The following is a 57671-nucleotide window of genomic DNA, read 5'->3' as shown; positions in this document are numbered from 1 at the left end:
CAAGACCAAGGCCTGCATTTAGCTCTTGTACTTGTTCAACACGCAGACCCGCGTCTTGTAACGCCATTTGTGTCGACACCATGATGGATTCAAACGTGCGCTCTAAACCATGTAAGGGATTCGCAGGACCGCCTAGACCCGTACCCAAAACGCCATGTTGAAGAGAATAAATTGTAGCGCGGCATTTTGTTCCACCACCATCGACGCCGATGTATAGTTGGTCTTGGTTAACCTGTTTAGCCATCATGTAAAGACCCCTACTTTGTTCTGGATTAGACCGCGTTATTGTTTTCGTTGGACACGGTTTTTCATTCATGTTGAATTGATGTTACACAACAAATGACAGCGTTGTCATTAAATTTTTCAAGAAATTTCTTCATTTTGAAAAAAACTAATATTGCACAGTTTGTGAGGATTGTCAGTGAAAAATTGCAATAATCGTCAAATTACAAGGACTAACAGAGATTAGGGATTGTTAGACACATAATAAAAAAGCGACTCAATATTACATCAAGTCGCTTTATCGATTTAACCTTATCGTTCAGGTTATTCGCTATCGTAAGTCTAGATTACTTAACCCCAAGTTCTCTTAAACGCTCTTGCAAATAGCTATCTGCAGTGTAACGCTCTGACAACACAACATCCGGTCTTGGATGTAAGAATAGCGGCAATGAAATACGAGATTTCGTCGACGCTTTGCCCGTAGGGTTAATCACACGGTGAATTGTCGATGGGAAGTAATCACCCGACGCCTCTTGCAGCATGTCACCAATGTTAATAATCAACGAACCAAAGTCGCATGGTACGTCTAACCAACTGCCATCTTGTCTTTGCACTTGCAGGCCTGGCTCATTTGCCGCTGGCAATACAGTAAGTAGATTGATATCACCATGAGCTGCGGCGCGAATTGCACCAGGTTCTTCATCACCTGTCATTGGTGGGTAATGAAGAATACGCAGTAATGTCTGCTCTGATTCTTTGATCATATCTTTAAGATCAATAGAGAATCTCGCTCTCACATCTGCAGGCGCTTCAGCTTGTACCCAGCTTAGCAATTCTTGAGCAAACTCGCTCGCTAAACGGTAATATTCACGAATCTCTGCTTCTAATTGAGCTGGTACGCGACCTTTTGGATAAACGTGAAAGTACTCTTTGATGTCTTTGACTGTAAAACCTTTCGCAACTTCAGAGACTTCTGGTGGGAAGTAACCATCTTGAGTTTCTTTATTGAAAAGGAATTCGTGTTTTTCTTCTGAATTAAAAAATTCTTGCCAATGTTTGTAGATTGATTCAACCAACTCTTGTGGAATTGGGTGATTTTTTAGTACACCGAAACCCGTGTTTCTTAAAGATTCTACAAATTCTTTCGCAGCATTTGGCGATTGATAGTCTACGGTAGGTAACTGTTGCATAATGGTTCCACCAAAATTATTAGTAATTCATGGTTATTTACTCAATTGCACATTGGAGTAAATAACGCACTTCCCGTGTCATCTCAACACTGCGTACCTAGTAGAAGGTAAGGCGTATGTTATCGGGTCTGTTAACCTAGGGGGTTGTTTTTAAGCAGTAAACTTGTATTTAACAAGCCTCACTCAAAACAGCAACAGCAAAGGCTAAAAAGCCCTTATACGATCGTGTTGTCGATAATTCTTCAAAAAGTGTAGCTAATTACATGGTTAGCAGAGTACTTTTTAAAGATTACGTTTTAACAGCGAGCGAGCTTATTGAATTAGGGCAAATGATATAAGGACTTATGTCCGCTTTTATGTATAGGACCTGAGACTTTTGATACAGATCAAGCATTCTCGGGTGCATCTATTGGTATTTGGATATCCCACTCCAATCCTTGCGGTGTATTTTTCACGCTAAACTCTCCATTGAGTGCCCCTGAAACCAAGTTGGCAGTTAAATTTGCGCTTAACCCAACATGGCCTGCATTACCTCTTTTTGTTGTAACAAATGGTTTTAATAACTCTTGTGTACTAATTCCTCTAAGCCCTATTCCATTGTCAGTATAATTCACATGTAAATTGTTACCCGAGTGCGTGAAGGTGATAGTCGCAAGGTGATCATGGTCAATCCAGGCATGCGCAATAGAGTTTTCAACTAAGTTGCTCAACACCTCAACCAGAGCTTGTCCATCCACGTAAACCTCAGTTGTTGTGTTACCAACAAACTGGATTTGTACGTCTTGCTTGGAAAAATCTTTTTTCAGTCTTGTTTCTATTTCTTGTAATTTAACGTCAGCACAGCTGCTATCTCGCTCAGACTGAGAGACCGATTTTAATAAGCTGACAAACTTAGCCACTTTTTCTAGATTACGGCTGCACAGCGCACTACTGTCTTTGATCTGTTCAAACCCCGTAACCAACCCATCCTGCGTAAGCGTACCTGCGGTAAGTGCACTTTGTAGCTCTTGCATGACGCCTTCTAAAAAGGTGTTGGACGTAATACTGGTACCAAGCGGGGTATTGATTTCGTGTGCAATCCCCATCACCATTTGGTTTATGGCTTTAGATAGCTGCTGTTTTACCGCTAACTTTTGCGCTTCAATTAACTTAAACTGGGTGTTTACTCTGGCTATGATTTCAGCGGGTTTATAGGGTTTGGTAATGTAATCAACACCACCGACCTCGAATGCCTGTACCAAGCTCTCGCTGTCTTCATAAGCACTCACAAAAATTACGGGAATGGCCGCCGTTGAATTGTCGGACTTAAGCACTTTACATAGCTCAATCCCCGACATATTTGGCATTTTTATATCAGTAATAATTAATTCAGGCTGATGCTTTTTAACGATACCTAAGGCAATGTCCCCCCCTCGTGCTGCCAATACTTTATATCCTTCCTTTCTTAGTATGAGCTGCAATACTTGGAGGTTTTCCGGCATATCGTCAACAATTAAAATGTCTGACATGTAACGTTACTCAAGTCCTTAAGATAGACACTTTTTACAGCATAGCTTGAGAAATTGTATATCGCGACTATGTTTATATATAAATTCACGCGTAAATAATAACTTATGTCCTCAAAAGCATTACTAAGTTGGATCGCACTTTTCGCCTTGATGGCAGCCCTAGGAAGCGCAACGCTTATCTACTACTCAACAACCACTCATAGCACACTCGCGACCGACGTTAATACCGCTTATCACAACCACCTCTCACTTGAGATGTATAGCAAAGATAAAAACGCCCAATGGCTCGATGACATCAAATCTGCACCAAGTCACTCATTGCCACTACCGCTACAACAAATTTATGAAACCCAAGCAAGATTAAAATCTCGATTTTTAGCAAACACGGTTGAACAGGTCGATTTACCTCAAAGTTATCAAAACGCCATCTCGCAACTGCCTCTCATTGCAAACGCTGAGCTCGAAACACGCACCAATCAACAACTTAAAATACTGTTAATTACTGGCCTTGCTTTCGCGGTGTTAACACTATTTTTAGGCTTTTATGTTTGGTTTATGCGCACTAAACATTTCTCCCCGCTCTATCGCATCGTCAATACGCTACGTGCACAAGCGTTAAATGGCGCCCCTCTTTCAGTAGCCCCCACAAACAGTGACGCTGATGTAAAACGGCTCACACAAGCGATCCATGCTGCCACCACCTCTCAAAGCCAAAAGCTGGCGTCAGCCGCAATTATCGAAAACTATAATCGCGAACTAAAATCCATCACCGGCTCCGAACCTATCGTGCGCCACGCACTAGAGTTTATTGCCAATGAGTTCAATGCACCGAGTGTTTGTCTCTATGCCAATTTAGAAGACGACACCTTGTCATTAGTGAAAAGCCATGGAGTGACACCAAGCCACTCAATTATTGCGTCCACGATAGCGCTTTGCGCAACAAATAATGAACCACAAGTACAACAAGAACCGTTGTGGCTCAAAGAACAAGAAGTTGAAGTGAAGTTACAAAGCCGTTATTGCTTTCCACTAGCCATCGGTAATCATGTAGTGTATGTGCTGCTAGTTGGTAGTGCGCAGGCGTTGATAGACAGCCAATTCGAAGCGCTTGAGTACTTGTGTAAGGACTTAAGCCTCGCGCTTGCTATTAATGAAAATATCGAAAAACAACAAAAGACAGAGTCGGCCTTAAGCGAACAACTTGAGCTTACCCACCACATTATCAATGCTATCCCAAACCCTACGTACTATCGTTCTACTGACGGTGTATTTATGGGGGTAAACAAGTCCTTTTTGACACTGTTAGATCAATTTGAAGTAGATGTGATTGGCGCTAAACTAGACGAAATTTTTGATTTAGGAATAGCCAGCCTATTTGAGTCCAAAGCCCACGAGATTATCAGCACAACCCAAGAGCAAACCTACGAAGTACTATTGCTTGATGGCCAAGAGCAAGCGCGGGAACTGATTGTATACGAAGCACCATTTTTTAATGAAAATGGTGCTGTAGCTGGGATTGTTGGCATGTACCTTGATGTTTCGGAGAGGAACCAACTGCAACGAGAGCTCATAGAGGCAAAAGACTTGGCTCAAAACTCGGCAAAAGCGAAAAGCGAATTCCTCGCCAACATGAGCCATGAAATTAGAACCCCAATGAACGCGATTATTGGTATGTCTCATCTCGCACTCGCGACCGAATTAAATGCAAAGCAGCACGACTACGTATCAAAAATAGATACTGCGGCAAAGCAATTACTGAGATTGATCAACGATATACTCGATTTTTCAAAAATCGAAGCTGGCAAAATCGAGTTAGAATACCAGGCTTTTTCAACAGAAAAACTACTCGACAGTGTTGCCACCATCGTCAGTGTAAAAGCCCAAGAGAAACAACTAGAGTTAGTCTTTGATTTAGACTCACAAGTGCCCTACTGTGTGATTGGCGATCAATTTAGAATAAGCCAAGTACTCATCAATTTAGCGGGTAACGCGGTTAAATTCACAGAAACCGGTGAGGTTGTTATTCGTGTTGCCCTCGTCAATGTCGAAAAAGGGTTAGCGAAAATTAAGTTTAGCGTCAAAGACTCCGGTATTGGCATGAATAAACGTCAGCAAAAAAACCTATTTCAATCTTTCTCGCAAGCAGACAATTCAATCACCCGAAAATATGGCGGTACTGGGCTTGGCCTCACAATTTCGCAGCAACTGGTCAAGCTTATGGGGGGAGAAATATATGTTGAGAGTGAGGAGAACGTGGGTTCGGAGTTTTATTTCACATTAGAAATGGAAGTCAGTGACGAGCTGAGTCAGGCGAAAATGGCCTCTACCCACTTATCAGAGCTATCAGCAACAATTATTGACGATAACCAACACGCATTGGACGTGTTAAGCGGTATGCTAACAAACTTTGGTATGCAGGTTTGCTCTTATTTAGACCCTCATAAGGCGTTAAATCAATTCGTCCTGACACAAGATTTACCCGATCTTATTTTCGTCGATTGGCATATGCCGAAATTAGATGGTATTGAGCTGATCACTAAGCTGCAATCGCAAATCGATGTGTCGCAAAGTAAGTTCATTTTAGTCACAGCTTATGGTCGAGAATTAAACCTCAACGATAGCCAAGCCAGTTTAGTCGATGGTGTACTTTTAAAGCCGATTAATCCGTCAAATCTTGTGGACGTTATTCAAAATGCCGTGTTTGACTCACCAGAAATAAGAACCACTATCACCAAAAAAGAACAAACGATTAGTAAACAAGCACTAAATGGCATATCGATTTTGGTTGCGGAGGATCAACCTGTCAACCAGGAAATCGCAGTGGAGATCTTATCTAGCTTCGGAGCGCAAGTGGCGGTCGCTGATAATGGGCAAGAAGCCATTGAGCAAGTTCATCGCAAACATATAGATATTGTTTTAATGGATATGCAAATGCCAGTGATGGATGGCATTACCGCGACGCAAAACCTTCGTATAGAGTTCGATAAAAATACACTTCCTATTCTCGCGATGACCGCCAATGCCATGGAAGAAGACATCCAGACTTGTATCGATGCTGGTATGAATGACCACGTCACCAAACCCATCGACGTTGAGCAACTCGTTAAAAGTATTTTGAAATATGCAAGCGCTGAGACCAGTAACCTTTCAGCAACGCCAGTAGCAAATCAACCAGAAGTCACTACAGAAGTAGAGGAAGTTGATGAGGTCATTGAGTTTGAAGGCATTGATATTGCCGAGGGTATTGCTCGAGCAGCTGGCAACCAAAAGGTTTACTTCGATATCTTAGAAAAGTTCCTATCCCAGCAGATTGAAGAGCTGATCAATTTAAAACAGGCTTTAGCCATTGAGAATTTTGAACTGGCACATAGCATGTTACATGCATTAAAAGGTGCTAGCGCTAATCTTTCGATTGTTAGGCTGACTGAAGAGTTTAAGCACATTGAGGCTTCTCTTAATGTCCGCCCACCTAATGCGAGCGAAATTGACGAACTGATTAAATACGTTAAATATGCACTGGAGCAATGCCAAAAACGTCGTAAAAAAGAAGCGTCTCATCAGGTAAAAAATGTAACGAAAAACAACGAAGAAAAAGGTGGCAATAGTCAATTAGAGGAACTTATCCAGCTCGCGTGTGCGTTAAGAGATTATGATACCCAAGCCACAGAGCTAGTAGACTCAATTTCAGTAAGTAGCTATTTGACTGAACCAGAACTACAGAAATTAAAAACCGCCATCGCCCGCTTTGAGTTCAATGAAGCCTTTATGATGCTAACATCCATAAAGCATGTAGAAGAAGCACCTGAGCTTAATGCAGGAAAAGGCGCACTGCATTAGTACCTTTGCTATATATTTTATCCTAGGGCGAAATGAAGATTTTTACCTAGCAGAAAGGCCACTGAGGTGGCCTTTCTAATTACGTGCTCCAAGAAAACGGTTTTACAGTCCTAACTGATCCATAAAGTCGTCATCTACAACATCTTCTTCCTGCGGCTTCGCTGGCTTTTTCTTCTCAGCCTGACTTGCAATAATGTCATCTGGGTCTACCGACTCCGCAATATCAAAGTCATGTAGCTTAATAAATTCAGTTTTATCCATTGCCAATTCAAGATAGAAAATATTCTGGCCTTGAGTGGTAAAGGTAACGCGTCTTGCCTGCGGGCGATCCATCGTTGTGTCTACCGAGATCTGCACCTGTTTGTTGATAGCCATCATCTTAGGTTGGTTTTGCGTGATAGAGGTATGTAGTTGCTCACGTACTTTGTTGGTGAAATCACCAACAATTTGGTTCATCAACTCACCCAATACATTGGCAACGTCGTCGGACAAATGACTATGCGCAATTTCTTCTTCAGGCATGCCCATGTTGCGCATGTAATCGGTATACACCTCCATTGCTGCTTGCGCGGTAAAATTAGTTACGACTAAACCGGTAAAGCCGCCATCAAACAATACGAAACAGCCGATGTCAGGCCTCATACAGGTACGAGTGATCTTTTGTACCATCGCGGAATAGTTAATTTGGTTGCCGCTTGCCGACGACAGAACTTCTGTTACTGAGTGGCATAGCGTTGAGAGGATATCTTCTGTGCTAATCACTTTGCTTTTCGCCATTTTTGGTCTCATATTTACTTCTTATTATTAATAGTAGCCAAGCTACTGAATTTATCACTGACTATCCAGCATAAAATGCTAAAATAGCGAGATTATTTTCAAAGAGAGATTTAATGTGACGGGCAAAGACAGTATTTATGCCACTGAGCAAGCAGTAAAAGATTTCACTTTCGACGCCAATGTCGTCGAAGTGTTTCCAGATATGATCCAACGCTCAGTGCCGGGCTACGCGACAATAGTAAGCACAATGGGCAAACTTGCGGGTACTTACGCGCAAAGTAACTCAAACTTATATGACTTAGGCTGCTCTTTAGGCGCGGTCACGCTAAGCATGCGTAGAAATATAGATAAAGAAAACTGTCATATCATTGCCGTGGATAATTCACAGCCTATGGTAGAGCGTTGCCAACTGCATTTAAAAGGCTTTAAATCTGACGTCCCAGTCTCGGTCACTTTAGGTGATATCAATGAAATAGAGATTAGCAATGCATCTGTCGTTGCGATGAACTTCACCCTACAGTTTATTCCACCAGAAAACCGCAAAGCAGTTCTCGAAAAAATATATCAGGGTTTAAAACCTGGTGGCGTACTGCTATTAAGTGAAAAAATCCGCGGTGAAAACGGTACTAAAGACAACTTACTTATCGACCTTCACCACGACTTTAAACGCCACAATGGCTACTCAGAATTAGAGATCAGCCAAAAACGCACTGCGATTGAAAACGTGATGCGCACGGACTCGTTAAGTACCCATATGACAAGATTAGAGGATATTGGCTTTAATCAAACTCAAGTGTGGTATCAGTGCTTTAACTTCTGCTCAATGGTAGCAATAAAATAGAGGCAATTATGAATCATTGGTTTACCGACTTTTATGCAACCATTGCGAAAACCCCTTTGAGCCATTGGCTAGAAACGTTGCCTGCGCAGCTTAGCCATTGGCAAAAAGAAGCCCAACATGGCGACTGGCCGAAATGGGAAAAAGTCATTAAAAATCTACCAGAGATCTCAACCACGCATGTTGATATAAAAACCAAGGTTGAGATAGGTACTGGCGAAGACGTCAATGAAGGTCATCAAAAGCAGTTAACGCATTTACTAAAACGCATGATGCCATGGCGTAAGGGACCATTTCATTTACATGGCGTCCATATTGATACTGAGTGGCGCAGCGACTGGAAATGGGACCGACTGCTCCCCCATATTAGCGACCTTCACGGCCGTAATGTATTAGATATCGGCTGTGGCTCTGGTTATCACTTGTGGCGTATGCGCGGTGAAGGCGCAGATCTTGTTGTTGGCATTGATCCTTCCGATCTATTTTTGTGCCAATTTCAAACGATTAAACACTTTAACCCCGATCCAAACGTGCATTTACTACCACTAGGTGTAGAGCAACTGCCTGAGTTAAAAGCATTTGATACTGTGTTTTCAATGGGCGTGCTATATCACCGTCGTTCACCAATCGACTTTTTAGCGCAGCTAAAGTCTCAGCTAAGAAAAGGTGGCGAATTAGTGCTAGAAACACTCGTGATTGAAGGCGATGTAAATACCGTATTAGTGCCGACCGATCGCTACGCCAAGATGCGCAACGTATGGTTTATTCCAAGCTGTGATGCATTAACATTGTGGCTTGAGCGCGTGGGCTTTAAAGATATCAAAGTGGTAAACAAAGACGTCACGTCGTTAGACGAGCAGCGCCAAACCCCTTGGATGGAAACAGAGTCGCTTGCTGATTTCTTAGATCCAAATGACACTAGCAAAACCATTGAAGGCTACCCCGCTCCGCTCCGTGCTATATTTATCGCAAAAGCGTAAAACTGGTAAGGGGCACCAGCCCCTTACTCATAAGAACCATCAAAATAAAGCCATAACCGACTGATTTAGTTTCATTATTTTATTAATCTAAGGTTGACCCAAACATTCTTCGTTCATTACAATCACGCCACTATGCGGTTGCACTGCGTAGCTTGAATTAGACTATACAATAAGGAATTGTTAATGAAAAAGATGTCTCTTACCGCCCTCTTCATTTCTTCACTCGCGCTTAGTGGTCAAGCAATTGCTGACGATTTTATGATCACGAAAGAAAAACAACCTAGTCGGATGCTAGTATTAAGCTCTGCAGGCGGTCTTTCGACTACAGAGTTTTCTGTATTAAACATCGATTTAAGTGATATCCCATATGGAAGCAAAACGGGTACTATCACTGGAGTTAGCTATACTTCAGCGGGTTACGCCGATCCTGCCAATGAAACGGTGGAGCTTTGTTTCAGTCGTGCATACAGCACGGCACCTTTCAAGTGCATTGAAATTAATCCTAACGATTCAGGGAATACAGCTACGTTTAATGGTGAGGCATTTAAAGCGGGTATTTCAGCCTCTATCGTTCATAGAGTAGAAGCCACAGGCAACTTCCATTATGCAGAGCCAAGTCGAAAAGAAAGTATTACTTTCCACTACAGCACTTATTAAAACGATTTAGCTAGTTTAGAAATAATGTAGGAGTCCCATAGGACTCCTACACGTTAACCAAGCGAACGCTTAGTTATTAACCCAATAGTTCACCTAACTGCTTGCTTACCGCATCAACAGCTTGTGTACCATCTAGTTTGTGATATTGCGTGTTACCAGCATCCGCTTCCGCACTGTAGTAGTCTACCAGTGGTTTTGTTTGCTCATGGTAAATCGCCAGACGTTTACGTACTGTCTCTTCAGTGTCGTCATCACGAATGATTAGGTCTTCACCCGTTACGTCATCTTTGCCTTCTACTTTAGGCGGGTTGTAAACGATGTGGTAAACACGACCAGAACCTGGGTGTACACGACGACCGCTCATACGCTCAACGATGATCTCATCTGCCACGTCAAATTCGATAACATGGTCAACTTTGATGCCATTTTCTTTCATTGCATCTGCTTGTGGAATTGTGCGTGGGAAGCCATCAAGCAAGAAGCCATTTGCACAATCTTCTTTTGCGATGCGCTCTTTTACCAAGCCGATAATGATTTCATCAGATACTAGTTGACCTGCATCCATGACTTTTTTCGCTTCAAGACCCAACGGAGTCCCTTCTTTGATAGCAGCACGTAACATGTCGCCTGTAGAGATCTGAGGGATCCCATATTTGTCCATTAGAAATTGAGCTTGAGTACCTTTACCTGCACCCGGCGCGCCTAGCAAGATGATGCGCATAATTGAATCCTCGTTTGGAGTTATTGGTGTTTGTGTGGTGAATTTTTCCATATACGGTGCCGATCCTCAAGGAACTTATACTAATTGATAAGGAAGAATGGCAATTTTTCCGTCAAAAACAAAAAAGCTCCGCGATCTGCAGAGCTTTTGGTCAGAAATTAATCCTGATTATAAAAATGCACCTAGTGCTTTAACTTGGTCTAGCATGCGGCAAGAGAAGCCCCATTCGTTATCATACCAAGCCATCACTTTTACCAGCTTTCCATCTACTTTGGTTTGTGTTGAGTCAAACACTGAAGAAGCTGGATTGTGGTTGAAATCGATAGAAACCAAAGGTAATTCATTGTACTCAAGGATTGCACTCATCGCGCCCTCAGCAGCCGCTTTGATTGCCGCATTCACTTCTTCTTTTGAAGTGTCACGCTTAGCAACAAACGTTAAATCAACCAGTGATACGTTGATGGTTGGCACACGAACCGCCATACCATCTAGTTTGCCAGCAAGTTCAGGAAGCACTAAGCCAACCGCCTTTGCCGCACCCGTTTTCGTCGGGATCATCGACTGAGTAGCACTACGCGCACGATATAAATCAGGGTGGTAAACGTCTGATAGATTCTGATCGTTGGTGTAGGCATGAATGGTTGTCATGCTACCTTGCTCAATACCAATAGTGTCATTCAAAACTTTTGCAATAGGCGCAAGACAGTTTGTGGTACAAGATGCGTTAGAGATAATGGTTGATTCAGCATTTAGCACTTCGCTGTTAACACCATGAACAACCGTTGCATCCATATCTGTGCCCGGCGCAGATACAATCACTTTTTTCGCACCGGCTTCGATGTGTTTAGCCGCAGCTTCGCGAGAAGTGAACAACCCAGTACATTCAAGTACGATATCAACGTTTAGCGCTTTCCAAGGAAGATTTGCAGGGTCACGCTCTTGCGTTAGCGTGATTTCGTCACCACCGATGACGAGTGTGTTGTCGTTAAGAACAACCTGCTCTTGAAAGCGACCATGTACAGAGTCAAATTGGGTCAAATGCGCGTTTACGTTCGCAGGTGCGAGATCGTTGATGGCAACGACTTTGATGTCTTTATTCTGACCTGACTCGTACAGTGCACGAAGTACGTTACGACCGATACGTCCATAGCCATTAATTGCGATATTAATCATGATAACTGTCCCCTAATCTATTTTACTTCACTTGCTTGTTTCGCAAGCGCTTCAATGGCTTGCCAGTCTTTGTTTGCGATAAGTGCTTTATCAAGCATCCAAGTACCGCCCACACATACCACATTGTCGAGTGCAAGATACTTAGGTGCAGTTGCCAACGAAATACCACCCGTTGGACAGAATTTTACTTGTGGAATTGGTCCGCCAATGGATTTAAGCATTGGTGCACCGCCTGCAGCTTCTGCTGGGAAAAACTTTAAGAATTCAAAACCGTGACTTGCAAGCTTCATCACTTCGCTTGGCGTTGCAGCACCTGGAAGAAATGGAATACTTGACGACTTAGCCAGTTCCAATAATTCGTCATTGACACCTGGACTTACCATGAAGTCAGCACCGGCTTCTACAGAGGCATTAAAGGTTGCCTTATCCACTACCGTACCAGTACCAACATAGGCGTCTGGTAAGGCCGCTTTAATGTCTTTTACCGCTTGCGCTGCCACCGGTGTACGAAGTGTCACTTCAAGTGCTTTTAAGCCACCATTAAACAATGCCGTGGCAAGTGGCACCGCGTCTTCGAGGTTATCAATAACGATAACCGGAACCACTGGTGCTGCTGACAATATCTCTTTAATACTCATGCTCACCCTCATCCCACTGTTATTATTCTTCGATGCCAAATGAGCATGCGCCTTGATCTGCACTGCTCACTACGTGTCTAAATCCTGAGAATAGCTCTCGACCCGTACCAAATGTTTGCGATTGCGGTGAAAGCTGTAATTCGCGCTGCGCCATTTCTTCATCAGAAACGTGCAGCACTAATTCGCCTTTTGGTGCATTTAAGGTGATCAAATCACCTTCGTGTACTTTTGCAATTGCACCACCTTCAACCGCTTCCGGTGCAAGGTGGATCGCCGCAGGTACTTTACCCGAAGCGCCAGACATACGACCATCAGTCACAATCGCCACTTTAAAACCTTGGTCTTGTAATGTAGCCATGACAGGTGTCAGTTTATGTAACTCAGGCATACCTTTCGCTTTAGGGCCTTGCTCTTTGATCACGGCAATAAAGTCCTGGTTAAGCTTGCCAGCACTAAAGGCTTCTTGTAATTCGCTTTGAGAGCTGAATACTTTCGCCGGTGCAGTCACCGTTTGGTGCTGCTCTTGTACCGCAGACACTTTAATCACCGCTTTACCCAAATTACCATTAAGTAGTTGCAAGCCGCCTTGCTTGTTAAATGGATTTGCTACTGGGCGAAGTACTTCTTCATCCAGTGAATTCTCAGGTACTGGTACCCACTTCACTTTGGCAGGACCTTGATTATCGCTGATGATCACATTGCTGTTGATATCCAGTAATGGTTCCATCGTGTAAGCATCAAGTCCTTCACCCACAATCGTTTTTACGTCATTGTGTAAGAAGCCGCCATCTCTTAATTCACGCATTAAGAAGCCCATGCCACCAGCCGCTTGGAAGTGGTTTACATCGGCATGACCATTTGGATAAATACGCGTTAATAACGGCACTACTTCAGACAAATCCGCCATGTCTTTCCAAGTGATTTGCACGCCTGCCGCTTTTGCCATTGCAACTAAGTGAATGGCATGATTGGTAGAACCACCGGTAGACAAAAGGCCGACCAAGCCATTGATCACGGTTTTTTCACTCACGATATCCGCAAGTGCATTGCCGCTTTTACCGTCAAGTAGCTGAGTTAGCATGGTTTCAACCGCACTCGCCGTTAAGCCATCTCTTAATTCAGTGTATGGGTTGATAAACGAGCTACCAGGTAAATGAAGACCCATGATCTCCATTAACATCTGGTTCGAGTTCGCCGTACCGTAGAAAGTACAAGTACCCGCACTGTGGTATGAAGCACTCTCAGCTTCCAGTAACTCTTCGCGGCTGACTAAGCCCTGTGCAAACTTTTGACGAATGCGTGCCTTTTCTTTGTTCGGGATCCCTGATTGCATTGGACCTGCTGGTAAAAAGAAAATCGGCAAATGGCCAAAAGACAAAGCACCGATTAATAGTCCTGGGACGATTTTGTCACATACACCAAGACAGAAAACCCCATCGAAGACATCGTGTGATAACGCCACTGCTGTTGACATGGCAATGACATCACGAGAGAACAAAGACAGTTCCATGCCATCTCGGCCTTGGGTAACCCCGTCACACATAGCAGGTACACCACCCGCTACTTGCGCAGTCGCGTCAAACTTGTTTGCCACTGCTTTAATTAAATCTGGATATTCTTTATAAGGTTCGTGCGCAGACAGCATGTCATTGTAAGAATTGATAATTGCTAGGTTCGGTTGCTCGTCTTCTTTCAGACGTGCTTTGTCACTGCTTGAACAAGCAGCCATTACGTGTGCTAGGTTTCCACAGCCCAGTCCTGCTCGTACGCGCGTTTGTTTTTTTGCTTGTTGGATTCGAGCTAAATAGGCTTGACGTGTTGCTTTGCTTCGCTCAATGACGCGTTCGGTGACTTCCTGAATTCGTGGATGCAACATATTACTGACTCTCTAGTGTTAGAGGAAAAAGGCTCTGCACGATTACCAGCATTCGTGGTAATCCTTGTACAGAGCTGCTTTGATTTACCCGTTCAAAGGTACGCTATCAGGTTGTCTCTCACCCCAACCTGACACCGGTGTCACTATATTTACGCATAAAGCTGACACCGGTGTCAACCCTTCTTATAAATTTAGTCTAACTTTTTAAAATGACCAAATTATAACCACTTAAAACTTTGCCGATATCTGCAGTCTTAAAATCATTACCTAACTGATTTTATTAGTAATTATTATGACAAAAAGAATAATATTAATGATTGAGCGAAATCATTATTTGATAGCAAAGTTATCAATGAGCCTTAACTTGGTAACATGGCCTTTAATCGCTGGGTCAGCGAGCCTGATTATCGCGACATAAATCTGCGCATTTATCTAGTCCGCAACGTTTTCCCTAGTCGCTGCGAAAATAAAAAGCCCAACGGCTATGCGTTGGGCTTTGGGGCAAGTATAAAAATTGAAAAAGTTATGAATTCGAGCGCGCTTTCGTCGACTCTCGAGTGATGAGTTTAGCTTCTAAAACTTGCTGAAACGGTGCTTCTTGCGGCTGAGATATATGCTTAATCAGCTCTTCTACCGCTATCCGAGTCATTTCTTCCACAGGTTGTGCTATCGTCGTCAGACCCGGCCAAATATGCCTTGCGATAGGTGCGTTATCAAACCCAGCAATAGATAGCTGCTCGGGTACTTTGATCTCTCGCTGCGTAGCAAGTTTTAACACGGCCGCAGCCATGTAGTCGTTTGATGCAAATACGGCCGTTGGTCTTGGCTCTAAGTCCAATATGGCTTTTGCACTGTCTGCACCTGAGTGATAACTAAAGTTACCTTCTGCAACTAATCGCTCTCGATATTCAATACCATGCTTCGCTAGTGCTTTTTGGTATCCAGAGAAACGATTTTCTGTGGCACTGTGATCAGGGTGACCTTTAATAAAGGCAATTTCGGTATGACCTAAATTGATCAGATGCTCAGTTAACTCAAAAGCGCCCTGCTCGTCATTACTGCGAATTGAAATCGAGTCATCGCCTTCAATGGCTGAAGCAACGCGTGCATAAGGAATATTACGCTGCTTTAAAAAAGCAATAAGCTCGTTGGAGTCTGAAAACGGCGGAGTAAGCACAATACCGTCAAGTCTCGATGTGGTAAGCAGCTGATCAACATTGTCGATAAGGTCTTGGCCGCGCAGTTCACAAGGATGTATCAATAAATTGTAACTATGCTTCTGGCACGCTTCCAGCGCACCACTTTGCACTCGCGTGATATAGCTTTTTGATGGGTTGTCGTATAAACAACCGATGATAAAGCTACGATTTTGTGCCAAACCGCGTGCAATAGGATTAGGCTTATAATTCAGCTCTTCAAAGACCTTCAGGACTTTTTCCCGCGTTGCTGGACTAACATTTGGCTCGTTATTTAATACCCGAGATACTGTCTTTTTAGACACTCCGGCATATTCGGCAACGCTATTAATAGTTACTTTTTTCATCGATTTTCCCTTAAGCCCGGCGTCGCTCATGAATACATGCAGCTGCGCCAATCAGTGGGATATTATCTTGTACCACCAAAGTAACTGGAATTTGGCTCGTGTACTGTGACATCATGCCTTTTTCGGTAAAGCGTTCAACAAAGCTACTTGCTTGTAATCGCTCTTTCATCCGCGGCAAGATCCCACCACCTATATAAACACCACCTAAGGCACCAAAAGTCAGTGCTAAATCGCCAGCCACACTCCCCATCCAGTCACAAAAGTGACTCAATGTCGCATCGCACACTTTACATTCTTTCGCAAGTGCACTGATCTGCGCCGCATTCAGATCTTTAGCTTGCTCACCACGCACTTCTGCCATGGCTTTGTAGAGTCTCGCAATACCTGGGCCTGAAAACACCGTCTCGACTGAGACATGTTGAATACTCGCGCGCAGTACCGTTAACAGCTCTTTGTCTAAGGCGGTAACCGGTGCAAGTGAGATATGTCCCGCTTCACAGCTCATCACCGCGCTGCCGTTAATATCTCTAGCAAGACAAGCTGCACCAAATCCAGTGCCAGGACCCATTACGCCGATATTTGCACCTAGCTCAGGCTGACCTTGCTTAATCACTAGGTTTTTCTCTAGTGCTAAGTAGGGCGCCGCATAGGCAAAGGCAGCAAAGTCGTTGATCACGGCAAGTTCGGTAAAATCGAACTGGGCTTTGATGTCTTCGGAATTAAAATGCCAACCTAAATTAGTTAAATGAACTTGCTGAGATTTGATAGGACCGGCAACCGCGAGACAGGCTCGGCTTGGCTGCGCAACAGGTAGCTCAGTTAAATATTTTTGGATAGCGGATTCAAAAGACTGGAACTCGGCACTAGGAAAAGTGGCTTGATGCGTAATTACAAAATGGTTAGTTCGCGTATCAAAATCTGACACGATTGCAAATCTGGCGTTTGTTCCCCCGATGTCGGCAACGACAATCGGCTCAAACGGCACGGATGAATGGCTTGTTGTCTGGCTCATATTATTATCTCTTTATCACTGCGATTATGCTTGGGCTAACATCAGGGCTGCCAGCACACGTCCTGCAATTTACTGTCTTAACTCGCCAAAATTTGCACGCCTTGGCTTTTGCTCTTACCTGTTATTCTGTTAATTTGGTAAAAAATGCTGCCCTTGGCATAGGGCAGCCAAATACGTTTTGACAACAAAATGATAAAACATCGACATTATGACACCGGTGTCAGACTGTATCAATAAAAATTTGCAAATTCGGTGAAATTGGTTGAAAAAAAAATTGAATGGCTGACAATGTCACTGTCTTAAGCGTTGAGAAGAACATGAAAGGTAAAGCAACTTCATTTGATATCGCCCATTATGCTGGCGTTTCGCAATCTACGGTGTCGCGTGCCCTAAGAAATAGCCCTTTGGTTAACGAAGAAACTCGTCGTCGCGTTCATGAGATTGCTAAAAAGCTTAATTATAAGGTCGATAAAAACGCGAGTAATCTGCGCACTCAGCAAAGCAGTACATTAGCTTTGCTGTTATTTGAAGATCCCACAGAAGACGAGTCACAAATTAATCCTTTCTTTTTAAGTATGCTTGGCAGTATTACCCGAGCGTGTGCAAAAGAAGGCTATGACCTTTTAGTATCGTTCCAATCGACGAGCAGTGATTGGCATGCCGATTACGAGGATAGTCACCGTGCTGACGGGTTAATTTTACTAGGTTATGGTGATTACATCGATTACCAGTCAAAGTTACAAACTCTACTCGACAACCACACAAAGTTTGTTTGTTGGGGGGCAACGGTTGATAACCGTCCAGACCTAACTGTGAGCTGCGACAATTACGGTGGTGGTGTATTGGCTGCAAAGCATTTAATTGACATGGTCAGAACAGATTGTGCGTTTATTGGCGATGCTTCGGATCACAGCCCAGAATTTTTTGCGCGCTTTAAAGGCTTTAGAGACACCCTTAAAGCAAAAGGTATCGAGGTGAGCGACCGTAAAATGGCAAATGCGATTTCCACAGAAGACTCTGGCTATCATGCAACTCGCTCCTTAATCGCCAACAATGTTAAATTTAACGCGCTTTTCGCAGCTAGCGATCTCATTGCTATTGGCGCGATTAAGGCGCTTCAAGAAGCAGGCGTTCGCGTGCCTCATGATGTGCATGTCGTTGGCTTTGATAACATTGCTGCAGCGGGTTATGTTTCTCCCTCTTTAACTACTGTGCAGCAAAACACCACATTGGCAGGACAAATGCTGGTCGATAACTTACTTACGCTTATCCGAGGTGAAGCAGTAGCCTCTACTCTCTTGCCGCCCAAACTTATTATTAGACAATCTTCGCGATAGCTAGGGCCTGTTTGACCTTTGCTGTTTGCTGCAAAAACAAACTTGAAAGATAAACAGGCCCTAGATCTTCAGCGGAATCGAATAAAAAATGCCGAACTCATCTTCGGCATTTTTTATGTGTTTACTTACTGCTTGTTATTTCAGTTTACTTTCTACGATTGGGTAGTGATCCCACACTTGTTTTTCATTAAGAGAGCGTACTAACTTTACGTATTCAGCATGTGTCCAAGCCAAAGGCGTCGCCGAGTTGGTTCCTTCGCCAAGTTGATAACCAAAGGTATTTTTGCCCACACCATCCCATACTTGCTCTGGTAACATCATGCCTTCATTAGCAAAGTGCTCCATCCCCTTCACATAGGTATTTTGTATTTTGCTCTGTTCATCCGCACTTAACTCACCATCAAGCAGCGCCAGCGCAATATCATAGTGGCCACGCTCTCCGGTAAAGAAAGGCCACACTCGACCGCGTTGACCATCGGTATTCTGACCATTTTCGGCATAATTGATACCACGCTTCTCGTCTTCACCATAACCGTCGTTACCGTAACGGCGGTACCCCGGATAACTATTAACATCACCATCAAATTTAAAGCTATATTTTACTCTTAAATTTTCAGCTATCGACTCATCATCGTATTCAGGTATGGTAGCCACAATACTCGGGGCGTCAGCCCCTCTAACCCCGTAACGCACAAGTTCTAAAAAGCCACCGTCGATGATCTGCTTCTTATCCATTCCGCTGCGGCCATTATTGGCATTTAAAGTCGTACTGGAATTAGGGTTTTCGTCTTGTCCAATACGGAAGAAATATTGACCGTCACTGTGTTTGCTTTGCAGACTCCCTTTGGTTGTGAACATGAATGACTCAACATCACGATTGTACTGCTGCGCCGTCGCAAGGAATTTCTCTTGTCCCGCTTTATCACCGGCCAATTTAGCAATGTCGCTCGCCGTCACCAGGCCTGCAATGATTGCCGCGGTAGTCGATGGTGAATAGCCATTTTGCTCTTCCCAACGCTCTTGTTGCGTCGCAGGCGGTGTGATTTGCGTGTCATTCCACAAGATTTTAGCCAGTCCACCTTCAACTAAGAAATTAGCCGCAGGCTTTAACATCTTATTGTACCAATAAACCAGTCTATCATCGCTTAGCACACCCGCTTGCCATAGTTTCCATGCCAGCATAATCGGCATTGCCGTTTGGTCAAGTTGTACACCAACCCACTCAAGCTCGCCATCTACATGCGTTTTTTGTAAGAACCAGCCAGTATCACCATGGTTACCCGGTGTTTTATCCGTAACTTGCACTTTTTCTAGATACTCAAAAGCAGTGAGTGCTGTTTGTGTATCTCCCATCGCCAAAAATGCCATCGCTACTTGATAAAAATCACGCACCCATACTGCTTTATAACCGGTATGGCCTTGCTCTGCTGGCACTGTGTCACCCCACGGATTTGACAACGATGCTATCAGCGCGCCGGCATGGGTTTTATCTTCTTGCGCCTTAAGCACAAGCGCACTGGTGTAAAGTAACTTGCCGTTGTCTGCGGTATTTGCCGTCATGGACTTTAGCGGCACTAAACTGTCGAGATAATCTTGCCAGCCCGTCGCTTCGCCTTGGCCATTATAATCAGCCAGTACCTTATCGTAACCTTTGGCTAATGTGGCAGCCCCCTCAGCAAAGCTCTGCTGCTGAGAATGACCAAAACTCAAGGTAAGGTCAAAGGTGCTGCTGCCCTTTACTTGCCCTAAGTTTGCCAACCAATTAACGTTGCCACTCTCTTTACCTGTAGACGCATAAGCCCGAGCTATATGTCCTGTAGACTCAAGTGCCGCTATATTATCGCTGGTGCCAGTAAAACCAACAGATGCTTCAACAAAGCCGGTTTTGCTCTGCAAAGAGAGATAGTTCTTACCTTCCCATGCTAACAGACCTTGTTCTGTCACTTTCGCAAAATCGTTTAAGCCATTGTTATTCACGTATGGATTAACGTTCACAAAAGTCTGTACATCTTTTAGAGCACTGTCTACTTTTGCTCTAACAAACAAGGTTTGTCCATCAGGGTCGGTAAAAATGTGCTTTTCAAGGGTAAAGCGACCTTGTTTATCTTTGCTTAAAATTTTGTAAGCCAGCGATAACGGTCGTCCACTGGCATCTTTATAAAGATAGTCAATCGTGACATCAAGGGCGTCAGTATCAGATTCTTTCACTGCAAAGCCCTCACCCACGATGATAAATTGCATGTCTTTGATCTGCGCTTGGTGAATAAGTCCAAACATGGTCTCTGTGATCATCCCTTTTGCAACAGAAAACCATACCTTTGAAACTGCTTTAGTAACCGTAGAATCGCTGTACTTGCCGTCTTCGTAGGCTTCATACGATGTACCTATCCCCGTTTTTCCAGAGTATGACCAATAAGGTTTAACGCCAGGTGCACCTGGTGCCGTCAGGGTTTCATTGCCAGATTGCTGTGATCCGCAACCCACGAGGCCAGCACTTACCAAGGCAAGTGCGATTGTTGATAGTTTAATCATCTCGTTCTCCTTATTGAGCCTTTATCGTGACTCTTGAAACAGCTAATGCAGCGAGTAAAAATGACACGCCTCCGATGACGAGTGCGAATATCGGTTGGTTATCAAAACCATGACGCAGAATTAGACCTAGAATACTGGCTGCGAGTAATTGTGGGATCACGATAAAAAAGTTAAAGATCCCCATAAATACACCCATTTTGTTGCTTGGCAAAGCGTTACTTAACATCGCGTAAGGTAATGACAAAATAGATGCCCAAGCAAAGCCAATGCCCACCATTGGCAACCAAAGTAATGTGGGATCACCAATAAATTTGAAGCTAATTAAAGACACTGCACCAAAAAACAAGTTAGCTGCATGTGCCCCTTTGAGGCCGATGCGCTTAACCATGAATGGGATCACCATCGCAGCAATAGCAGCAAAGCCATTGTAGGCTGCAAATAACACCCCGACCCAATCAGCACCGTCGTTATAAAGCTTGCTCGTTACATCTGACGTACCATAGTGATGGCTCGTCACCGCTGAGGTGGTATAGATCCACATGGCAAATAGCGAAAACCAGCTAAAAAACTGCACCACAGCAAGCTGCTGCATGGTCTTTGGCATCGTAAATAGGTCAAAAATAACATGATAAAAACCATTACTTATACGCTGTTTTTGCTGCATCACATGCGCAATGACAAATACAATTGCAAAAGCGATAAGCAGCCCACTGAGCAAATAAAGCTCTTTTTCAAGGCCAAGAAGTGCAACGGCAAGCAACACAATAACGCCAATGAAACCGCTCACCGCACTGCCTTTTAAAAAGTTCACAGGTAGGTCTGACAGTGTTGCGCTTTGCGTATTTGTTTGCGCTTGTTCAAAGGCTGCGAGTTGTTCAGGGCTATATTCTTTCGTTTTTAGAATCGTCCACAATACGGAGATGAACAAAATAGCTCCCCCCCAGTAAAATGCGTATTTTACCGAGTCAGGGATTTGTCCTGCAGGAGCTGTGTTACTCACCTCAAACCAATTGGTCATCATCCAAGGCAGCGCAGACGCGACCACGGCACCAACACCAATGAAAAAGCTCTGCATCGCATACCCTGTAGCACGTTGCTTTTCATTCAGATTATCACCTACTAATGCTCTAAACGGCTCCATCGTGACGTTAATAGACGCATCCATGATCCACAGCATACCCGCCGCAATCCAAAGCGTTGGAGAATTGGGCATGATGAAAAGCGATAGCGTGGTGAGAATAGCCCCCCACAAGAAAAATGGTCTTCTACGTCCAAGTCTTCCCCATGTCCTATCACTCCAGTAGCCGATAATTGGCTGCACGATTAAACCAGTTAAGGGCGCTGCAACCCACAAAATAGGGATGTCATCGACCTTAGCACCGAGGGTTTGAAAAATACGACTCACATTGCCGTTTTGCAGTGCAAAACCAAATTGGATCCCAAGAAACCCAAAGCACATATTCCATATCTGCCAAAAACTGAGTTGTGGTTTTTGTTGTTCTTGTTGCATAGGTTACTTCTCTAATTGATAAACCACGCTGGCAAGCGGTGCTAGCGTAATCGTTGCGTTGGCGTGCTCGCCATCAGTTGTTGGTTGTAATTGTAAAGTCGGGTGTGACTCTAAAATATCGTTATAAACACCATCCCACTCTTTAGGCAGATTTACGGTGACTATTTGTTCTTGCTCTGCATTAAAGTTGCTCACGACCAACAGCTTTTGTTGACCTAATTTACGGCCAAATGCCATGACTGTTTCAGCATTGCTTGGCATCTCAGCACTCAGGAAGACTTGCAGGTATTCACCAGCCGCAATTGCCGGCTGCTTTGCTAGATTGAGTAATTTGACGTAGTAATTACGAAGTGCCTTTTGCTCATTTGAAAGTAGCGCGCCATCAAATTTCCCTTTATTCATCCATTTTTGATGTTCGGGTACACCAATATAGTCAAAGATACTGGTTCTGCTTGGACTGCCGAACCCCGCCTGCTCAGAGCCGTCCTCCCCTAATGTTTGTCCAAAATAGATCATCGATGGCGCTGTGCTTATTAGGTGACTAACCACCATAGCGGGTTTACCTTTTAGCGGATCGCCTACAAAGTCAGGGCTTGCGATACGCTGCTCATCATGGTTTTCTAAAAAGTGCAACATATGGGGGGCAATATCGGCTACCGATTGATGCATATCCAACACGGCTTGGGCACTACCTTTGCCTTGCATTAACGCCTTCAAGGTATCGTAGAAACCCACTTTGTCGTAGAGGTAATCCATCTTCCCTTGCTTGATATACGGGCGATATAAAGTGGGGTTATAGACTTCAGCAAGCAAGAAAGCTTCAGGATTTTTTGTTTTAATCGACGAGTTTAAGAAGCTCCAAAACTCTACTGGCACCATTTCCGCCATATCGTAACGGAAACCGTCTACGCCCTTTTCTAACCAAAAGTGCGTAATGGCTTGAAATTTGTACCAACTATCTGGCAATTGCTTGTGTTGCCAAAATTCAAAGTGCGCACGGTAATCTTGCTGAGCATAATCGTCAGGCAAGCGGTCGAAATCGTAGCTACCGTCAGGCTTCACGCCGTAATTCACTTTGACGGTTTCATACCAATCATTAATATCAGGCTTTGCTGCACGAGCACCGTTACCGGTCCACTTTGCTGGATTTTCTGCAAATTTGCCATCCGCCAATGAATGAGATCCACCACCTAACACCTGATAGCCTTCACTCGTTGGTACTGTAAATTCCTCACCAACCACGTAATAAAAGTTGTTGTCCCTAGCATATGCAACTTGCGTGTCGTCATTCGCGCCAAAATCAACAGTTCCTTTCGGCGCACCGAGTGACTCATAGTTACGAGCGACATGGTTTGGCACAATATCAATGATCACTTTTAAGCCGGCGTCATGTGTGCGTTTGATTAAGGCTTCAAATTCAGCCAGTCGTGCAGAAGGATCATTCGCAAGATCAGGGTTAACGTTGTAGTAATCTTTTATTGCATAAGGTGAACCCGCTCTGCCTTTTACAACATCAGGATCATCTTGGCTGATCCCATACTTGCTATAATCCGTCACTACTGCGTGATGGAGCACGCCGGTATACCAAACATGGGTCACACCCATCGCCTTAATTTGTTGTAATGCCGTAGGAGTAAAATCAGAAAACTTGCCTACGCCGTTTTCCTCTAGCGTTCCCCAAGGTTTGTTCTCTGTTTTAGTATTGCCAAAGAGCCTTGTGAATACTTGATAAACAACGGGTTTGCTCACTGGCGCCACTTCCGATTGCAATGTCATTTGTTCGGTTTTTTTATCAACTGGCTTGGGGCCACAGCCACTTAAACTTACTGCACCACCCAAAAGCGCTGACACAGCCAATAGTAGAGATTTATTTTTCATAGTGTTGTCATAATGCTGTTTTAAAAGAGTCTACTTGCGTAAACGAACGTACTGAACCCATTACATATGTATTCAGAAAGACCCTTGATTAGATTTTATTTATAACGATTAATACCAAGTTACTTGTGAACATTTGCCACAAAGCTTTCTAGCTCCATTCGGTGATCTTTAAAATTCAATCCACATCGTCTGATGAAGTCATTCACTTTTTCGATGTTATGTTGGTTTGCTAGGGCATTACCTGACTTAAGCTGAGCTTGTTCTGGGTAGATACCATAACCCGCCAATAAACAATGCCAGCTGACTGAAGGGTAATATTGCTCGACATTTTGGCGAACTAATTCATCCGATAAGTTGTTACCAGAAACCCAAGTCTGTAAAATTTGATAGAGTGACCGCGATAAGTGGTTATTGTTGGCATTATCAAGCCAGTAGTTGGTGTCAGTACGACTATTGACACGATAATGAGCGACGATATAGTCTCGAATAGCCTGATACCGTTCGCTCAAGGTGCGGTTGTGTTTATCTCTGTTACCATCGGTAAAATCCGCATCTTGGTAGCATTCAATGAAACTTTGAACGGTTTCTTGGACTATATGCAAAGCGGTTGCTTCTAATGGCTCTATGAAGCCCTGAGATAAACCAATCGCTATGCAGTTTTTACTCCAATGCGCTTTAACTTGCCCGACTTTCATTTTTATATGCCGAGCTTCTACTTCTGAGTCCAACAAACCCAAAGCAGCCCTTAGCTCAGTTTCTGCTTGATCCGCATCGCAGTAACGCTGACTATAAACATAACCATTGCCGATACGGTTCGTTAGTGGAATGTGCCAAGACCACCCAAATTGACGCGCAACAGATTGTGTTTCGGAGCGAATAGTGTCAAGTTGCTTGGTAGGTATAACGACCGCAGCGTCGTTAAATAAATTGGACTCGAATGACTCAAAACCCACACCTAAAGTATGTTGTAGCAGTAAACTTTTGAAGCCCGAGCAGTCAATAAAAATATCACCAGCGATTTCTGTACCATCAGACGTTATCAGTGCCGCAATATCACCATCAAGGTGTTTCCGAACGTCGGTAATTGTGGCATCAATGTGTTTTACATTAAACTCAGCCGCTTTGCGAGCCAACAACTGGCCAAGCAATGCTGAGTCAAAGTGATAACCATAATTAATTTCGAATGGGAAGCTTTCTGCAGCAATTGGGGATTTATTTAAATCAGCCAAGTGAGTCGCTAAAAAAAAGTGGTCTGGGTGGCCTTCTACGTCAATCGCCTTACGCCGAACAAAGCTGTTATGAAAAAAAGCCGGTGCACTGTAGTCATCTGGTTGTGCAGGAAATGGGTGAAAATAGCTAGAAAACCCAGGTTTTGTCGACCAATCTATAAACCGAATGCCATTTTTATAGGTCGCATTACAAGCCGGCATCCACTCGGCTTCCGAGATACCTAAATAGTCCATAAATCCTTTGAACTGCGGAGTAGACCCTTCACCAACACCAATAGTCCCGATGCTAGAAGATTCAACCACAGTGATTTCTATCGCTTTATCTGCCCAGCTTTTTGCCATCATATTTGCGGCCATCCAACCTGCAGTTCCACCGCCTAAAATCACTATTTTCTGACTTTTCATCGCCTTCGCACCTTAAACCTATTAAAAACCACGTATTGAAAGTGAACCAAACATATCAATTTAGATAATTGATGATAACCACTCATTGCGCTATGAGCGATTATAAAAAAGCCACCAAAGCAGGTGTTACTTTGGTGGCCATGGATGCTTGCGACTAATTAGAAGCTATAGTTAAACCCTAAATAATACTGGCGACCAAACTCTTTGTACTCACCAGTGGCAAGTGCAGTACCATAGTTAGTGGTATTTGGCTCATCAGTTAGGTTATTAACCTGTAAGACGGCTTCCAAACCATTCTCAAAGTTGTACGATGCCTGCCAATCAACCACAGTATATTCATCAGCCCAAGCTAGAGAAGAGCCACCAGGTGAAGCCCCTTCATACACATACTCATCACGGTAACGGATATTCAGGTGTGTTGTGAACGAGTCTATGTTCCAAAATACCGTAGCACTCCAAACATTTTTTGATAGACCTGGGAGTGGCAATTGCTGATCAGGGAAGTTACCACCGCCATCTACCGTTGTTTCGCTCTCAGTATATGAATAGTTAGCGTTAAAACCTAAGCCTGAAAAGACGCCCGGTAAATTATCAAACATCGTGGTATAAGCAAGCTCAATACCTCTTATGTATCCACCTTGATCATTATTCTGAGTCGTTTGGTATTGACCTGCAACAAATCCATCAGGAACCTCTAGGCCAATATCAGCCCAGTCAACCTCACCTTCTTGATAAGTGATACTTTCAATCAAAGATTCAATATCTTTCCAGAATATCGCGGCAACAAAAGCACCACCATCTTCAAAGTAACGCTCATAAGATAAATCAATTTGAGTCGCTCTAAACGGGTCTAAATTTGGGTTACCTTTTGACCACACATTATAACGAGGACTAGTACCATCATTTGCGGTGTCAGCCCAAGAACCAGCACCACCTCTAAGCTGGTAGACAGGTGGACGGCCAATAACTTCTGCTGCTGCAAACCTAATTTGGTCTGTGTCACTCACTCTGAAATTGAGGTTTAGTGAAGGCAATGTGTCTGTATACTCAGGACCATAATTAACATGGCGATAATCGGTTCTTTCAACGCCATTGTCATCGATAATTGAGTCACCAACTTCATCACCTTGGATCTGTTGAATGCCTATTGATTTCGTATCAGTTCTTACTACTCGAACGCCAAAATTACCCGTCACTGGTATGTCGGCAATTTCGGTATCTATATTTGCCATAATATAACCGGCTAATACTTCTTCTCGAACAGCTCCACTTTCAATGAGCGTCCAATTGTGGCCCCAAGTTTGTTGCGCCTCATAATTACCCGGACCAAATACTTCGTTAGCGATACCTTCAAGGTCTAATTCCAAGTATTGGAAGCCTCGAGTATCTCTAACCGAAACATATCCCGTCAAATCGTGAGGAATACACGGGTGGTTCTGATCATTAAATTCACAGCCTTTGTTCGTGACGATAGTGCCATCTGGTAACTGATAACCATTTTGACCTTCGCGTGCGCCCCATCTAAATGTAGAGCGTTGATCCGTAAATTCTCGGTCTGACCAACGTGCACCAACTTCAATCGAAGAAATAAAGCTGTTCTCAATAAAATATTTAAAATCAACTTTAACGCTATCTAACTCGTCTGTGTACTTGTGAGGGAATTGTTCCCAATCACCCAGTCGCATATTAGATAGGTCGGTATACCCGTTGCCAAGTGTTAACAGTGGTGAATCTTTCTCTCTTTGTTCAAAAGAAAACGTTTGATTTCTTAATTCTTGCCAGGTGTTAACTAATGTTCCATCTTCCAGTGTAGACGTACCGTACTCGTATGCATGCATTGAAGCAATCATATCTCTACGCGTTTTTTCCCCTTCACTATGAGCCCAGTCGAACTTTAATTCCCACGAATCTGTCGTGTATTGCAAGTTTAAGCCAAAGCTGTCGGTGGTTGAGTCCGTTGATTGGTCTTCAGAGCGCATCTCAACCCATGGGCCATTGGGATCCGTAATAGTTACATCCCCAGCGACTAGAAAACCATCTTTAACAACTGCATTGTCAACCGTATACAACGAGTTAATATCTTTTGAAAACCCTTCAATATTTAAGCCGCTCTTTTTATCTTCCGATTCAAACTTAGAATGGAAATAATCAAATTGTACTTTGAATGCGTCTGTTGGCTGATACACCAAGGTGCTTAACAGGCCAAGTCTTTCATCGCTGCCTTTGGCTGAGCGATATTGAAAGCCATTGACTGAGCGCTCTTCAGTACCATCGCCATCAAAATCCTGAGAGCGTGTAGGAGCATGCGCTGAGATATCAATTGCGTTATTTGGTTGGTTTAGATACGCCCCACCAATAGCAAAACCAAGTGTCTCATTTAGGAATTTACCTCGGTATGAAAAACTAATACGTTCGCCTGTTGAATCCGCGCCTACATCTGACGCTGCATCATTGTAGGAATATCTTACCGAAGAATTAAAATTATGTTCTTTTTCAGCATCGAGAGGGTTTGCCGTTTTAAGTTCAACCGTAGCCGCAACACCACCTTCAATCAGCGATGCTTTTGGTGATTTATACACTGCGGCTTGATTAATTAATTCTGACGGATATTGGTCGAATGAAATCCAGCGACTACCTGCGGTATATCCACTGGTACTCGCCTGCTCACGTCCGTTTAATGTGGTTTGAATAAAGTCGCCGTTCATCCCGCGAATATTAAGTTGCGAAGATTGCCCACTTGCTCTTACCGCGGTGATCCCAGGTAGACGGCTTAGCGAGTCAGCGATTGACACGTCAGGTAAGGAAGCTAAGTCTCCAGCATCAACTACTTCTGCAATGGTGTCGCTAAATCTTTTTTTATCGATTGAGGCGATGATACTGCGCGAGATACCTCGAACTTCGATCACCTCAACGTTATTTTCTTCATTATTAGCAGTGTTATCTTCAACAGGAGCAGCATGGCTCACACCCGCAGCAATCAGCGCAAGCGTTAGCATACTCGGTTTGAACTTAGACATAATGTTTTATCCCAATTAACCATATTATATTGTGCGATTTGTTCATCAGGCGTGCAAAATGATGAAAAAACAAACGAGCACAGTTGTTGTCAGTCAAATACTAGCGGCTGATTAAATTTGTAAACAACTTTATGCATACGTATTCAAAGCTAGTGCATTTCAACGAAATTTACAGGCTTTTTACAGGAATAAAACCCAACCTTATGATAAATATATATTTTTATTAGTTAAGGTCATAAGACCGACGGCATTTATTTACCTGCTTTAATTTCACTAAATCTTAACTTTCATGGGCTATTATTGTCGGCTGAGCATCAAAATATCCTCAACATGTCATCACTAGTCATACCCAAGTTAAATTGGTCTTACCAAAAGTTCTCTCTCGAAAAGCTTTATTTGTCTGCTTATTCCTTTTTAAAGGCCAATATTGGTAAATTTATTTTATAAAATAAAATTATGTAAATGACTTATCATAAATTTACCCAACAAAACCTGCATACGTATGCAGGTTTTTTACAGCCCCATGAGCATGACGTATTCTTTGGCAAAATTAGTGGTGAAAGTGCCCAGCATAGTATTTACTTGATACTCAGCACCGCCACAGAACAAACACGCACATAGCCTGGAGAAAGTGCATGGCAAATAATGAATGGTGGAAAGGCGCGGTTATCTATCAAATATATCCGCGTAGCTTTCAGGACAGTAATGCAGATGGTATTGGCGACTTACAGGGGATTATTCAGCGACTAGACTACATTAAGTCGCTTGGTGTTGATGCGGTATGGATTTCACCATTTTTTAAATCGCCAATGAAAGACTTTGGCTATGATATTAGCGACTATCGCGATATAGATCCTATGTTTGGTACACTCGACGATTTTGACACGCTTATCAGCGAAGCACATAACCGTGATATTAAGATCATTATTGATCAGGTACTTAGTCATACTTCAAATCAACACCCTTGGTTTGTCGAAAGTCGTGAAGACAAAACAAACGACAAAGCAGATTGGTATGTATGGGCCGATGCCAATCCAGATGGCAGTCCACCAAACAATTGGCTATCCATTTTTGGTGGTGTTGCCTGGCAGTGGGAGCCTAGACGCTGCCAATATTACCTGCATAACTTCCTCACTGAGCAGCCGGATCTTAACTTTCATCACCCTGAAGTACGTAAAGCCGTACTAGACAACGTCGAATTTTGGCTTAAAAAAGGTGTTGATGGATTTAGACTAGATGCTATCAACTTCTGTTTTCACGATAAGCAGCTTAGGGATAATCCAGCTAAGCCTATTGAGCTTCGTCAAGGTCGTGGCTTTAGCGAAGACAATCCTTATGCTTTTCAGTACCATTATTACAACAATACGCAACCTGAAAACTTACTGTTCATGGAAGAGATCCGTGCCTTATTAGATAGATACCCAGGCACAGTTAGCTTAGGTGAGATAAGCTCAGAAGACTCTTTGCAAACAATGGCAGAGTACACGGCCGATGGTAACAAGCTACACATGGGTTATAGCTTTGAGCTCCTAACTAACGACTACAGTGCAAAGTACATCAGAGAAACGGTTTCTCGCCTAGAGTCAGTCATGACCGAAGGTTGGCCATGTTGGGCGTTTGCAAATCACGATGTAGAACGGGTAGCAAGTCGCTGGAGTGTAGATGGCAAGGTAAACGATACACAGGTAAAAATGCTAACCGCCCTTCTCGGTTCATTGCGCGGTAGCGTCTGTATGTATCAAGGCGAAGAATTAGGACTTGGCGAAGCCGCCGTTGCCTTCGAAGAGCTGCAGGACCCATATGGCATTACCTTTTGGCCAAACTTTAAAGGCCGTGATGGCTGTAGAACGCCGCTTCCGTGGACGAAGGAAAAAACCAATGCTGGCTTCTCAGAGTCTAAGCCTTGGTTACCAGTTTCTGAAGCACATGCTCTACGAGCAGTAGACGAACAAGCAGTAGATAGCAATTCAACGCTCAGCTACTATCAAGCCTTTTTACAGTGGAGAAATGCGCAACCTGCACTAAAAACAGGTGACATTGAGTTTATTGATACCCCAGAGCCGGTGTTAGCTTTTTACCGTAAAACACAAACCCAGACACTGCTGTGCGCATTCAACTTAGCAGCTACTCAACAAAGCGTGACACTTCCTGAAGTTGCATTAACACAGTGTGACCTGAAGCACCTAAGTGGCACGGCAAGCGCAAATGTACTAACTCTTGATGCATTTGGTTGCTACTTCGCTGAAGTAGTATAATAGTTGGGCCTTGTAATTAAATAAGAGCGGTTAAGCCGCTCTTTTGTTATCTAACACTTTACCTATCTCACGCTGTAGTTGCGGCAATTCCAGTGCTTTGAAATAAAGCCAACCTTGATGCACATTCACCCCTCGACTTTTGAGATAACGAGCTTGAGCTTGGGTTTCTACCCCTTCAGCAATCAGTTTTTTATCCAGCTTTTCCGCCATATCAATCACTGCCGATAACACCGGGGATTGCAAAGTATCAAGGCCAATTGATGCAACAAAGCTCTGATCTATTTTCAGCAGGTCGATCGGAAAACTTTGTAAGTACTGCAAACCACTATACCCCGTACCAAAATCATCAATCGCGATTTCTATTCCAGCACGTTTGAGCTCGGTGAGTACCGTTTTCGTTTGAGCCTGCGTCAGCACATCACGCTCGGTTAATTCAATAGTCAACGAGGATATTTGGTTTTTTGCAGCAAGTAAGGCATCGATATAGCGTTTAGAGCCCAGAAGTAAACCATTAACGTTAAAAGACACCTTAAAGTCTGGCTGAGCGGCTAAGATGTCCGTCAAATCTCGCACAGCATTTTCGACTTGCGCTATCGAGATATCTAAAATAGTACCATCACGCTCAGCCTCTGGCACAAAGTAAGCGGGACCGAGCACACCTTCAAGTGGATGACGCCAACGAATGAGTACTTCCACGCCCACTATCGATGGCACCTCTGCATTAACAAGAGGTTGATACACGTTAAATAACTCATCATTTGCCAATGCTCTTAATATTTGTGTTTTACTGCTTAGCTGGCGCTTGTCATAGCTGATCAATAACAACGTGAGGCCAACCCAAGAAGCGCAATACAACACACTCCAAAGTACTAGCCACAGCCACCCTAGACTCACTAGTTGCTCATCATTTTTTGCAATGATTAAGCTCATCTGCGGCAAACTCGGAATAGCTGCAACGTACGCAAACTTTACCTTTTCATCATCAAATAGTCCTTCTACTGCGCGGCTATTAGCAGTTGGAAATAGTTTTTGGCGGATTGGCAAAGCATATTTACCATTTAAAAAAACCGGCACACCCGTGCTATTGTCGACCAAGGCAGCAAAATCGGTATTATGATGAGCCGAGATATCAAGCATACTCTTTAGCCAATGATCCGGCATCAACACATTTACCTCATAACCATCGTCTCTCGTGCGCGCTAAAACAAAGGCTGGAAGTTCTAAATAGTCGGTAATAATTGGGCCATAGTATCTAAGTCCGGGCTTTTTTATTGGGGCACTGGTATTCACAGGTGGAGTGAGTTGCCCAAAAGAATTGCAGACCAATTTCCCTTTACTATCTACGATCCCTATCTCGCTCATGCCAGGGTTTTCAAAAACCAATCGACGCATGTGGTGTAAACCCTCAGGGTCGCAATTTGGAGAAAGGTGGATGGCGTGTTTTAAGGTATCATCTACAACGACAAACTCTTTGTTGATGTCAGATACAATCCGACTCGCTACGGTGACAAGATTGGATTTAGCGGTCTCTTTTTGATGCACATAAGTGAAGGCAGCCACAATTGAAAATACAAAGGTGCAAGACAACCAAGCAATAAAGATATTCTTAAACAACTTGCTTAAGGAGTGTGCTCCTCGCATAAGCTCCTCACTCCACGGAACGCAAACAGGCGCAGAGTGTAGCTTGAATATGTGACAAAACTATTTCAATATAAAAAAAGCCTTGGTATCACCACCAAGGCTTTCTTATATTACAAGTTTTTGCTTGTGCCGACCTCAACACGGGTTTTTAACTTTTGGCCAGGCCTAAAAGTTACCACGCGTCGCGCAGAGATAGGAATATCTTCCCCAGTTTTTGGGTTCCTACCTGGGCGTTCCTTCTTGTCGCGAAGGTCAAAGTTACCAAACCCAGAGAGCTTTACTTGCTCGCCGTTTTCTAGCGCTGAGCGGATTTCTTCAAAAAACGCTTCAACTAAGTCTTTGGCATCTTTCTTATTGATCCCCAGTTTTTCAAATAGGTGTTCAGCTATGTCGGCTTTAGTAAGCGCCATATCTAGTCCCTCAACGATGCATTGAATTGTTTGGCCAGTTCGGCCACCACGTTTTCTACAACCGCGTTGATGTCTTTCTCTTCGAGCGTTCTATCAACCGCTTGTAATGTTAGAGCAATGGCTAAACTCTTATGATCAGGTTCAACCCCTTGCCCTTTGTACACATCGAATAAGTTTAGGTCAACTAATTGATTTCCGCCAACTTTCTCAATGCACTCTAAAATATCGCCTATTTTTACGTCATCTGCAACTAAAATAGCAATATCTCTTCTATTTGATGGGAATTTCGAGATACTAACCGCTTCTGGAAGCAGGCGATTTTCTAAAGCAGCCATGTCGATTTCAAATACATATGGCGTATCTTTAAGTTCTAACGGCTTTAATAGCTGAGGGTGTACTGCACCGATGAAACCAACCTTTTTACCGTCTGCATAAATTGCAGCAGATTGACCAGGGTGCAAACCATCGCTCACTTCCGCTTTAAAGCTAAAGCGTGCTTTATCGTTACAAAGCGCTAGTAATGCTTCTACATCGCCTTTCACATCAAAGAAATCCACTTTACGTGAAGGCACTGACCAATGTTCGTTATGCGTATTACCATACGCGATACCACCGATCACAGCGGTTTGACGTACGCCGTTTTCCGCGTTGTCGTCTTTGATGAACTTAAGGCCCGTTTCGAATAAGCGAATACGCGATTGTTGGCGGTTTTGGTTATAAGAAACCGCGTTGATCAAGCCTGTCATCAGGCTTACACGCATTGCTGACATTTCAACCGAAATTGGATGTGGAAGAATTAATGCATCTGCTTCTGGGTGTAGCTGCTGTTGTGCTTTTGGATCAACGAAGCTATATGTGATGGCTTCTTGATAACCACGGCTTACTAACTCATCTCTAAAGCGCGCTACAGGCAACCGTGCTTCTTGATGATCTGTCATCTTTAACGCAGCGGTTGGTGCCACATTTGGAATATTGTTATAGCCAAATACGCGCGCAACTTCTTCAATTAAGTCTTCTTCGATACTAATGTCGAAGCGATAGCTTGGCACTGTTGCTTGCCACTGGCCGCCTGCAAATGTTACCGCTAAGCCCAGACGCGTTAAGATGTCTGATACTTTAGCATCTTCGATATGATAACCGATCACGCGGTCTAAACGCTCACGGCGTAAAGTGACTTGACGCTCTTTTGGTAAATCAGTTTCTGACACGGCTTCAACAATAGGTCCTGCTTCACCGCCAACGATTTCAAGTAGCAAGCCTGTTGCTCTTTCTATCGCATCGCGCTGCAATACCGGGTCTACACCACGCTCATAACGGTGCGATGCATCGGTATGCAAACCGTAGCTGCGAGCCTGACCTGCAATCGCAAGCGGTGCGAAGAACGCGCTTTCTAACAAGATGTCTTTTGTCTCGTCACTAACACCTGACTGTTCACCACCAAAGATACCTGCCATCGCAAGTGCTTTATTATCATCAGCAATCAGTAGTGTTGATGGATTAAGCTTCGCCGTGTTGCCGTCTAACAATACTAGCTCTTCATTCTCAAAGGCATTACGTACTTTAATTCCACCTTCGATTTGGCTTAAATCGAACGCGTGCATCGGGTGACCTAGCTCAAGCAATACGTAGTTCGTAACATCAACAACTGGATCAATCGAGCGTACACCGCAGCGGCGCAGTTTTTCTACCATCCAAAACGGGGTCTCAGCTTTAACATTAACGCCCTTGATCACACGACCTAAGTAGCGTGGACATGCTCCGCTGTTTACCAGTTCAATAGAGATTTTATCATCAATCGTTGGCGTAACTGGCGTGATAGCAACTTCTGTTACGTCGATGCTGTTTAGTACTCCAACTTCACGAGCCAGACCTTTGATCCCTAAACAGTCACTACGGTTAGCCGTTAAATCGACATCAATCGTTACATCGTTCAAGCCGAAGTATTCACGAATATCTTGACCGATTGGCGCATCCATAGGGAGTTCTAAAATACCGTCTGAACTTTCCGCCATGCCAAGCTCTTCAAACGCACACAGCATACCGTGAGACGGCTGACCGCGAAGTTTAGCTTTCTTAATTTTGAAATCGCCTGGAAGCGTTGCGCCCACTTTAGCAACCGCCACTTTTAAACCGGCACGGCAGTTAGCGGCACCACAGACAATATCTAGTAGTTCGTCTTCGCCTACGTTTACTTTTGTTACTCTAAGTTTATCAGCATCTGGGTGTTGACCACATTCAACCACTTCACCGATAACCACACCTTGGAAGTCACCGGCAACTGGGTCTACACCATCAACTTCTAAACCAGCCATTGATAATTGCTCAGATAGCGCATCAGTATCAATTGCTGGATTGACCCACTCGCGTAACCACTTTTCACTGAATTTCATACTTTTGTCGCTCTTATCTGAATTGGTTTAGGAATTTTAAGTCGTTTTCGAAGAAAGCTCTTAAGTCAGTTACGCCATAACGTAACATCGTCAAACGCTCAACCCCCATACCAAAGGCGAAACCAGTGTATTTTTCAGGGTCAATGCCTACCGAGCGCAGTACGTTCGGGTGCACCATGCCGCAGCCTAGTACTTCAAGCCATTTACCATTTTTACCTTTTACGTCCACCTCAGCTGAAGGTTCTGTAAACGGGAAGTATGAAGGACGGAAGCGAATTTCCATATCTTCTTCAAAGAAGTTGCGTAGGAAATCGTGCAAAATCCCTTTAAGTTCTGTAAAGCTCACGTTAGTGTCGACCATCAAGCCTTCAACTTGGTGGAACATTGGCGTATGTGTTTGATCGTAATCGTTACGGTATACACGACCTGGCGAGATAATTCGCAAAGGCGGCTGCTCAGCTTCCATAGTACGGATCTGAACGCCACTGGTTTGTGTACGTAGTACCAATTTAGGATTGAAATAGAAAGTATCATGATCGGCACGCGCTGGGTGGTGCTCTGGAATATTTAGCGCGTCAAAGTTATGAAAGTCATCTTCAACCTCTGGGCCAGATTTAACAGCAAATCCTAGCTCACCAAAAAACTGCTCAATACGCTCAATGGTGCGAGTAACTGGGTGAAGGCCACCAGCTGGCATTGTACGACCCGGCAAAGTCACATCAATCGTCTCAGCTGCTAGCTTCTGCTCAAGTGCTGCATTGGCTAACGCTTCACGTTTTACCGTAATCGCATCTTGTACTTGGGTCTTAGCTTGGTTAATCACTTGACCTGCATCTTTACGCTCTTCTGGTGCTAGTTTGCCTAGCGTTTTAAGAAGACCTGTGATCTCACCTTTTTTACCAAGGTAGTTAACTCTAACTTCCTCAAGGTGCGCAATTTCGCTTGCCTGCTCAACGGCTTCAAGCGCTTGCGCTAAAATATTTTCTAAATTCATTGTCTACCTGATCTTTGCTGAGGTAATTTGCTGTTATTTAATCTCTTATGATAACTGAATTGCAAGGCGATATTCTAGCCCTGTTACAGCTTTAAAGTGGCTTTTATAAAAGGAATTGTTAACTTTCTTTGCGCAGCCATGGATGCGTGATCGAGTTTATCCAATACATCAAGTAACGCGCGCATATCACGACTCAATCTCGTGAGCAAAAATCGCGCACATTCATCGGAGAGCTCAAGGCCACGCATGTGTGCTCTTTTTACTAAGGCTTCGGCTTTATCATCATCACTCATAGAGCGGATCTGAAAGGTCGTTCCCCAGGTTAAACGCGATTCTAAGTCTGGCAGTGACAAATTCAGCATGTTGGGCAACAGATCGGCAGTAACCACAAGGCATTTGCCTTTTTCATTAAAGCGATTGAAAAAGTTAAATAAGGCTTTTTCCCACGCTTCATCTCCTGCAACCAAATGCACATCGTCTATACAAACTACATCCAATGCATCGAGTCCATCTAACACTAACGGACCAAAATCCAACACTTCTCGCATCGACAATAAAATAGTCGAGAGTCCAAGCTCTTGCGCTTCAATGCACGTGGCATAAAGCAAGTGCGACTTGCCAGAGTCTGCCAACCCACACAGATAAGTGTACTGAAAACCGGTTAAACGACGGGCAAGGCCATTTTTTAAGTGGCTTACTTCCAATGAAGCTTCGCCGCCAAAATACGAGGCAAAGGTTTCGTCATCAGGCAGCGTCACTGGCAACGCCATTTGACGTGGCGATTCCATCCTATTTACCCACCCAATTGTATTTAAGGTTGTTGTCGTCTGCGATTTGATAATAGGCTCTCGGGTCTTCGTACGCCTTAAAGCTTTGCTCCAATGCAATGGTTTTACGCAAGTCTGATACGCTTGAGGTATGTTCAATCGCAAATTTCACAGCTGTTTTCGCACGGTAGATCACATCAACATCCACCACGGTACTCATAGATAGCAAACGACGCTTCGCCATTTCTACATCCGTAAATGACTGTAATTGCTCAACCACAATTTCAGTTCGATGGGCTTCTAAAGTGAGATTAGGATCGATAACATATTTCTGAGCTAAGGTGCTAGATAACTGGTTCACCATATCAATAATAACTTGCTGCTTGTCACCGACATATTGCTCAGGCTCAAAATATTCGGCATCAGTGTAGCGCCAGTCTAGCTGCCAAGAATTTGTATGGGGAGGCTGAAACAAACGTGCGGTGATAACGCGCTCCGCCTCATAACGCAATGACGCTTCCTCAACTTCGTTAGAAAAGTTTCCCCACACCTCTGCGATACTCACATTGCTGCGATCTTCAAGATCCATCAAAGGAACAACCACTGGCACGCCCCATTCGTCTGCGGTGTCATAAATCAGGCGTTCGAGTTGAGGGTAACTTTCTTGCGTAACAAACTCTCGGCGGAAGTTATCTTCAATCACCATCCAAATCGCGACCATAGGACGGCGGTTACCCCAAAGCGGTAGGCCAGCTTCTCTGACTAGATCTTCGACCTTACCAGGCTCAAACTCCACCTTTATTTTGGTTACGCCTTGTCGATCATAATATTCATATCTCAGCATGTAATCTGAGATGCGCTTAAGGCTCGCTTGGATAGAAGGGTGAGAAAAATCATCGGCTTTACCTGTGAGCTTTTGCAACACTTTTAATAATGCCTGTTGGCTCGCTTGCGCTCGCGTTGCGCGAGATTTGTCGCTAACACTCAGCGAGGCTTCATATAAATTTTGAACTTCTACTGCTTTTGCCGTCATAGCAAAACAAAACAGTGCAATAAGGATCAGCCTGATGATCATAATGTCCATGTTTTTCTGACTATAAAGCCTGATCCTAAATCAATCATCTGCTTAAAGCAAAGGGCAACGAGCAATATCATGAAATTTTATAAAAACATGATAAATAACAAAATATTAATCTTATATTCAGTGTTATTTGAAGCTAAATGAGACCTGATTCTTGCCCTTTCCTTTCGACTCATAAAGCGCTTGATCCGCTACTTTTAATAACGATTCCGCACTGAATTCTAGGCCCTCAGAAACCGCCATGCCGATGCTACACCCGACATTGACCAACTCACCATTGGTAAGCAAGATATCTTCATTTATCACACTCAACAGGCGATTTGCTAAGCTTTCAAGCAAGTCTCTGGCAATTTTTTCATTAATCACAAAGACAAACTCATCTCCACCAATACGACAAACAAAGTCATACTCTCGTAACGCTTCTTGTAGACGTCTTGCTACATGTACCAAAACCTCGTCACCACTATGATGGCCGTGATTATCATTGATCGGCTTGAAGTTATCTAAATCGAGATACCCTAAATACACATTTACTGGCTGTCGCATCGAGCGAGCAGACATTTTATTCAGCTCGTTAAAAAGGTATTTTCGGTTCGCCAGTTGCGTAAGATTATCGTGGTAGGCGTCAAACTCTAGCTTTTCTTGAAGTGATTTGCGCTTTTCGACCTCTGTTCTTAATTCTTCTAAACTCACACTAAGTTCATGGGTGCGCTTTTCTACCATTGCTTCCAATTCAAGCTCATGGGTTTTAAGGGCTGTATTCGCTTCAATGAGTGCTTGCTGGTTTGCAAATGCATCCATCGCAGACGCAATAACATGACTGACAGTATACAACAAATCCACCATGGCTTCTGAATATTCATCGCTACGACGGTAGGATTGGATCACAAACGCGCCTAAATGCTTGTCGCGATTGATTAGCGGAAAGCACAGCCATTGCTTGGGGAAACTGCCTAACATTTCAATAACCCCTTTCTCGGTCAGTGCCATCAAAGCATGTTCAGAATAGTTCTTTACACTGTCAGAGCGCAGTGCATAACTAGTAAGCGTTTTGTCTATTTCTGTGCTAGTTAGACTATTTAATTCCTCGAGCGAAATACTGTCTTTGACATCATGGAAATAGGGAAATTCAAACTCGCCATCTTGTCTTTGCAAAACCACATAGAAATTGTCCGCGTAAGTAATTTTTTGCACAATACAGTGCACATTCAACAAGAAGTGCTCCAAAGATTCGCTGGTGTTTAAACACGAAACGATATCGGTCATGCTATCTATTACTTCAGGAAGTTCTGCCATCATTGAGCGCCCTTTTGAATCGTTAATTCTCAATCTCACAAAAGCTTAACTAGCAGTGCTAAAAATTACCAGAAATCAATTACTTTTTTATCCGCTCATCTAGATGCTAGAGGTCTGTTGACCTTTCAATCTGATGTGTAACACTTTAAAATTTGCTGACTAGAGTCTAAACGGAATACATAATGAAATACTTACATACTATGGTACGAGTACGTGATCTTGATGAATCCATGAAGTTTTATTGCGACCTCTTGGGTCTCGTTGAAGTGAAACGTTATGACAGTGAACAAGGCCGTTTTAGTTTAATTTATCTCGCCGCCCCTGATCAAGTTGAGCAGGCGCAGCAAAGCTTTTCTCCTACTATCGAACTTACCTATAACTGGGATCCGGAAGAATACACTGGTGGTCGTAATTTTGGCCACTTGGCCTTTGCCGTAGAAAACATTTATGCACTTTGCCAAAAGCTGCAAGATGCCGGTGTGGCTATCAACCGACCACCGCGCTGTGGTCACATGGCATTTGTTAAATCTCCAGATGGAATATCTATCGAATTACTCCAACAAGGTGATGCATTGCCTCCAGCTGAGCCTTGGCAGTCAATGGAAAACACGGGTAGTTGGTAATAATTGCTGATAATCACTAAAGCACCGGAGCGATGTATCTAACCTGGAATCAGAATAACTACCGCTCCTTTTCCCCCTTACTTCAATAAGCAAGATGGTAGCTTTTAAGCAATTTCACCAGTTGCTTTTTGAAAGGCTTGGAATCTAACACCTGTTGTAGCGCCTCAAAATCCGATGCTGAATCTTTAGGCGCCAATATTGCTCTAAAATAGGTTTCATGGGGATTTTGAGAAAAGTGAAACACTCGCTTCCAACCATTTTTAGCAACAAGATATTCTGTCGTAGAGCGACTGACAATGGCAATACTCACCCGCCTTTTGAGGATCATCTCCAATAGAGCTTCTTCGGAATTTACGTTCACTCGCTGGATATTGGCTTGCTCCACTCCTTGGTCCAAGTGGCGATAGTAGTACCCAGCAATGGCGCCAACTTGATTACCGTACAATGAGCTAGGGTGATAATACTCAAACGGTTGCTCTACATGCGAGACGAATTCGTCCGTGTCATACATTAACGGGCCGCTCCACAAATACTTTTGTTTTTTGCGGTCATCAAACCAAGCTGGGTTTACCCCTAAAATAAATCCTTTGAGTGTTTGCTGTTCAAGCTGCTTATCTAAGCGTTTACGTGGTACAAAACGTACTTCTACCTGCAGCTCTTTTTGCACGGCATTAATCAGTTTTGCTAAATCAAAATAAAGACCTTTTTGCGATTCTAGATCAATAATATAGGGCGGCTTGTGATGATATACGTAGAGAATTTGGGTTTCAGCGGCTGTCACTGAAAAGGCCACCATTAACCAAGTGGAAATGGCAATAAAGTACTTTTTTAACACTGAGTGCCTCGTGTCTAACCTAAACTTTTAATACAGTCTAAAACTACAGCCTAGCTCCTTCTCGGCATATCGGTTAATTCCTTTCACATGTTTTTAAATGAGCAAAGGGACCAAAGGCCCCTTATTTTACAAAAATATAACAAAAACAAATTATGAACAAGTAATAACTGTGATCTGTATCACCCGTTTTATTACTTTCATTATGTCTGCCTTAGTATTAGGCAATTACTGACAACCATCTTTGTTATAAGACACTTTCAGCGCTGCCCCCGTTGGTGCGCCTGACACTTTCAAGTATCCCCAATATTCAGATTGCGCACTTATCTCAATGCACTCTTGGTTACCTTGATTGAACGAGCTTGCATCCACATTAGTACCATTTGGCCATCCTGCATTGCTGTATTCAAGCCCAAGATCACCACTACCATGAGCTGTTTTGATCACCACAGATTGTTGACCACTTACATTCTCAAGGCTAAACCACATCGGCTCTTGGCTTCCAAGGCAAATTGTTTCATCCGCTGCTAATCTACCATTAGAGACACTACCCTGCGACTGACATACGTCCTCTATTGTTGAATTTGTTACGATTTCTCCTAACAACTGCACATTTTCAAAGCGATTATAACCATGCAGCATAATGTAATAGGTGCCAGCGGCAGGTGTAGTAATTTCACATACCTCTTCGTTACCGGATTGATATGGTCTGCAATCATACTCGCTGAACGTTGGCGCCGAGCCCAACTTAAGGTAAAGATCGGCATCACCTGTACCTCCTGACGTGCTGATGACTAATTTATCAGTGCCAGCAGCGACATCGATTGAAAATGCAACTTGTTCATCTTGCTCGCCCGCAACCGCGACAGGTACGCCAGACTGTAGTTTGTTTGAAGTCGTTGCGCTTACAGTAGCCACTGTATTACTAGTGTGATTCAAACCGCTAGGATCGCTCACCGTTAAGCTAATTTGATACTCGCCTGCTTGCACATAACTGTGCGTGGGATTGGCTTCATTACTTTGGCTACCATCACCAAAACGCCACAGATAAGTGAGTACATCACCATCAGGGTCGACACTACCTTGGCTTGAAAATAGTATCGCTTGATTAACATCACCGGAGTATGGCCCATTAACCTCTGAAGTAGGTGCGTTATTCTGACCACCAGCAGCAAGCTCGTTGCACCATTGAACAAACTCTGATTGATACTGTGATGCGAGGCGGTCCATACGGGCTTGGTACGCATTCCAATTTGCTTGTCGCGTTTCCTGTCGCATTGCGAGCACTTCATCGAAGTGTTTTTCATACAGGAATCTCACCCCTAAATAACCCCAACGGTAAATTCTATCTTGGTCAAAACCGTCATACGTCGTACTGAATATTTCGGCTAGCGTATATACTGAGCCATCTTTGATTGTATCTATTGCGGCTTGATTATCATTGAGGTTTGCAATGTACTCAGCCACCCCTTCACTCCACCAAACGATAGGCTTAGTCGGTGCATTAAAGTCACCATAAAGATCAAAACGCCCATCAAGATAATGTACGTATTCATGCTCTAAGTTCCAGATGTAATGATCCGGCTTTGCATAACTGGCCTCGTATGCAACAAAATTAGCAACGTTATTCACATCGCTAGGATTACCCTCTAAATACATACCACCGTTGTCGGTGCTGATTTTAAAAATGGCTTTGGCATATTTTTTATAGTCTGCACTGCTATTAAAGATATTCACTTGCAGAAAATCATTGTTATCATCGGCAACCGGTAAGCGGCCTGTTTCCAGCATAGTGTGGAATCGCCCTTCTTCCGCTTCCATGGTTTGACACGCTGAAGTCAATTGCTGAGCGGTGAGTGCTTGTGCTCTAATCTTTATTGTATCGCTACAACTATGTTGTTGAGAAAGTACTTTGCTCTCAAGTTCTTTATCAAAATTACAAATACCAAACTGGCCACAATCAGCATAATAGGTCGCGACATCAGCCGCAGCTAACCAGACACCATCGCCAAAGCCATAACTGTTATAACGCGAGAATAAAGCGGTTAATTGCGTGTCGACTGACTCTTGAATAGCTGCACCATTGTATAATTTAAGTCGAGCCAATTCGCTCGCAGCATTGATGATTAGGTATTCAGAGTCTGAATTTACCATCCAAGTTTGTGCAGTGAAGCTCCCTAGTAAACTCACCAATTGTTGATCGTTTTTAACCAAAGCGACAAAGTTATCATTCCACTGACCACGATATAAGATAGTAAAAATACCGTTTACCGCACTGCGCATGTTCCACTTCTGAGCGTAGCTTTCATTCCATTTAGATAGCCATGCTTTTACAACTGGCAGATAGTGCCCTTGTAGTTCCGATGAGTCCATTGTAGTAATAGCCTCACCGAGTACTTTACCATGAGCATCATTGTCGTCGTAGAAATGGCTATTACTAACAAAAGCATCCAACGCATCTTTCACCGCAGGCTTAACCCAAGTAGCAAAAGTCACCTGGTCATTGTAAAACTCAACATAAAAGCCAGCGCGAATAAATAAATAAAGCGCTTCGAGGTCGGCACTACCGTTGCCTGAATAGCTTTGCGAAAGTGATTTGGCATTTTGCGCCGCAGCATACATTTTATCTGAAGTGAATACTTGTGTTTGGATGCTGCTGTCAGCGGAGAACAAAGCATTGATACAGCTCGTACCCTGTTGCTTTATTTCAGTAACAATTTGGCTACTGCTCGCACTTGCTAAGCTATTTAAATCACATGCAGCAATCGCTTCACTTTGGCTTACTGCCATCGCTTGCAATAATGGCGTGTGTTTAGCAGATAACAGCGGCATGCTCCTAGTTGGTGTATGTGCAACGGGTGCTCTATCATGCAAATTTTTGTGCTCATGGCCATGGGAAATGTTCGTTTCCACTTGAACCGATGCATCGAGCGGCTTAAAGAGTCGCTGTGATTCTTGATGTGCGTTAGCTGAATTTATCGCTGTAAGCGCAGATAACGCCAAAGTGAGTTTTGTAATTTTCATCATTTACCTTTCCTGTTGTGTATCCAAACCCGATTGGGTTATAGGTTTTTAACACTAAAATTACAATGTATACAATATATTTTATATAACTTTATGGAATAGTGGCTCGACGGAAAAGCCACCATAATCTTAAAAGCGGGTATCCAGGGGGAAGGTCGTTGATTATAAATTCACCCATTTGGTTGATCTTTATGATTAAAAGTCCAACCAATTGACGAAAAGAAGGAATAAAAATTTATAGTGATTGGAATAAATTAGATCTTATCAATATGGGAAATGGCGCCAGAAGTGATTTTTACTCTCACTCTATAAGTGGATAGCGTGATTGAATAAACACCGTCATTTGGTTTTTGTGCTAATAAATGCTGTAGCCCTAACAGCAACTCATCTGTATCGTTACCACTGCTGGTGTTTCTTGAATCTAGGTATTCTTTTCCCTGCTTCATAGCCTTATCCAATACCACTGAAGCGACTTGCTGAGTAGACTTATTTTTCAACGTCTTAAACAATGCGCTTTTTAATAAACTCATGGTTATTCTCCTGATAAAGATACCGGCTCATACTAACATATCATTTATGAACCGGTGCCTGATTGGTTTTGGGAACAATCCGAGTGTAACAAGCTCGCACTAAAAGTCTAAATCAAATTCGTTTCAAACTATGTCAGATGTGTATAACCCCTACGCTATCTCAGCTAAATAACCTGAGGTTTGGATAAGGAATGAGCCAACTCATTGTTTTTAATAGCACATTAAATTATCCCCTTATCTAGCCAGAGAGTTTTAGGGATAACCAGGCGAATTTACGCACCAATAGCTGGCTATTGGCAGTGAATTCAACACAGTTAGCGCTAAAACTAGCTGCTAGAAAGGCATTAATTATTCGAAGCTCAGGTTAAATAATTTAGTTGCTCGGCAAGCTGCTTACCAGAGAAAAGCTTCGGTACAAAGTGTAATAGGTTCAAGGACAGCTGGTGCTCTGATCGGGTGGTATTTACTAAACTGGGTAAAGTGCCTAATTCGCTGCTTATATCGTGCCAAACGGGATTCGCCTCATTGAGCTTGTCATAAGCAATCGTATTGAACTCAAAATTTTCAAAATATTCATCAACCAAGAACAAGGGCTGAGTGAGCTTGAGCGAATCAAGTAACTCACGAGAAAAACTGTGTCGAGCTTCTGAGCTTTCACTGGTGAAAAAGTGGCCTGGCAGGTTATAACCAATGATTAAATCAGAGCTTGCGTATAAGCTGTTGGTATACAACAAAGCAGTAAGAATAAGGTAGGTATCGTATCTCGCTAAGCTCACCCCTTGCAAAAGCTCACTCTGCTTACTAAGGTCAATCGCACAGCGACTACGCATGGTACGCCAAAAACAATGTTGATTCAGGGAGAGATCCCGCGCGCCAGCGCCTGCCAACTTAGATTTCCAACTCGATATAAACAATTCAAACCCTTCTGTTTTGAATTGATCGACTTCAAATGACATCCTTTTCTCCTAAAATTGTTTGTACCAAAAAATATACAGGCATCACACAAAGCTATAAGAATATAGAGAAATGGCAATTACACGGCATTACAGCAGCAAAAGTAGAAATGATTGTTATAGTAAAAAGCCCGCGGATGCAGGCTTTAAAAGAAAGGATTACTTGTATTCAACTTCAATGATTTCATATTCAACAGCACCATTTGGTGTTTGAATATTCACTGTATCATCTAGTTCTTTACCGATTAACCCACGCGCAATCGGTGAATTAACAGAAATCAAGTTGTTCTTAAGATCGGCCTCGTCGTCACCAACGATACGATAAGTTACTTCTTTGTCTGTATCTACATTCACAATAGTCACAGTACTACCAAAAATAACCTTGCCGTTGTTCTGCATTTTAGTCACGTCGATGATTTGTGCTGTCGAAAGCTTAGCTTCAATTTCTTGAATTCGGCCTTCACAAAAACCTTGCTGCTCACGTGCAGCATGGTATTCAGCATTTTCTTTCAAATCACCGTGTTCACGCGCTTCTGCAATATCTGCAACGATTTTCGGGCGAACAACTTTTTTTAAATGATTCAGTTCATCACGAAGCAATTCTTCGCCTCGTACTGTCATCGGAATTGATTGCATAAGTATCTCACTCATTGCCAGAGCTGACGCTCTGGCCTTGTTCTTTTTAGTTCAAACGCTGGTGTAGTTCTTGAACAGAGTTTACAGAACTTCTGTCGTCAGCTTCATTCGCTGTACAGTTTGCAAACGCTGCATTTAGCGTAGTGGTGTAGTTAGTCTTATGCTGAAGTGCACCACGACGTAACACCTTCGAGTCCTCAATAGCTTGGCGACCTTCGGTAGTATTAACGATATAGCTGTACTCACCATTCTTGATACGGTCAAGAATATGAGGACGGCCTTCGAATACTTTGTTTACGCGACGTACTTCAATACCCGCTTCTTCAAGCGCTTTCGCCGTACCATTCGTTGCATCTAACTCAAAACCAATTGCTTTCATTGTCTTTGCTAGTTCAACTACGCGTGCCTTATCACCATTGCGCACAGATAGTAGCGCGCGGCCGCCACGTGGTAAAGTGTTTGATGCACCTAATTGGGCTTTTGCGAATGCTTCGGCGAAGTTTTCACCAACACCCATCACTTCACCCGTCGAGCGCATCTCTGGACCACGCATTGGGTCAACACCTGGGAACTTAGCAAATGGCAATACCACTTCTTTTACACTGTAATATGGAGGGATAACTTCCTTCGTTACACCTTGGCTTTCAAGAGACTGGCCAACCATACAACGTGCAGCAACCTTTGCAAGTGCAACGCCTGTTGCTTTTGAAACAAATGGTACTGTACGAGCAGCACGCGGGTTAACTTCAATCAAGTAAACTTGACCGTCTTTCACCGCGAACTGGGTATTCATCAGGCCAACAACACCTAGTTCCAGCGCCATATCACGGACTTGCTTACGCATCACATCTTGAATATCTTGCGGCAGCGTGTGTGCAGGCAATGAACAGGCCGAGTCACCCGAGTGAACACCTGCTTGCTCGATGTGCTCCATAATACCGCCGATGATAACGTTCTCACCGTCACAGATAGCATCTACGTCTACTTCAATTGCATCATCTAAGAAACGGTCAAGTAGTACTGGTGCTTCATTAGAAACAGACACCGCTTCTGTCATGTAGCGACGTAAGTCGTCTTCATCGTACACGATTTCCATTGCACGACCACCAAGTACGTATGATGGACGAACAACCAGTGGGAAGCCAATTTCTTGTGATTTAGCAACCGCTTCTTCTAGTGAGGTTACCGTTGCATTTTCTGGTTGTAGTAGGTTTAGACGCTCTACAAGCTGTTGGAAGCGCTCACGGTCTTCTGCGCGGTCGATAGCATCAGGAGAAGTACCAATCACTGGCACACCATTCGCTTCAAGATCTCGTGCCAGTTTAAGTGGAGTTTGACCACCATACTGAACGATCACGCCTTTTGGCTTTTCAACACGGACAATTTCTAGCACGTCTTCCAGTGTAATTGGCTCGAAGAATAAGCGATCAGACGTATCGTAGTCTGTTGAAACTGTCTCTGGGTTACAGTTAACCATGATAGTTTCATAGCCATCTTCACGCATCGCAAGGGCTGCGTGTACACAGCAGTAATCGAATTCGATACCTTGACCGATACGGTTAGGACCGCCACCGATAACCATGATTTTGTCTTTGTCAGAAGGATTCGCTTCACATTCTTCATCATACGTTGAGTACATGTAAGCAGTGTCTGAGCTAAATTCTGCAGCACATGTGTCTACGCGCTTGTAAACAGGCAGAATTTCAAGCTGGTGACGCTTCTTGCGAATTTCTTTTTCTGATACGCCTGCGATTTCGGCAATGCGAGCATCTGAGAAACCTTTACGCTTCAAGCGGCGCAGGAAGTCTTTGTTTAGACCTGCCATGCCCACTTCAGCGATTGTCGCTTCATCTTTTAAGATGTCTTCGATTTGCACTAGATACCAAGGGTCAACTTTAGTGAGTTCAAATACCTCTTCAACAGACATACCGTGACGCATCGCATCAGCAATATACCAAATACGCTCAGCACCCGGCTCACGTAATTCGCGGATGATCGTTTCTTTTGCGTTTGGCGCGTCAAGTGCGACGATTGGGTTCAGACCCGTTGCACCCACTTCTAAGCCTCGTAGTGCTTTTTGTAATGACTCTTGTTGGTTACGACCAATTGCCATTACCTCACCAACCGACTTCATTTGCGTAGTTAGACGGTCATTTGAACCTGCGAATTTTTCGAAGTTAAAACGAGGGATCTTAGTCACTACGTAGTCGATTGACGGCTCAAATGATGCTGGAGTTGCACCACCTGTGATGTCGTTTTGAAGCTCATCAAGCGTATAACCTACGGCAAGCTTGGCAGCGATTTTAGCGATCGGGAATCCCGTTGCTTTTGACGCAAGTGCAGAAGAACGCGATACACGCGGGTTCATCTCGATGATAACCATACGGCCATCAACAGGATTGACACCAAACTGAACGTTTGAACCACCAGTTTCAACACCAATTTCACGAAGTACCGCCATCGAGGCGTTACGCATGATTTGATATTCTTTATCCGTTAGCGTTTGTGCTGGTGCAACTGTGATTGAGTCACCAGTGTGTACGCCCATTGGGTCGAAGTTTTCGATTGAACATACGATGATACAGTTGTCGTTTTTGTCACGAACCACTTCCATCTCATATTCTTTCCAGCCTAATAGGCTTTCATCGATAAGCAGCTCATTTGTTGGTGACAGGTCAAGACCACGAGTACAGATCTCGTCAAACTCTTCCATGTTATACGCAACACCACCACCGGTGCCGCCCATCGTGAATGAAGGACGAATAATACATGGGAACCCGATGCGAGTTAAGATATCGTGCGCTTCATCCATTGAGTGTGCAATTTCAGCGCGAGGGCATTCTAAGCCGATATTTTTCATCGCCGCGTCAAAACGCTCGCGGTTTTCCGCTTTATCGATTGCATCTGCAGTCGCACCAATTAGCTCAACACCATGTTTAGCAAGCACACCGTGCTTATCTAGGTCTAGCGCACAGTTAAGTGCTGTTTGTCCACCCATAGTAGGCAGCACCACATCAGGCTTTTCTTTTTCGATGATCTTTTCTACCACTTCCCAGTGAATAGGCTCGATGTAAGTTGCATCCGCCATTTCAGGGTCAGTCATGATAGTCGCAGGGTTAGAGTTTACAAGAATAACTCTATAGCCTTCTTCTCTAAGCGCTTTACAGGCCTGAGCACCAGAGTAATCGAATTCACATGCTTGGCCGATAACGATTGGGCCTGCGCCCAAAATCAGAATGCTTTTTATGTCGGTACGTTTTGGCATTATTACTCCGGTCTAATTAAGCGTTGCGAGATTGCATTAATTCAATGAAATGGTCGAATAGCGGTGCCGCATCATGTGGACCAGGACTTGCTTCAGGGTGACCTTGGAAGCTAAACGCTGGCTTATCAGTACGGTGAATACCTTGCAGTGTGCCATCGAACAGTGACTTGTGCGTTGCACGTAGCGTATCAGGAAGCGTTGCTTCGTCAGCAGCAAAACCGTGGTTTTGTGCAGTGATCATCACGACATCACGATCTAAGTCTTTAACCGGGTGGTTACCACCATGGTGACCAAACTTCATTTTTACTGTTTTCGCACCAGAAGCGAGTGCTAATAACTGATGGCCTAAACAAATACCAAAAATAGGTGTATCTGTTTCTAAAAATGCTTTGATTGCTTCAATGGCATAAGTACATGGCTCAGGGTCGCCAGGGCCATTTGATAGGAAGATACCATCAGGGTTTAATGCAAGTACGTCAGCAGCGGAGGTTTCTGCTGGAACAACGGTTAACTTACAGCCTCTATCAACTAACATTCTAAGAATGTTCTTTTTCACACCAAAATCGTATGCAACAACATGGAATTTTTCTTCTTCAGCAGAAAGCGTTTTAAAGCCCTCGCCTAGAGTCCAGCTCGATTCACGCCATTCAAACTGAGATTCTGTTGTTACTACTTTTGCTAAATCCATCCCTTTCAAACCAGGGAATGCTTGCGCCGCTTCTAGCGCTTTTTGCTCGTCTACTTCGTCGCCTGCGATGATACAGCCGTTTTGAGCGCCTTTATCACGTAAAATGCGAGTTAGTTTACGAGTATCAATATCTGCGATCCCTAAGATATTGCGTTCTTTCAAGTAATCACTCAATGATTGTTCGTTACGGAAATTACTCGCAAGCAGTGGTAAGTCACGGATCACTAGGCCTTTTGCCCAGATCTTGTCCGCTTCCTCATCTTCGCTGTTAGTACCGGTGTTGCCGATATGTGGGTAAGTAAGCGTAACGATTTGTTCCGCGTATGAAGGATCCGTTAAGATCTCTTGATACCCCGTCATTGACGTATTGAATACCACCTCACCGACTGACATACCGTCAGCACCGATAGCAGTACCGCGAAACACCGTGCCGTCTTCAAGGACTAACAGAGCGGATTTAGTCAAGTTAACCTCCTAATAGTAAAAAACGGGCGAAAGCAAAACGCTCAACATCCCGTCTACAAAGCGCTTGGTAACACGCAGTTATTAAAATTTTGGCAAATTCGTTATAGTCTACAGCATGAATGCCTTTTCGTCTAATACAAATCACAAAAATTATAAAAATAAGCCATTAAACTCTTTTTTTGCTTTAAAGCCTCAAAATGTTATACCTACTTCTTTAAATCTAGCACATCTTGCATATCATAAAGGCCTGCTGGCTTATCTTTTAACCACTGCGCAGCCCTTACAGCACCTGACGCAAAGGTCAATCTCGACGCTGCTTTATGTGTTAATTCGAGCCTTTCCCCCATTGTCGAGAAGTAAGCCGTATGTTCACCTACTATATCTCCCGCTCTAAGGACCGAATAACCGATTTCTTGTTGAGATTTCGCTTCATGGCTCTGGCTTCGGTCGTAAACCGCAACCTCATCATGTTGCCAGCCTTTTGCTTCTGCAATCGCCTCTCCGATAGCGAGTGCAGTTCCTGAGGGTGCGTCGATTTTGTTGCGGTGGTGCGCTTCGAAAATTTCAATATCCATGTCGTCAGCCAGCTTTTGTGCGGCTGTTTGTACTAAGTTCAGTAGCAAGTTAATGCCAACGCTATAGTTGCGAGAAAACACAATTGGGATATCTTTTGCGGCTTCGACCAACAGCGCCATTTCACTTGCTGTCAGTCCAGTAGTACCGATCACCATCGGTTTTTTAGCGGCAATTGCAGCTGATAAATGCTGCTTCATGCCCTCTGGCAAAGTGAAGTCTATTAATACGTCAACATTTTCAAGCTTACTTTGCTCGGAGCTAAAACAGATATTTGCGTCTGCTTGAGGCTGCAATTGATTAACTGCTTTATCAAGATATTGTGAATTATCTCGTACAAAAGCGTTGGCTAGCTCTACTTGTCGCGACAAATAACAGGCTTCAATCAATGCTAACCCCATTCTGCCATTCGCACCGTAAATACCTATTCTTGTCATACGTTACCCTTTTTTATTTGCGATGTTGATTATCCAAAAGGCAGCAACGATGGCTAACCGGATAATAGAAGTGTGTTTTTGCGGGAGTAGAGTTTACCGTATCTGTGTGTCATAGTCAGTTAAGTTGAAAATAATAAAACATTAGACTTTAGACGTCTAAACATATAAACTGCCGCGCTCGCTCACCTATTGAAGTTGAGAGATTTTCATCTTATGCCAATTGCATTAAGTAAATGGGCTATTTTGAAGCGGAGAAATAGCTTTAGTAGCTAGGCAAAAATTTTGCTATTCATTTGTTCTAAATGAGAAATTTTTAACGACGCTAATATGCTAGTTCCCCCTTCAAATTGGTTGGAGAATTAATACAATTGGTATTAGGTGTGTTGTGCGGTTTTGCAGCTGGTTATTGGCTGTGCTTTATTGTTGGGGAGTGCTATGCAACCAAATTACAATCAAACAAAGGCGAAACTATCATTATTGCCGCTGTTGACCTTTGTAGGGATTTTTCTTGGCGCAGGATTGTATTTGCAATCGCAAGGCGTTGACTATGCGTTTTATCAATTAAAAGCTCCTGTCGCGATTCTACCAGCCATCGTTCTCGCTTTTTTACTTAATAAAGATACCATCAACCGCAGTGTCGAAACTTTTATTCAAGGCGCTGGACACAGCAATATCATCACCATGTGCCTCATCTATTTATTAGCAGGTGCTTTTTCTGCGGTTGCAAGTGCCACTGGCGGTGTTGACGCTGTGGTTAACGCCGGTTTATCACTTATTCCTCCGGCATTTTTATTACCCGGCTTGTTCCTTATTTCTGCTGTCGTCTCTACCGCAATGGGAACCTCCATGGGCACAATTGGTGCAATTGGACCTATTGCTGTAGCCGTCGCGATGAAAACCGGAATTGATCCGGCACTGATGGCTGGCACCATCGTTTCGGGCGCAATGTTTGGCGATAACTTATCCATTATTTCTGATACCACAATTGCAGCAACGCGAACGCAAGGCTGTGAAATGAAAGATAAATTTAGAGAGAATCTAAAAATAGCCCTACCAGCTGCACTGCTGACTGTTTTACTCTTGGTGTTTTTAACCCCAGAGCCGCAGGTTGTAGAAACCAAGCCGTTTGATTGGTTATTAGTTTTACCATACGCATTTATTTTGGTCTTGGCGGTGATTGGTATCAATGTTTTTGTTGTGCTCTTTAGTGGTATCGTTTTTGCTGGCTGTATGGGTTTTGCCGGTGACTATCAAGGCGCTGCGTTCTTAAACGATATCTATAAAGGCTTTAGTGATATGCAGGAGATTTTCTTGCTGTCGATGTTCATTGGTGGTTTATCTGAATTTATTCGTATCAATGGCGGCCTAGATTTTTTAGCCAAACAGATCCAAAAAATTACCAGCATTATCGCGAAATGGCACCGTCAAGTAGCTGATCAACTCGGTATTGCTGCACTCGTGTTAACAAGTAACTTGTGTATCGCAAATAACACGGTAAGTATCATAGTTGCAGGCCCTGTTGCTAAAAAACTGGCTGAAGATGGAAAGATCTCTGCTAAGCGTTCGGCAAGCTTATTAGATATTTTTGCGTGTGTTATGCAAGGCTCTTTACCCTATGGTGCACAGGCACTGCTGCTCGGGGCCACGTTTAAAATCAGCCCTTGGGACGTATCTAGCTCTTCTTATTACTGTTTCATTTTGGCTTTCACCGCCATTACCGTTATCTGCCTAAGAAGAAATAAAACATAATTTATTCGGTTTACGCGCCCAACTTTGGGCGCTTTTGTTATACTTTCATTTTTAACGCTATCCGAATTAATAAATGAAAATCAACACGCTAATCATTTCCTCCTCACTCGCTTTTAGCACATTTAGTTATGCTGCTGATTGGAGTACAACGCAACTACACATAAACCACGGTGATTTCAAAAACCCGTTTAGCAGAAGCGAAGCATCGGCAACGGTTTACTCATTACAACATGCGTCTGGATATCGCTACGGCGATAATTTCTTCTTTATCGATTACAGCAAAGATGACCTTAGTGATGGTTACCAAGATGGTGACTTTTATGGAGAGTGGTATTCGAGCTTCTCGATGTCAAAGATTGCAGGCTTTAACTCTTCTTTCGATGCCATAGCTGACGTTAGCTTAACCATGGGTTTCAATGCAGCCGGAGACGCTAAGGTGATGAAATACTTGCCTGGTGTCAAAGTAAATTGGAATTTTGACGGGTTCAATTTTTTCTCTTCTACATTCACACTTTATCAAGACGATAGCCAAGGTATTAGTCATGGCGGTGCGCCTAAAGAAAGTGATAGCTGGATGATAGATCTCGCTTGGGGTTACCCCTTCACAATAGGCGAGCAAAAATTCTATCTCACAGGTCACGTAGAATATATTGGCGAGCGAGAAAACGAGTTGGGTAATGACGTAAAAGGCTGGTTGCTCGCGCAGCCAATTCTACAATGGGATCTCGGCTACGCAATAGGCATGCCTGACAACCAATTAATGTTAGGTGTTGAATGGCAATATTGGCGCAACAAACTTGGCACAGATACCAATGAATCTGTTCCCCAGCTACACCTAGCATGGACTTTCTAACTCTAAACTCGCTTTTGACCTTTGACTTTACTCTGTGATGGTTGAGTCAAAGGTAGTCATTATTTATCAGCCCTTGCCTGACTACATCTACTATTCAAAGTATTAAGAGCAGTGCTGTGCTCTACTGTAGTAATCGTTTTTGTGATGGATTAGTGTTCACACCAAGATAGCGCAACTTCCGGTAGCGAAGTATCCGTCGATACACTGGCGGCCACTTTTTGCTGCTCAGACAGCAGCGTATTATAAGACGCTATCAATTCTGGGAGTTGCAATGTATAAACATACTTCTCCATATTGCTGCCGTAATCACTTTGGAGCAATATGGGTAAAGTCGAAATAAGCAACTCTACTTGATCTGCATTTGGCTGTATGCCATTTCTACTTTTTTGAAAAATTAGCTCCTGCCAAGTAAACACAATAGATAATTCTTTATCCTCTACCGCACTTAGCTGAGTTTTCACTGTATTCATATAGCGCCTAAAGTTTTTCCACTGATTGGCAAGCAAATAAACATTTAATAAATTTAACCCCGTATAGCTCGCTTCGTAAGCTTGTTCTGCTTTTTGATGATAGAGGAAAGCTTGCCTATATAGTCTTGCAGCATGCTGATACTTACTCATATCAAAATAAACATTAGCTAAGTTATTGTTAAGTGCCGCTTCCAGTTGTTCATCCTTCACCTCAGACAATGTCGGCGCTAAAATATTGATTGCTTCTTCTAACTGCCCTGTTGTTCGATATAAAACGGCAAGATTATTAACGATAAGTGGCCTTTGCTCGTGAGTTGAGTACTTAAGAGCACATTCATAGTTTTTTTGCGCAAGCGCAGGCTTACCGATCCGGCGATAATAAATCGCGAGGTAATTTGCAATTTGCCCCTTTTCGGACTGTAAATACGCAAGCCACTCAGTATTGTCGGAAAATAGCGCTACTATTTCACGAATTCTGACCGTATCGTTTGTTTTAATTGCAGCTTCTAAACCGGCGCGATGTAACTCATAGATACCTTTAGAGGGCTGTTCTGGAAGTTTGGGTAACGCTGCTTCATATACTCGAGTTGCTTGTGTTGGGTTTGAGATGTTTAAATCTTGAATAACCTGTAATGTCTTAAACAATTCATCAGGGGCGAGTACTGTCAGAGAAGAAACAATAATTAAAACTGGTAGCACTTTCGCTCTCCGATTTCCTGATTTAAAGTAATCATAGTGGAGCTTCCGCCGGTTAGCAAAATGCCCGAGCGTGCAGAAGTATAAAACCGCTAGCGACTTCACATTAAACACATCAAATCCATTAAAGTGGGTCATCAAAATATGGACTCTGTGACTACAAAAACTAAAAGCAGCACAACAAGGTATTTACTCGATGCAGAAAGACACAGCAATTAAACAGTCACAACTTAATAGAAAGATGACACAGGCCATCGAGTATTTTACTTCGGGCCAAGATCAAGCAGCAGAGCAAGCATTTCAGCAACTATACCAACAGCAGCCCACCCAGCAGGTCATTTTATATCTCGCACAATTGGCGCAGCGTAGACAAGCCGGGAGTGAATGGATTGAACAACTTGAAGCTCTGCTACATAAACACCCAGATGTACCAGATAGCTATTATATTCTCGCTCGCAGTTATCAACAAAACAGACAACTACCACTCGCCGCTCAAACCTTCTATCAAGCGCTAGGATGGCGCTTGCAGCATGACGCACTGACAAACATTGCAGCAGTTCAATCATCCGAAGTACCAATACATGAAAGCGCGAGCTCAACTAAACTAACTCCTGAAAATGCATTACACCTATTACTACAAACATTGTCATCCTTAAAAAAGGCGGGATTTTATGCTTTTCCTACGGCTGGTACTTTGCTTGGGTTAGAGCGTGAAGGTCAACTCTTAGAAAATGATAAAGATGTTGATATTGGTATCGACTGGTCTCACATGGAAAGCGCAATCGAACATTTACAGCATCTTGGCTGGCACGAAGAAGCGCAATCCTATGGACTTATAAACCCTCGATGTTTTCGCCACCAATCTGGCTTAGTGCTTGACCTTTGCGGTTATGCCACAGAGCAAAGCACTGGAGACACCATATCAGGTTTATGGATGCAAGACGTACCTTTTACTTGGAATAGAGTGACGCGTTTCTCTGCTATTCAAGTTGTGAGCATCAGCTCACCTGCTGGAGAAATTTGTTATCCCCAGTATCCAGAACAAATCTTACAAGCATTATATGGGCTGGATTGGAAAATACCTGACGCAAATTTTGATACCATCGTCTGCGCCCCGAATATTAAGCAAGATTCCTACTTATATTACTGTTATGCCTACTCTCACCTCTACACTGAGTGGAAAAAAGGCAACTTCAAAAAAATGCATGCCATGCTTAAGGTGCTATTACAATTCAAACCTCATGACGGTCTTTTAAAAAATCTTATGCGGTTCGTACAAAAGCAGATGAAATCACAACAGCCGTGCCGTGTTTTAGCGCTTGGCTTTTTTGATCTGCTTCACCCTGGTCACTTAACGTATTTGTCGTTAGCGAAATCACACGGAGACTACTTAGTTGTTGGGGTCGCACCGGATGCTTTTGCGTTAAAAAGTAAGGGGCGACCGCCAATAATGGATCAAGACGAGCGCTTAAGTATAATTAAGGCATTAGCATGCGTAGATAAAGCGGTTTTAGTCGGTGCACCAATGGCTGATACTGAGCGAGCAGCGCACTGGATCGCACAACAAAGAGTAAACCTTGTGATCTGCGGTGATGAATGGCAACACACACCCCGCTGGCAGGCATTGGAAGCCGCTTTAGCACCACAAAATATTCAGGTTGTTTATATCCCTTATACCCAAGGAATTTCTAGCACTAAAATTAAAGAAAGAATACAAAACTTCAATGAGAGTTAACGCTGTGTATCTGCTAAGAGCTAGTGTTGAAAAGAGTTTTAATGTACATGTTTTTTGCCGGAACTTCATTGCAAGCCATCGGCGGGTGAACCGCCTCCAACCATGTTGCACTGTGCTAATACTGTGGCAGGAGCGAGTTTACCTCGCGATGTGTTGATTGGTTTGCGAGGGTTTCTATATCTCAAATCTCTTTACCCCAAACAGCAAAAAACCCGTCGCATTACTGCAACGGGTTTCTATATTTGGCCCTGGCTCGCTACGCAAGGACGCGCGAAGGGGAGATACTACATGGAAGTACTTTACCCCAAACAGCAAAAAACCCGTCGCATTGCTGCAACGGGTTTCTCTTATTTTGCCCTGGCTCGCTACGAAGTAGGATGTTCTACTTTCACATGGGTAATCCATACTATCATTGACCGGGGCCGACC

Annotated in this window: 41 protein-coding genes (1 of these 41 running past the window's edge); 10 read left to right on the top strand and 31 right to left on the bottom strand. The window is 43.5% G+C overall.

The features are described from left to right. From nagK to BB427_RS13330, 3 genes are all read right to left on the bottom strand, one after another. Positions 1–247 carry the 5' portion of an N-acetylglucosamine kinase gene (gene nagK / locus BB427_RS13340; RefSeq protein ID WP_069021115.1) on the bottom strand. Its footprint begins 665 nt before the window's first position, so 247 of the gene's 912 nt are visible here — the first part of the coding sequence; it begins with the start codon at positions 245–247; the stop codon falls past the left edge of the window. Positions 248–569: 322 nt separating this feature from the next. Further along, positions 570–1412: an isopenicillin N synthase family dioxygenase gene (locus tag BB427_RS13335; protein WP_017219251.1), complete on the bottom strand. Its 843-nt coding sequence runs from the start codon at positions 1410–1412 to the stop codon at positions 570–572. A 386-nt stretch (positions 1413–1798) separates the two neighbouring features. Next, on the bottom strand, positions 1799–2920 hold the full coding sequence (locus BB427_RS13330; RefSeq protein ID WP_069021113.1) for an ATP-binding response regulator: 1122 nt from the start codon (positions 2918–2920) through the stop codon (positions 1799–1801). 105 nt (positions 2921–3025) lie between these two features. Here BB427_RS13330 and BB427_RS13325 point away from each other — a divergent pair, with 105 nt between their 5' ends. Next, on the top strand, positions 3026–6757 hold the full coding sequence (locus BB427_RS13325; protein WP_069021112.1) for a response regulator: 3732 nt from the start codon (positions 3026–3028) through the stop codon (positions 6755–6757). Between the two features lie 102 nt (positions 6758–6859). Here the strand turns inward: BB427_RS13325 and BB427_RS13320 are convergent, their stop codons facing one another. Continuing rightward, on the bottom strand, positions 6860–7534 hold the full coding sequence (locus BB427_RS13320; protein ID WP_010378035.1) for a DUF3334 family protein: 675 nt from the start codon (positions 7532–7534) through the stop codon (positions 6860–6862). A gap of 115 nt (positions 7535–7649) precedes the next feature. On the opposite strand from BB427_RS13320, the gene cmoA reads away from it, so the two are divergent. The 3 genes from cmoA (at position 7650) to BB427_RS13305 (ending at position 10009) form a co-directional block, all read left to right on the top strand. After that, a complete protein-coding gene (gene cmoA / locus BB427_RS13315; protein WP_010378032.1) occupies positions 7650–8375 on the top strand; it encodes a carboxy-S-adenosyl-L-methionine synthase CmoA in 726 nt (241 codons plus the stop codon). A gap of 8 nt (positions 8376–8383) precedes the next feature. After that, on the top strand, positions 8384–9352 hold the full coding sequence (gene cmoB / locus BB427_RS13310) for a tRNA 5-methoxyuridine(34)/uridine 5-oxyacetic acid(34) synthase CmoB (RefSeq protein ID WP_069021110.1): 969 nt from the start codon (positions 8384–8386) through the stop codon (positions 9350–9352). 183 nt (positions 9353–9535) lie between these two features. Then, positions 9536–10009, top strand: coding sequence for a hypothetical protein (locus tag BB427_RS13305; RefSeq protein ID WP_069021108.1), 474 nt, complete (start codon positions 9536–9538; stop codon positions 10007–10009). A gap of 76 nt (positions 10010–10085) precedes the next feature. Here BB427_RS13305 and adk read toward each other — a convergent pair whose 3' ends face one another. The 6 genes from adk to glk form a co-directional block, all read right to left on the bottom strand. Next, positions 10086–10730 carry an adenylate kinase gene (gene adk / locus BB427_RS13300; protein ID WP_010378026.1) on the bottom strand — a complete coding sequence of 215 codons (645 nt, stop codon included), beginning with the start codon at positions 10728–10730 and terminating at the stop codon, positions 10086–10088. Positions 10731–10898: 168 nt separating this feature from the next. Next, positions 10899–11903, bottom strand: a complete 1005-nt coding sequence (gene gap, locus BB427_RS13295) for a type I glyceraldehyde-3-phosphate dehydrogenase (protein ID WP_010604051.1) — start codon at positions 11901–11903, stop codon at positions 10899–10901. A gap of 17 nt (positions 11904–11920) precedes the next feature. Continuing rightward, a complete protein-coding gene (locus tag BB427_RS13290) occupies positions 11921–12541 on the bottom strand; it encodes a bifunctional 4-hydroxy-2-oxoglutarate aldolase/2-dehydro-3-deoxy-phosphogluconate aldolase (protein ID WP_010378022.1) in 621 nt (206 codons plus the stop codon). Positions 12542–12563: 22 nt separating this feature from the next. After that, entirely contained in the window at positions 12564–14417 is a 1854-nt protein-coding gene (gene edd / locus BB427_RS13285; protein WP_039495544.1) for a phosphogluconate dehydratase, read from the bottom strand. Positions 14418–14940: 523 nt separating this feature from the next. Next, positions 14941–15960, bottom strand: coding sequence for a LacI family DNA-binding transcriptional regulator (locus BB427_RS13280; RefSeq protein WP_010378018.1), 1020 nt, complete (start codon positions 15958–15960; stop codon positions 14941–14943). Between the two features lie 10 nt (positions 15961–15970). Next, the gene (gene glk / locus BB427_RS13275; protein ID WP_010378016.1) at positions 15971–16972 is read right to left on the bottom strand and encodes a glucokinase; all 1002 of its coding nucleotides are present in this window, start codon (positions 16970–16972) and stop codon (positions 15971–15973) included. Between the two features lie 317 nt (positions 16973–17289). On the opposite strand from glk, the gene BB427_RS13270 reads away from it, so the two are divergent. Next, positions 17290–18309 (top strand): LacI family DNA-binding transcriptional regulator, encoded by a 1020-nt coding sequence (locus tag BB427_RS13270; RefSeq protein WP_010378014.1) that lies wholly within the window; start codon positions 17290–17292, stop codon positions 18307–18309. Between the two features lie 135 nt (positions 18310–18444). On the opposite strand, the gene BB427_RS13265 is transcribed toward BB427_RS13270, so the two are convergent. From BB427_RS13265 to BB427_RS13245, 5 genes are all read right to left on the bottom strand, one after another. Further along, on the bottom strand, positions 18445–20841 hold the full coding sequence (locus tag BB427_RS13265; RefSeq protein WP_069021106.1) for a glycoside hydrolase family 15 protein: 2397 nt from the start codon (positions 20839–20841) through the stop codon (positions 18445–18447). Between the two features lie 10 nt (positions 20842–20851). Next, positions 20852–22351 carry an MFS transporter gene (locus BB427_RS13260; protein WP_069021104.1) on the bottom strand — a complete coding sequence of 500 codons (1500 nt, stop codon included), beginning with the start codon at positions 22349–22351 and terminating at the stop codon, positions 20852–20854. 3 nt (positions 22352–22354) lie between these two features. Beyond that, positions 22355–24229, bottom strand: a complete 1875-nt coding sequence (locus BB427_RS13255) for an alpha-amylase family glycosyl hydrolase (RefSeq protein ID WP_069021102.1) — start codon at positions 24227–24229, stop codon at positions 22355–22357. A gap of 119 nt (positions 24230–24348) precedes the next feature. Further along, complete coding sequence (locus BB427_RS13250) at positions 24349–25863, bottom strand: tryptophan halogenase family protein (protein ID WP_069021101.1); 1515 nt, start codon at positions 25861–25863, stop codon at positions 24349–24351. 158 nt (positions 25864–26021) lie between these two features. Beyond that, positions 26022–28880: a TonB-dependent receptor gene (locus BB427_RS13245; protein ID WP_010378003.1), complete on the bottom strand. Its 2859-nt coding sequence runs from the start codon at positions 28878–28880 to the stop codon at positions 26022–26024. Positions 28881–29515: 635 nt separating this feature from the next. On the opposite strand from BB427_RS13245, the gene BB427_RS13240 reads away from it, so the two are divergent. Further along, a complete protein-coding gene (locus tag BB427_RS13240; RefSeq protein ID WP_069021099.1) occupies positions 29516–31135 on the top strand; it encodes an alpha-glucosidase family protein in 1620 nt (539 codons plus the stop codon). Between the two features lie 30 nt (positions 31136–31165). Here the strand turns inward: BB427_RS13240 and BB427_RS13235 are convergent, their stop codons facing one another. The 7 genes from BB427_RS13235 to BB427_RS13205 form a co-directional block, all read right to left on the bottom strand. Continuing rightward, the gene (locus BB427_RS13235) at positions 31166–32776 is read right to left on the bottom strand and encodes an EAL domain-containing protein (protein WP_069021097.1); all 1611 of its coding nucleotides are present in this window, start codon (positions 32774–32776) and stop codon (positions 31166–31168) included. 110 nt (positions 32777–32886) lie between these two features. Next, positions 32887–33186 (bottom strand): integration host factor subunit alpha, encoded by a 300-nt coding sequence (gene ihfA / locus BB427_RS13230; RefSeq protein WP_010377997.1) that lies wholly within the window; start codon positions 33184–33186, stop codon positions 32887–32889. Positions 33187–33188: 2 nt separating this feature from the next. Next, positions 33189–35576 (bottom strand): phenylalanine--tRNA ligase subunit beta, encoded by a 2388-nt coding sequence (gene pheT, locus BB427_RS13225; protein WP_069021095.1) that lies wholly within the window; start codon positions 35574–35576, stop codon positions 33189–33191. A gap of 13 nt (positions 35577–35589) precedes the next feature. Continuing rightward, positions 35590–36570, bottom strand: coding sequence for a phenylalanine--tRNA ligase subunit alpha (gene pheS, locus BB427_RS13220; protein ID WP_010604038.1), 981 nt, complete (start codon positions 36568–36570; stop codon positions 35590–35592). 83 nt (positions 36571–36653) lie between these two features. Continuing rightward, positions 36654–37358 carry a DnaA inactivator Hda gene (gene hda / locus BB427_RS13215; RefSeq protein WP_117332898.1) on the bottom strand — a complete coding sequence of 235 codons (705 nt, stop codon included), beginning with the start codon at positions 37356–37358 and terminating at the stop codon, positions 36654–36656. 1 nt (position 37359) lies between these two features. Further along, a complete protein-coding gene (locus tag BB427_RS13210) occupies positions 37360–38421 on the bottom strand; it encodes a DUF2066 domain-containing protein (RefSeq protein ID WP_017219235.1) in 1062 nt (353 codons plus the stop codon). A gap of 123 nt (positions 38422–38544) precedes the next feature. Beyond that, positions 38545–39717, bottom strand: coding sequence for a sensor domain-containing diguanylate cyclase (locus tag BB427_RS13205; protein ID WP_069021094.1), 1173 nt, complete (start codon positions 39715–39717; stop codon positions 38545–38547). Between the two features lie 179 nt (positions 39718–39896). Between BB427_RS13205 and BB427_RS13200 the strand changes: the two genes are divergently transcribed. Further along, entirely contained in the window at positions 39897–40337 is a 441-nt protein-coding gene (locus BB427_RS13200) for a VOC family protein (RefSeq protein ID WP_039495524.1), read from the top strand. 82 nt (positions 40338–40419) lie between these two features. Here BB427_RS13200 and BB427_RS13195 read toward each other — a convergent pair whose 3' ends face one another. From BB427_RS13195 to dapB, 8 genes are all read right to left on the bottom strand, one after another. Then, positions 40420–41172: a substrate-binding periplasmic protein gene (locus tag BB427_RS13195; protein WP_069021092.1), complete on the bottom strand. Its 753-nt coding sequence runs from the start codon at positions 41170–41172 to the stop codon at positions 40420–40422. A 225-nt stretch (positions 41173–41397) separates the two neighbouring features. Continuing rightward, positions 41398–44196: a collagenase gene (locus BB427_RS13190; protein ID WP_069021090.1), complete on the bottom strand. Its 2799-nt coding sequence runs from the start codon at positions 44194–44196 to the stop codon at positions 41398–41400. Positions 44197–44447: 251 nt separating this feature from the next. Beyond that, positions 44448–44723 (bottom strand): hypothetical protein, encoded by a 276-nt coding sequence (locus BB427_RS13185; protein ID WP_039495521.1) that lies wholly within the window; start codon positions 44721–44723, stop codon positions 44448–44450. A gap of 359 nt (positions 44724–45082) precedes the next feature. Then, entirely contained in the window at positions 45083–45679 is a 597-nt protein-coding gene (locus BB427_RS13180; RefSeq protein ID WP_039495520.1) for a hypothetical protein, read from the bottom strand. A gap of 156 nt (positions 45680–45835) precedes the next feature. After that, positions 45836–46312 carry a transcription elongation factor GreA gene (gene greA / locus BB427_RS13175; protein ID WP_010377973.1) on the bottom strand — a complete coding sequence of 159 codons (477 nt, stop codon included), beginning with the start codon at positions 46310–46312 and terminating at the stop codon, positions 45836–45838. A 46-nt stretch (positions 46313–46358) separates the two neighbouring features. Continuing rightward, positions 46359–49577 carry a carbamoyl-phosphate synthase large subunit gene (carB, locus tag BB427_RS13170; protein WP_069021088.1) on the bottom strand — a complete coding sequence of 1073 codons (3219 nt, stop codon included), beginning with the start codon at positions 49575–49577 and terminating at the stop codon, positions 46359–46361. Between the two features lie 16 nt (positions 49578–49593). Beyond that, positions 49594–50730, bottom strand: coding sequence for a glutamine-hydrolyzing carbamoyl-phosphate synthase small subunit (carA, locus tag BB427_RS13165; RefSeq protein WP_010377970.1), 1137 nt, complete (start codon positions 50728–50730; stop codon positions 49594–49596). Between the two features lie 206 nt (positions 50731–50936). Beyond that, on the bottom strand, positions 50937–51740 hold the full coding sequence (dapB, locus tag BB427_RS13160; RefSeq protein ID WP_039495517.1) for a 4-hydroxy-tetrahydrodipicolinate reductase: 804 nt from the start codon (positions 51738–51740) through the stop codon (positions 50937–50939). A 435-nt stretch (positions 51741–52175) separates the two neighbouring features. Here dapB and BB427_RS13155 point away from each other — a divergent pair, with 435 nt between their 5' ends. Both BB427_RS13155 and BB427_RS13150 read left to right on the top strand, forming a co-directional pair. After that, positions 52176–53489, top strand: a complete 1314-nt coding sequence (locus tag BB427_RS13155) for a Na+/H+ antiporter NhaC family protein (protein ID WP_069021086.1) — start codon at positions 52176–52178, stop codon at positions 53487–53489. Positions 53490–53562: 73 nt separating this feature from the next. After that, on the top strand, positions 53563–54342 hold the full coding sequence (locus BB427_RS13150) for a nucleoside-binding protein (RefSeq protein ID WP_069021085.1): 780 nt from the start codon (positions 53563–53565) through the stop codon (positions 54340–54342). Between the two features lie 149 nt (positions 54343–54491). Here BB427_RS13150 and BB427_RS13145 read toward each other — a convergent pair whose 3' ends face one another. Further along, a complete protein-coding gene (locus tag BB427_RS13145) occupies positions 54492–55511 on the bottom strand; it encodes a tetratricopeptide repeat protein (RefSeq protein WP_254663633.1) in 1020 nt (339 codons plus the stop codon). A gap of 193 nt (positions 55512–55704) precedes the next feature. On the opposite strand from BB427_RS13145, the gene BB427_RS13140 reads away from it, so the two are divergent. Further along, complete coding sequence (locus BB427_RS13140) at positions 55705–57243, top strand: adenylyltransferase/cytidyltransferase family protein (RefSeq protein ID WP_069021081.1); 1539 nt, start codon at positions 55705–55707, stop codon at positions 57241–57243. Positions 57244–57671: the final 428 nt, after the last annotated feature.

This window comes from Pseudoalteromonas sp. BMB (assembly GCF_001709235.1).
Classification (GTDB): Bacteria; Pseudomonadota; Gammaproteobacteria; order Enterobacterales; family Alteromonadaceae; genus Pseudoalteromonas; species Pseudoalteromonas maricaloris.
Note: the sequence above shows the minus strand (reverse complement) of the source record. Positions and strands in the feature narration are given on the sequence as shown.

Excerpts from the sequence above, each read along its gene's own strand:
- pheT (WP_069021095.1), bottom strand. The coding sequence starts at position 35,576 with ATGAAATTCAGTGAAAAGTGGTTACGCGAGTGGGTCAATCCAGCAATT.
- BB427_RS13155 (WP_069021086.1), top strand. The coding sequence starts at position 52,176 with ATGCAACCAAATTACAATCAAACAAAGGCGAAACTATCATTATTGCCG.
- adk (WP_010378026.1), bottom strand. The coding sequence starts at position 10,730 with ATGCGCATCATCTTGCTAGGCGCGCCGGGTGCAGGTAAAGGTACTCAA.
- greA (WP_010377973.1), bottom strand. The coding sequence starts at position 46,312 with ATGCAATCAATTCCGATGACAGTACGAGGCGAAGAATTGCTTCGTGAT.
- BB427_RS13235 (WP_069021097.1), bottom strand. The coding sequence starts at position 32,776 with ATGCGAGGAGCACACTCCTTAAGCAAGTTGTTTAAGAATATCTTTATT.
- BB427_RS13245 (WP_010378003.1), bottom strand. The coding sequence starts at position 28,880 with ATGTCTAAGTTCAAACCGAGTATGCTAACGCTTGCGCTGATTGCTGCG.
- BB427_RS13260 (WP_069021104.1), bottom strand. The coding sequence starts at position 22,351 with ATGCAACAAGAACAACAAAAACCACAACTCAGTTTTTGGCAGATATGG.
- BB427_RS13335 (WP_017219251.1), bottom strand. The coding sequence starts at position 1,412 with ATGCAACAGTTACCTACCGTAGACTATCAATCGCCAAATGCTGCGAAA.
- BB427_RS13200 (WP_039495524.1), top strand. The coding sequence starts at position 39,897 with ATGAAATACTTACATACTATGGTACGAGTACGTGATCTTGATGAATCC.
- pheS (WP_010604038.1), bottom strand. The coding sequence starts at position 36,570 with ATGAATTTAGAAAATATTTTAGCGCAAGCGCTTGAAGCCGTTGAGCAG.
- BB427_RS13140 (WP_069021081.1), top strand. The coding sequence starts at position 55,705 with ATGCAGAAAGACACAGCAATTAAACAGTCACAACTTAATAGAAAGATG.
- BB427_RS13320 (WP_010378035.1), bottom strand. The coding sequence starts at position 7,534 with ATGGCGAAAAGCAAAGTGATTAGCACAGAAGATATCCTCTCAACGCTA.
- BB427_RS13265 (WP_069021106.1), bottom strand. The coding sequence starts at position 20,841 with ATGATTAAACTATCAACAATCGCACTTGCCTTGGTAAGTGCTGGCCTC.
- dapB (WP_039495517.1), bottom strand. The coding sequence starts at position 51,740 with ATGACAAGAATAGGTATTTACGGTGCGAATGGCAGAATGGGGTTAGCA.
- glk (WP_010378016.1), bottom strand. The coding sequence starts at position 16,972 with ATGAGCCAGACAACAAGCCATTCATCCGTGCCGTTTGAGCCGATTGTC.
- BB427_RS13290 (WP_010378022.1), bottom strand. The coding sequence starts at position 12,541 with ATGAGTATTAAAGAGATATTGTCAGCAGCACCAGTGGTTCCGGTTATC.
- BB427_RS13150 (WP_069021085.1), top strand. The coding sequence starts at position 53,563 with ATGAAAATCAACACGCTAATCATTTCCTCCTCACTCGCTTTTAGCACA.
- BB427_RS13180 (WP_039495520.1), bottom strand. The coding sequence starts at position 45,679 with ATGTCATTTGAAGTCGATCAATTCAAAACAGAAGGGTTTGAATTGTTT.
- BB427_RS13240 (WP_069021099.1), top strand. The coding sequence starts at position 29,516 with ATGGCAAATAATGAATGGTGGAAAGGCGCGGTTATCTATCAAATATAT.
- edd (WP_039495544.1), bottom strand. The coding sequence starts at position 14,417 with ATGTTGCATCCACGAATTCAGGAAGTCACCGAACGCGTCATTGAGCGA.
- hda (WP_117332898.1), bottom strand. The coding sequence starts at position 37,358 with ATGGAATCGCCACGTCAAATGGCGTTGCCAGTGACGCTGCCTGATGAC.
- BB427_RS13305 (WP_069021108.1), top strand. The coding sequence starts at position 9,536 with ATGAAAAAGATGTCTCTTACCGCCCTCTTCATTTCTTCACTCGCGCTT.
- carB (WP_069021088.1), bottom strand. The coding sequence starts at position 49,577 with ATGCCAAAACGTACCGACATAAAAAGCATTCTGATTTTGGGCGCAGGC.
- BB427_RS13325 (WP_069021112.1), top strand. The coding sequence starts at position 3,026 with ATGTCCTCAAAAGCATTACTAAGTTGGATCGCACTTTTCGCCTTGATG.
- BB427_RS13255 (WP_069021102.1), bottom strand. The coding sequence starts at position 24,229 with ATGAAAAATAAATCTCTACTATTGGCTGTGTCAGCGCTTTTGGGTGGT.
- BB427_RS13210 (WP_017219235.1), bottom strand. The coding sequence starts at position 38,421 with ATGGACATTATGATCATCAGGCTGATCCTTATTGCACTGTTTTGTTTT.
- BB427_RS13190 (WP_069021090.1), bottom strand. The coding sequence starts at position 44,196 with ATGATGAAAATTACAAAACTCACTTTGGCGTTATCTGCGCTTACAGCG.
- BB427_RS13280 (WP_010378018.1), bottom strand. The coding sequence starts at position 15,960 with ATGAAAAAAGTAACTATTAATAGCGTTGCCGAATATGCCGGAGTGTCT.
- BB427_RS13205 (WP_069021094.1), bottom strand. The coding sequence starts at position 39,717 with ATGATGGCAGAACTTCCTGAAGTAATAGATAGCATGACCGATATCGTT.
- BB427_RS13250 (WP_069021101.1), bottom strand. The coding sequence starts at position 25,863 with ATGAAAAGTCAGAAAATAGTGATTTTAGGCGGTGGAACTGCAGGTTGG.
- ihfA (WP_010377997.1), bottom strand. The coding sequence starts at position 33,186 with ATGGCGCTTACTAAAGCCGACATAGCTGAACACCTATTTGAAAAACTG.
- BB427_RS13330 (WP_069021113.1), bottom strand. The coding sequence starts at position 2,920 with ATGTCAGACATTTTAATTGTTGACGATATGCCGGAAAACCTCCAAGTA.
- cmoB (WP_069021110.1), top strand. The coding sequence starts at position 8,384 with ATGAATCATTGGTTTACCGACTTTTATGCAACCATTGCGAAAACCCCT.
- gap (WP_010604051.1), bottom strand. The coding sequence starts at position 11,903 with ATGATTAATATCGCAATTAATGGCTATGGACGTATCGGTCGTAACGTA.
- BB427_RS13185 (WP_039495521.1), bottom strand. The coding sequence starts at position 44,723 with ATGAGTTTATTAAAAAGCGCATTGTTTAAGACGTTGAAAAATAAGTCT.
- BB427_RS13270 (WP_010378014.1), top strand. The coding sequence starts at position 17,290 with ATGAAAGGTAAAGCAACTTCATTTGATATCGCCCATTATGCTGGCGTT.